Consider the following 57,671-nt stretch of genomic DNA (forward strand, 5'->3'; position numbering starts at 1 on the left):
CGTTCCAATCTACTTGCTGCCATAACGGAATCGCCGCGTCTTGGTCAGCTTGTGCTAACGCTTTTTCGATTAGCTCATCAACGGCTGCATTTTTATAATAACCAGGGTTATAAAAGCCAACACCTGCTGCTTTGCTACTGTAATTATGGACAATTTCCATCGGGTCTAAGCTTCCCCAACCAAAAAGTGTTGGGTTAGCATGCATGTGTAGCTCAACGGTTTCCCAGCTCCCCGATTTTAAATCCATTTCGATGCCAATCGGTTTTAAGCTTGAACGGATTGCCTGCGCAAGGTCACGACGTGTGGTATCACCACTGGCATACCATAATGTCAGTTTTGCCACTTTGCCATTTTTCTCACGTAAGCCCTCTTTATTCAGCTTCCATCCCGCATCTTCTAAAATGGATTTCGCTTTTTCAAGATCACCATCTTTAAAAGCGGAGTCTGGGCTATTCCATGGCAGCCCTGCAACGCCGGTATAAGCCGGTACGGCAAAGCCTTCCAACACGGATCCCGCCAATAGTTTACGGTCAAGAGCATAGTTAATGGCTTTACGGACAGCAACATCTGAAGTGATGTCGTTACCGATAGGGTTACCTTGAGCATCTTTCTCACCGGCAGGTGGAATTGGGAAAGAAATGCCGCGGTTTTCCACGCTATAGCGCTCAACCAATTTCATGTTTTTCACATCATTAGCATTCGCCGCTACCGCAGCAGGGATACGAACAATTTCCAGTTGATTGCTTTGTGCCGCCGCAAAGGCCGCATCTTCATCAAGGAAAACAAAGACCATTTTACCAAAGTCATTTTTTGGCCCTGCATAATACGGATTTTGCTCGACAATCAGTTGCTGCCCCGGCTGGAATGCAACTAAACGATAAGGGCCTGCGCCAATTGGGTTATGTGCATAGGTTTTCGCATCATATTTATCGGCACAAACAATCCCTAACGAACCAAGTACATTAATAAAGGTACTTTGTGGGGAAGATAAGGTGATTTTTACGGTGAGTGGGTCAATTTCCTCTGCTTTGGTAAAATTCCCCATGTCCACCTTACCGCCACTTGCCGCAGCATTGTTATAGGTAAATACAACATCTTTTGCCGTTAACGGTGAGCCATCGGAAAATTTTAAGCCTTTTTTCAGCTTGAGTGTCCACTGTTTACCATCTGCATTATGTTGATAACTTTCAAGCATATAGCTATGCCATGAAAGGTCAGCCTTTTGTTTCAGTAATGGGCTATGCAACAGTAGGTAGCTGCCGTGGCTCCACCCGAGCATGGGGTCAAAACCCTCTGTTGGCTCTGAGCCAATCGCTAAACGTAAAGTTTGTGATTGAGCCGGTTCTGCCGCCTGTGCTTGCAGTGTGAGCCCCATCAAGCACATTGCGGCAACGATATTTTTAATCATACATCCCTCTATAGACAGATTTTATTTTTTATTTCATATAATTAATGACGTTATTTTCATTAATGTCGCTATTGGTGAGATATTCACTATGTGTAGAGTAACCAATATGAGTTATATTAAATTTAACGCCCTGATTGCTAGGCGCTACATCAATAGAACAGCGAATTTATTCGAGAAACCGTCAAAATTAAGCCGTTATTTGACTTACCTTAACAACTACTCATCAATTTCTTTGTCAAATTCAATTGGGTTAGAGTGCAAGGACAAATTGGTAATAAAATTCGGGTCGTTCGACTGCCTTGATTGCAACCGAAATTGAGAAGGCGTCATATTGTATTTTCGCTTAAAGACATCGCAAAAATAGGCATTACTGCCAAAACCGCAACGATGACTAATTTGAAAAACAGAATAATTCGAAAAGGTTAAAAAATTCAGCGCCAGTCCCATTCGCACATCGAGTAGTAATTGGCGAAAAGACACCCCTTCACGGCTCAAATGACGGCGTAAAGTGGATGGCGTGGTAAATAACGCTTTCGCGACATCCTCTAAGTGCCATTTTTTTTGCGGTTCTTGAGTGATCAGATGGGTAATCGCTTGATTTTTCGGCTCATCATAATTGAAGCGAAAAAGATTTAGAATATCGATACCATCTTGATATATCGCCATTAAAATAAAATATAGGCTCTGTCTCATTAGCAATGCTTCTTGGGACTCACTCTGTTTTTTTAATGGTAAGCATTGTTTTAATAAACTAAAGTTATCTCTCACGGTTTCTGGGGGAGACACATGGTAAATGGGTTGGTGGCTAGTCAGAGGTGCAGCCGACTTCATTAAGGTCTTCAGTAATAAAAATACCGGTTGTAATTCATCTGCCGACATCGACAATGTGTGCAATTCAAGCGGCTGCTTCACGGTATTACACACAATATTGCAAGAAACTTGACTATATTTAGGAATAATTAAGGTGACATCGCTTTCAATTTCAATGGATTGACCGTTGATCACAACATTTCCTTTCGCGCCCGTCAGCATGGCTATCATCGCATTTTCAATATAAAACGCTTTTAACACCATTTGGCTTTCCGAAAGAAAAAATTTATATTCCATAATCTCTATAAACTGCCGTTAATGTCAGAATGACTTCCCAAGAAAAGGGATTGTTGAATCGATATAAAGTCACGTCGTAAAACATCTCAACCCCATATCAGTGCGGCTGAGAATATAGTCCTGTTACGCTGAAATCGCAATATAGATATACGCTCATTTTTTACTGTTATTTTGATGGTTGTTATATTTTCTAAATAAAATGCTGTTTAATTGAAAGGCAATTTTCGATATAAGGTGTAGAATCGCGCGGCAGACACATGCAGCCGATAACGCTGCATAATAATAATGATTTTGGTATTCACTCACACCCTACCCTACTTGCATTAGCTTTTACATCATAAGTACCCAATTTTTGTTAGGGGTATAGCTAAACATGTTCGCGTATTTTTAGTTGACTAAGTTGCAGGAGAAAGTATGTCTGATTTTTCAGGATCAGGCTGGTTAGCTGAAATCTTTTTACGATATGAACTAAAACGTGGCGTCACCCGCTTAACGGATAAACAACATATCGGCCCTTTAATGGTTCAGCGGTCATTCTACCCCGAGCAAGGTATTGCACACACGTATTTACTTCATCCACCCGGTGGCGTTGTCGGGGGGGATAAACTTCTTATCAATATTGATGTTCAACCACATGCCCATGCGTTATTGACCACGCCTGGAGCAACAAAATTTTATCGCAGTGCGGGCGGTGTTGCGCGGCAAGTACAAACCTTAACGGTGGCACCTAATGGGTTCTTAGAATGGTTGCCTCAAGAAAACATTTTTTTCCCTGAGGCGCAAGTTCACATAGAGACCCATGTGCGGATCACCAGTTCATCAAAATTTATCGGCTGGGAAATCCAGTGTTTAGGCCGCCCGGTATTAAACGAACAATTCGACAACGGCAATATTCGGGGGCGCTTGCAATTTTATATTGATGACAAGCTCACCTTGGCGGAATCTATCTTTATCAATGGTTCTCAAAAACAATCGGCCGTCATGCGTGAGTTTCCCATGTTCGGCTCTTTATATATCTACCCCGCCAGCGATGAATTGAAAGCTGAACTTCAAGATAGCTTAGCCTGTTTTTTCTCTACCGATGTTAGGCCGCTTGAGTATGGGCTAACTAATGTGGACGGTATTTTAGTTTTGCGGCTATTAGGCTCTCAAACCGAGCCAATAATGGCCTGTTTTGCCCATATTTGGCAGGCAACAAGACAATACTGGTTAGGTTATTGTCCTGAGCCACCGCGTATTTGGGCAACGTAAACGTTTTTTAGGAGCAAAAAATGGAATTAACCCCAAGAGAAAAAGACAAATTATTACTTTTTACGGCAGGCCTCGTCGCAGAAAGACGCTTAGCGCGTGGATTAAAGCTCAATTACCCTGAGGCCGTCGCGCTAATCAGTTGTGCGATTATGGAAGGCGCCCGTGATGGTAAAACGGTTGCCCAGTTAATGAGCGAAGGTCGAACCGTGTTAACCGCAGAGCAGGTCATGGAGGGGGTGCCAGAAATGATCAAAGACATCCAAGTGGAATGTACATTTCCTGATGGCACAAAGTTGGTTTCTATCCACGACCCAATTGTATAGGTGGCAACATGATCCCCGGTGAAATTAAAGTCAATCAAGCTTTAGGCGACATCGAACTCAATGCAGGTCGAGAAACCCAAATAATCCTCGTTGCAAATACAGGCGATCGCCCGATACAAATTGGCTCTCACTACCATTTTTACGAAGCAAACGAAGCGCTAAAATTTGCACGTGAAGGCACGCTTGGGTTTCGTTTAAACATCCCAGCTGGAATGGCTGTTCGTTTTGAGCCCGGACAGAGTCGCACTGTTGAGTTAGTCGCATTTAGCGGTAAAAGAGAAATTTACGGTTTCCATGGCAAGATCATGGGAAAATTAGAGAGTGAGAAATAACCATGAAAACCATCTCACGGCAAGCCTATGCGGATATGTTTGGCCCAACAACGGGTGACCGCTTGCGCTTAGCTGATACAGAATTATTTCTAGAGATCGAAAAAGATTTCACCACCTATGGTGAAGAGGTCAAGTTTGGTGGCGGTAAGGTCATTCGTGACGGTATGGGGCAAAGCCAAGTGACCAGCGACCAATGCGTTGATGTGATAATCACCAACGCCATTATTCTCGACCATTGGGGCATTGTTAAAGCCGATATTGGCATTAAAAATGGCCGCATTGCGGGGATTGGTAAAGCCGGCAACCCTGACGTGCAACCGAATGTTGATATCGTGATTGGCCCCGGTACTGAAGTCGTTGCAGGCGAAGGTAAAATTATCACCGCGGGTGGTGTTGATACCCATATTCACTTTATTTGCCCACAACAAGCTGAAGAAGGCTTAGTGTCTGGCGTCACCACCTTTATTGGTGGAGGAACCGGCCCTGTCGCAGGCACCAATGCCACGACCGTCACGCCGGGTATTTGGAATATGTACCGCATGTTACAAGCCGTGGACGAACTGCCGATTAATGTCGGTTTGTTTGGCAAAGGCTGCGTGAGTAAACCCGAGGCTATCCGCGAACAAATTGAAGCGGGAGCTATCGGCTTGAAAATCCACGAAGACTGGGGGGCGACCCCGATGGCCATCCATAACTGCTTGAATGTAGCTGATGAAATGGATGTCCAAGTCGCTATCCACTCAGATACATTAAACGAAGGTGGCTTTTATGAAGAAACTGTAAAAGCTATCGCGGGGCGTGTCATTCACGTGTTCCATACGGAAGGTGCTGGTGGCGGCCATGCCCCTGATGTGATCAAATCGGTGGCCGAGCCCAATATTCTGCCTGCGTCAACTAACCCAACCATGCCATACACCATTAATACCGTTGATGAGCATTTGGATATGTTGATGGTTTGCCACCACTTAGACCCATCTATTCCTGAAGATGTGGCTTTTGCTGAGTCCCGTATTCGCCGTGAAACCATCGCCGCTGAAGATATTTTGCATGATATGGGCGCCATTTCAGTCATGTCTTCGGACTCACAAGCCATGGGGCGTGTTGGTGAAGTAATTACTCGTACTTGGCAATGCGCACATAAAATGAAATTACAGCGCGGAACCTTAGAAGGCGATACACCAGAGAACGATAATAACCGCATCAAACGCTATGTGGCGAAATACACTATTAACCCCGCTATCGCCCACGGCATTGCCCATGAGGTTGGGTCGATTGGAAAAGGAAAACTCGCGGATATCGTCTTGTGGGATCCCGCCTTTTTTGGCATTAAGCCTGCCTTGATCATGAAAGGTGGCATGGTCGCTTATGCCCCTATGGGGGATATCAACGCAGCGATCCCAACGCCTCAACCCGTGCACTACCGTCCAATGTTTGGCGCATTGGGTAAAGCCAAATACCAAACATCGATGATTTTTATGTCGAAAGCGGGTATTGATGCCGGCGTTCCTGAAAAACTCGGTTTACAGAGCAAAATTGGTCGTGTGGAAGGCTGCCGAAATATTAGTAAGGCATCCATGATCCACAATAGTTATGTGCCACATATTGAGCTGGATCCGCAGACTTACATCGTAAAAGCCGATGGTATTCCATTAGTTTGTGAACCTGCGATTGAGCTGCCAATGGCACAGCGTTACTTTTTATTCTGACCCCCGACGAAAGAGCCAGAACATGAAAAAATTCATTAAAATTATAGATAGCCACCAAGCATCGCACACCGAGTTATCCTTGTGTTTAACTATGGATGAGCGCACAAAGAGCCGCTTAAAAGTCACCTTAAGCGACGGTCAAGAAGCAGGGTTGTTTCTGCCACGTGGTACCGTGCTTAAAGAAGGCGATATTTTAGCCACTGAAGACGGTGAGTTAGTCACCATCGAAGCGGCAAAAGAGCAAGTATCAACCGTTTATAGCGATGACCCACTGCTGTTAGCGCGTGTTTGTTATCACTTAGGTAACCGTCACGTTCCACTGCAAATCGAAGCCGGCTGGTGTCGTTACTTCCATGACCATGTCTTAGATGATATGGCACGAGGGCTTGGCGCGACCGTCAGTGTGGGTTTGGAAAAATACCAACCAGAACCGGGGGCTTATGGTGGTTCATCCGGTGGGCATCACCACCATCATCACGATCATGATGACCATCATCACCATTAATTATATTTGGGAAGTTTATCCATGTTAGCGGATTTGCGTTTATATCAATTAGTCAGCCCGTCTTTGCCTGTTGGGTCATTTACCTATTCCCAAGGCTTAGAGTGGGCCATTGAAAAAGGCTGGGTAACCACGCCTGAAACGCTAGCAAGCTGGTTAACAGCGCAAATGACCCATGCGATTGCGACATTGGAACTCCCTGTTTTACGGCAAATTCACGCCCACTTATTAAGTGCCGATATGGAAAAAGTTACCTATTGGTGTGAATTTATCATTGCCAGCCGTGAAACCAAGGAACTGCGGTTAGAGGAGCGCCAACGTGGTATTGCTTTTGCCCGCTTACTGCCTCAACTAGGTATCGAACTTGATACAACCACATTGACCTGCGTTAAACAAACGCAGCTTATGGCGTTTGCCCTTGCCGCAGTCAATTGGAATATTGATATCGACAAACTCTGTAACGCCTATGCATGGGGCTGGCTGGAAAACACCGTGATGTCCGGCGTTAAACTCATTCCACTCGGCCAAAGTGCGGGGCAACACATTTTGTTCACTCTAACCGAGCGCATTCCTACCATTGTCTCGCAATCGGCCACATGGCCTTTAGAAGATATCGGCAGTTTTACACCTGCACAAATTATTGCCAGTAGTCGGCATGAAACCCAATACACACGACTTTTTCGTTCATGAGAAAATGCTATGCAAGAATATAATCAACCCTTAAGAATTGGTGTCGGTGGGCCGGTCGGCTCAGGAAAAACCGCATTATTAGAAGTGTTATGTAAAGCCATGCGCGACACTTACCAAATAGCGGTTGTCACCAATGATATTTATACCCAAGAAGATGCCAAAATTTTAACCCGTGCCGAAGCATTAGATGCAGACCGCATTATTGGTGTTGAAACTGGCGGCTGCCCTCACACAGCTATTCGTGAAGATGCATCAATGAACTTAGCCGCAGTTGAAGAGCTCGCCATGCGCCATAAAAACCTCGATATCGTATTCGTGGAAAGCGGCGGCGATAACCTGAGCGCGACCTTTAGCCCAGAGCTGGCTGACTTAACCATTTATGTGATTGATGTAGCTGAAGGCGAAAAAATCCCACGTAAAGGCGGCCCGGGGATCACTCATTCCGATTTATTGGTGATTAACAAAATTGACCTTGCACCCTATGTCGGCGCCTCATTAGAAGTGATGGAAGCCGATACCGCAAGAATGCGCCCAGTAAAGCCCTATGTGTTTACTAACTTAAAGAAAAAAGTCGGCTTAGAAACCATTATCGAGTTTATTATCGATAAAGGTATGTTAAGACGTTAATAGATTTGAACGCCCTATAGGTTTTATCTATAGGGCATTTTCAATTAACAAATACGGGGTAAAGGCTCACTGTGGGGTAAATCTAATAACCTTGATGTACCGAAGATCCCAACCAATTTGACTTGTTTTTGCTCAGTCACACAACCAATCGTGGCTGCATCTTTCCCTAATGGGTGTTGGTGTAGTGCAGCAATCACCGCACTTTCCGCTTCAGGTTTCACCACAATCACTAATTTGCCTTCATTCGCAAAGTTTAACGGCTCTAAACCTAATAGTTCGCACACGCCCCTAACTGCTGAAGAGACAGGTAAATCGCCTTCATTAACAGCGATTCCACAGCCGCTAGCTTGGGCAAATTCATGTAGGATTGCCGTTACACCACCACGAGTTGCGTCTCGTAATGCCCGAACGCCGTCAATTTCACGTAGCGGTGCTATCAATGGCGTTAATACTGCACAATCACTGCAAAGCTCCGCTTCTAACCCAAGTTGTTCGCGTAGGTTTAAGATAGTGGCGCCATGGTCACCCAACGTACCACTAACAATCACTTTATCCCCCGCTTGAATATGCTGAGCTCCCCACTGGATATTGCTCGGGATCACACCAATACCGGCCGTATTGATAAAAATTTTGTCTGCCGCCCCGCGCTGCACGACTTTGGTATCGCCGGTCACAATATCCACACCCGCAGCCGCTGCCGTTGCCGCCATGGATTCCACAATTGAGGTAAGTTCAGAAAGTGGAAAGCCTTCTTCTAAAATAAAACCGCAAGAAAGGTATTTGGGGATCGCACCACTGACTGCAACGTCATTCACTGTGCCGCAAACGGCTAATTTACCAATATTGCCCCCGGGAAAGAAAATCGGGTCGACGACATAGCTATCAGTACTGAATGCTAAGCGGTCGCCTAATACGGTCATTTCCGCCAGTGCTAGCCGAGCTTGGTCTTCCCGCTCATTCAACGCTTGGTTAGCAAATGCTTGCAAGAACAACTGTTCAATCAATTGCTGCATGGCCTGCCCACCACTACCATGTGCCATCGTCACCACATGATTACTCATTTATACCTCCCGACGATACTGGTAATAAGCTGCACAGGCGCCTTCAGAAGAAACCATTAGTGCGCCAAAAGCCGTTTGTGGCGTACAACGGCGCCCAAACAACGTACATTCGTTCGGTTTACAGCGCCCGGTTAACACCTCTCCACAACGTGCTTGCGGGTCATCCGCCACTTTATGGGGTTGTACCTGAAAACGTCTCTCTGCATCAAAAAACTGATAGTCTTCAGTTAATTGAACCCCTGAACCTGCTATTTCCCCCAGCCCGCGCCATTCACTGGTTTGTTTAAGTTCAAAAACTTCCTCTAACGCCTTCAGTGCCAATACGTTACCGTTATCGGCCACAACACGCTTATATTGGTTTTCTACCTCACAACGGCCATCGGCGATTTGGTCAACTAACATGGCTAATGACTGCAAAATATCTAGGGGTTCGAACCCTGTGACCACCAGCGGTTTATAGAAATCATCCGTAATAAATTGATAAGGATGGGCACCAATCACCATACTGACGTGCCCCGGCGCTAAAAAGCCGTCAATGCGGACATCCGGCTGTTCTAGTAAGCTTTTTAACGTTGGGATAATGGTAATGTGTTGGCAAAACACCGTGAAATTATTTAGCTGGCGGCGTTTCGCTTGCTGCAAGGTGATTGCCGTGCTTGGCATGGTGGTTTCAAAGCCTAAACCAAAGAAAACCACTTGCCGATGAGGATGCTGCTCTGCTAATGCCAAGGCATCTAGCGGTGAATAAACGATGCGGACATCCGCTCCATTACGCTTGGCGTCAAGTAAAGAGCCCTTTTCCCCCGGCACACGCATTGCATCGCCATAAGTACAAAAGATAACCTCAGGGTGCTGTGCAATTTCAATACAGCCATCAATTCGCCCCATTGGCAAAACGCACACAGGGCAACCGGGCCCATGAACAAATTCAATTTCGGCGGGTAATAACTGGTCAATACCAAATTTAAAAATCGCGTGGGTATGGCCTCCACACACTTCCATGAGTTGTAATGGGCGCCGTTTTGCTTGGGGTATTTCATTCACCCGTTGATGAATATGCGCCAATAGCGCTTTTGCAAGAACAGGGGCGCGAAATTCATCGACGTACTGCATCTGTTGCTCCTGCATTTAAACCACTAAAATCGCTAACTTCGTGGTCTAGCTGACTCATCGCGGTTAACGCATCCAAGGTGGATTGCGCTTCTTCTTCATTGATGATGCTCATGGCAAACCCGACGTGTACCAATACCCATTGGCCTAATAAATCAGTGGTTTCGCCTTCACAAATTAGGCCAATATTCACATCGCGTTTTACACCACAAACATCCACTTGAGCGAGTTGGTGAATATCTTCACCAACTGCAACTATCTTGCCCGGAATACCTAAGCACATAGCTGTGTCTCCAACCATGCCAGCCATGCATCCATCCCTTCGCCACGTGTCGCAGACACTTGAATAACTTGGATATTGGGGTTCACTTGCTTGGCATTGGCAATACACGCATCGACATCAAAATTCAGGTATGGCAATAAGTCAATTTTATTCAATAACATAATATCTGCTGCCGCAAACATATGTGGATATTTGAGAGGTTTATCTTCCCCTTCCGTGACCGACAGCACCGCCACTTTATGGCGCTCGCCCAAATCAAAGCTAGCAGGGCACACAAGATTTCCCACATTTTCAATAAATAACAAGCTGTTATCTGCTAACTCTAAACGTGCTGTTGCATCGTGCACCATTTGTGCATCTAGGTGGCAGCCTTTTCCTGTATTCACTTGAATCGCAGGCACACCCGTTTCGCGGATCCGCTGTGCATCATTGGTGGTTTGTTGGTCACCTTCAATCACTGCGCAATTGATTTTGTCACGCAGCCTTAACAGCGTTTCCGTTAATAAGGTGGTTTTTCCCGAACCCGGGCTAGAAACGAGATTTAGCGCTAAAATATTCTTCTGGTTAAAATCGTCACGGTTATGCTCTGCCAGATGGTTATTTTTATCTAACACATCCATCTCAATTTGTAGCATGCGTTTCTGGCTGATCCCCGGTGCATGTGTACCTGCTTCACCGTGGCCATAATCAAGGTCATGGTGCTCTCCAGCCGGTTTAAAACTTGTCTCGGCCGTTTGATAAATGTGTTTGTGCTTATGTTTGTGTTTATGCTTTTTAGACTTGCTTTCAGCAGGTGCGGGCTCATATTGGTGATAATGGTTGTGGACATCACCTTGATGATAGTAATGGTGATGAATAACCACGGTTTGCCCATGAGGTTCATGATCATGATGATGGTCGTGATCATGGCCGTGATGGTGGTCATGGTCGTGATGATGATCGTGACCGTGATGGTGGTCGTGAGCATGGCCGTGATGGTCATCACCCTCGATTTTGCGCTCTCCCGATGCACATCCACAAGTACTGCACATAAGTTTCACTCCCAACAGCTAAATTGTTAAATTAGGTTAATACATAATCCATAGGGTCTGGTTGATACACCTCAAGCTCACCTCAAAAAGCTATTCCACTTCCAACTCTTTGATACGTAAACTCTCCCCACTTTCCACTTTCAGGTTCAACCCCTGACAGCATGGACAAACTGATTGATGGCTGTCTATTTCCACTATTTCACTGCAATCCCAACACCATGCTTGTGCGGGCTGGTAAATAATGTGAAGCTGGCAGCCTTCTGCAACCGTACCACGGCAAACGACGTCAAAACTGAAGCGAAAGGCACTCTCTTCGACACAAGAGAGCGCACCGATTTCAAGCCAAACAGCAGTGACTCGGTTAACTGCATTTTTTTTCGCCTGCTGTTCAATAATTTCTATCGTACTTTGGCATAACGAAACCTCATGCATCCTGCCCCCTTAAGTGGCGGGTAAACAATGCTCTGCGTTCAGGTGCTTGAGGAATATTTGGGTCACTCACTGGAAGCGATAACAAAATTCGCTGACAATCATCCGCCAAGTGAATACCTTGCTTCGGTGTCATTTTCTTTTCTAATGGCGACATTAATGAGCAAGCAACATATTGAGTTAAACCGTCTAATTCACCCACGGTATACGTCATTTCACCATAGGGGAGGATTAACCCGACCTTGTCACCGACCATGCGACGAGGCCAATATTGTTCAGGCCCCGGTAGAATAATCGCACTGAGCATCCATGGCGTGATCACCACGCCCACCCATTGCCCGTCAAACAGTGAAAATTCACTGGCATGCACTGGCATCGTCGGATGCAAAAATGACAAATCATGCATCGATTGTTCAGCAACCCGCGTAAATGCGGCCTCCACCAGAGACCGAGGGTTAGTGTCATAACCTAAGATTTCATCCGGCATGCAAACTCTCTTCTTTTGCTATGATTTCCAAGCCTTCGCTTCGCAAAACCTCAATGACCTTTTGTAAAGCTGGCTCTAAAGCAGCCTGCCCAGTTACTGTTAAACCAATATGCGGTTCGAGGGATTCAGGCACGACGCCAACTAATGTTAGCTTCTGTGGGAATTCATCGGTTAAATGCAAAGCTGATAGCACATCTGATAAACCGAGTTGATGCGGAGAAATTTTACGCGTAAATAACGCAGGAACTTCGTCATCGCGTAAGACTAAAATCGAGCCAGCCTGCTGGCTCGATAACACGACGTCGGCAATAATTAAATGGTCTCTATCCGCCATTGGGCCAATCAATTCCATTCCTGCCGTTCCACCATCAAGTACTTCTACGCATTCAGGTAGATGATAGCGTTGTTCTAAAGCCTCAACGATGCGTACCCCAATTCCTTCATCGCTGAGCAGTATATTGCCAACACCTAAGACTAAAATACGCATTACAGCACCTTAACCTTAGTGACTTCGCCACCTTCAGGGTCAACAATGTGCACCGCACAAGACATACAAGGGTCAAATGAGTGAATGGTTCGCACCACTTCAAGGGGTTTAGCGGGGTCTGCTATAGGGGTTCCTACCAATGCTTGCTCATAAGGGCCTGGTTCATCATTAAAATTACGCGGACCTGAGTTCCAAGTGGATGGCACTACCGCTTGATAATTTTCAATTTTACCGTCTTTGATCACCACCCAGTGCGACAATAAACCGCGAGGAACTTCCCCAAAACCTACCCCTTTAATCGTGGCATTTTCAGGGAAATGTGGTTTCACAAAGGTGGTGTAATCGCCTTTTCCTATGTTATCGACCAGCGCTTGCCATTGAATAGACAGAGTTTCATTCAGCACACAGCAGCGAACACTGCGTCCGATAATTCGGCCCAATGTGGAATGCAGTTGATCCACACCAATCGTATTGCCCGTCAGTGTTTGGTACAGGTTTACCACATCATTAAAGTGTTTTTCTGTCGGTTCATGTTTTGCCGCTAATTTACACAACAAATCAGCGAGCGGCCCGACTTCAACGGTTTTATCATAGAAAGTTGGTGCTTTTACCCATGAATATTTACCGTCATCATCCCAACCGGTGTAATCCGGGTTCGTAGTACCTTCCCACGGTGCTTGTGGCTCATTTTCTTTGTACCATGCATGTTTGCTACTTTCTTTGATGCCGTTGATCAAATACTCATCTGTATGGCTAGTAATGGGGCGATAAGTACTAAAATCGCTGTTTTCTAAATAGCCACCCGGTAAGAGGAAACTTCCGTTTTTACCGTCCATTGGCATTTCAGGCATACACATGTAATGTTTCGCACCTTGACCGACTTCAAGCCATTCAGGGTAGCCTGCTGCAATCACCGCTGCGTCAATCTTATACACTTGCTCAATAAAATCCCCTAAACGGTCAATAAAGGATTTCACATACATCAAGCGTTCAAGGTTCAGAACCCCGACACCATCAAGGTTAATAGGGTTTGCCACACCACCAACTGCAAGGTTTTGAATATGGGGTGTTTTCCCCCCTAATAACGCCACGATACGGTTAGCATCTCGTTGACATTCGAGGGCTTGCAAATAGTGAGCGACGGCAATTAAGTTCACCTCCGGCGACAATTTCATCGCTGGGTGCCCCCAATACCCATTGGCAAAAATACCCAATTGCCCACTGGCAACCAATTTTTTAATTTTATCTTGAACTCGCGTGAATTCTTCTGGGCTATTCAATGGCCACGTCGAAACGCCTCTCAAAATTTCTGCCGCTTTATTTGGGTCTGCACTCAGCGCAGAGGTGATATCCACCCAATCTAACGCCGATAATTGATAAAAATGGACAATATGGTCTTGAATAGTATGCGCGGCTAAAATCATATTACGGATATACTGCGCATTCACTGGCACATCAATATTTAAGGCGCTCTCAATCGTGCGTACCGACACAATACCGTGCACTGTGGTACAAACCCCACAAATACGCTGCATGATCATCCATGCATCACGAGGGTCTTTTCCTTTGACTATCTCTTCCATACCACGCCACATCGTGCCTGAAGCCCAAGCCTTGGTGACTTTTCCATCTTCAATTTCACAATCAATGCGTAAGTGACCTTCGATACGAGTGACTGGGTCTATTGTTATACGTTGGCTCATGCTTTACCTCGGGCCTCTGAATGGCTCATCGTTGTTTTTTTCAATGCTGGAATAACAGGTAATAAGCGGATCAATAAGATATAAGCGCATACCTCTATTGCCACAAAACCTATTGAAATTAAAAGTTCTTCTGTTGTTGGGAAATAATCGTATCCGCCCCCAGGGTTGAATGCAACGAGGGAATAGCTCATCCGCCACATGGCCGCCCCAATCAACATGCTTAAACCGCTTGCATATAACCACCGTGAATCATTTCTCAATGATGGCATGCGGAAAATAATCAATGGGAAAACCATTAATGCGGTTTCTATCCAGAACATCATGGCGTAGAAATCGGTATTGAAGATATGGTGCAACTTGCCCCGATAAATTAGTTCACCGAAACGGCAGACCAAGAACAGCACTAACAATACCTGCAAGATCCGAGTGATACGCACAAACAGTGGCCGTTCATCAGCGCCTTGCCCCCGCAACGCGGCTTGGAGCAATGACCCTTCGAAAATCACAATGGAAAAGCCCATAATGAATGCAGTCAGTAATGAGAGTAGTGGCAACATTTCATAACTTTGCCAAATAGGATGGACTTTATGCCCTGCTGAAATCATCAATGACCCCATTGATGATTGGTGCATCATTGGCAGTAATGCGCCAAGAGCAATAATAAAGAACATCGCTTTATTTAGACGTTTTAACGAAACCTTCCAACCAAAGCGCTCACACAGTGCGGGGGCAAATTCTAACGCCATCACCCCGATATAAATCGTCATACACACTGCGGTTTCGAACAGCACCGAATTGGTGTTAAAGAAACCGGGGATGTAAAAGTAAGGCAAGTTCCAGTAGCGGCCTACGTCAATAGTGATGGACAAACCACCGAGAGAGTAACCGAACAAGCTGGCTAATAATGCAGGGCGCACTAACGGATGATATTCACCGCGGTTAAATACGTACACCGCCCAAGCCAGTGCCCAACCGCCACAAGCAAAACCGGTACCAATTAGTAAGTCAAAAGCAATCCAAATCCCCCAAGGATAGCCACCATTTAGGTCAGAAACTGAGCCCAAACCGAAGACCAAGCGTTTAACAATCAAGATGACACAAATCAGCACCAATGGCCCAAAGACCATGATTGGCCAACTGACTAAACGCCCGCCTAGCGGCTGCTCTTTATGATGCGTCGTCATTTGAGTCATCTCCTTCGTGTTTATCATTTTTGGTATTGCGGTACACCAAGAAACTCAACCCTGCCAACGCTGCGAGCGGCAGTACCATGCCTTTATAAAGCGTGTGCTGCACATACTCAGAACGGGCTCCTGTGGACAACTGTTCTAACTCAGGCAGCCCAAGGTTTTGATAGGGTACACCTGAAAGAACAATAACTTGCGTGCCACCGCCTTCGAGCTCGCCATACACATGAGATTCGTATTTCGGCACTTTAATCACATTCGGGTCATTACTGTGCAAAGTTTGACGTGGATAACCGTACTCATCACCGACTTTGAGTGTTAGACGCTTTTTCGCTTCTGCGAGTAATTCTTCTCGCGTTCCGAAAATCACCGCGCCCGTTGGACAAACTTCAACACAACCGGGTAAGCCGCCTTTATCTAAACGTTCGACACCTTTTTGGTTACATAACTCGCATTTATGAATTGCGCCAAATTTGTCATCGTAGGCATATTTCGGAATATTAAAAGGACACGCCACCATGCAATAACGGCAGCCGGTACATACGCTGGCATCGTAATGAACAATGCCAGTTTTTGGGTCTTTCTTCAGGGCTTGAACAGGGCAAACCGACACACAGTTAGGGTCAACACAATGCATACATTGTTTTTTAATGTAGGCGTAACCGTCTTTTCCTTGGTCTTTATGAACGCCTGTTCCACTGCTCCAAACCTGAATAATATTGTTGGTATAAGGGGTGAGTTTGTCATTATTTGACCAAGTTTGTTCCCCGACCGGGTTACGTTCCGGATGGTTAATATCTTGGCATTTTGTCACGCATGCCTGACACCCAATACACAGGGTCGAGTCATATAGCATTCCCAAAGAATTGGGAATCGGCGGGCGGTTTTCTGGCCCCGCCAAACTGGGTGAACTTCCCGCAAGTAATGCTCCCCCAGCGGAAAGTTTAAGAAAATTTCGTCTATTCACGGTTATTCTCCCCGTGAGTCAGTATCTTGTTGGCGTTTTTGACGGCCTAGCTCACGTACCGCCATCACGCTGACTCCAGCCACTAACCCGACAACACCACCGATTAGCCCCACAGCCGTAGATGAAATTTGGCCACCTTCGCGGTTATTGACATCCGGTTTATCCGCCCGTGGTGTTGGGTTTTCCACACTCGCCAACTGATGGATCGCTTTGTGAAAGCCCACATTTTCTTCATTACAACCATAACAAGGGTGACCAATTGCCACAGGCCAGACACCGCCGACATCGCAGAATTGCAATGTTGAGCAGTTCCCGTAAGTTTCAGGCCCCTTACAACCTAAATGGTATAAACACCAACCTTCACGATGACCATCATCACCGAACTCTTTTGCGAAGCGGCCCGCATCAAAATGAGGACGACGCTCACAGTGTTCATGAATTAAACGACCGTACGCGAACATTGGGCGATTTTTACTATCCAGTTTTGGTGGGCGATTAAACGTAATTAAGTGCGCGACTGTCGCAAGGAAGTTATGTGGATTAGGTGGGCAACCAGGAATATTGATAACTGTTTTGTCTTTAATGACTTGATCTAAACCCACGGCTCCTGTTGGGTTATCACCTGCAGCAGCGACGCCCCCCCACGAAGCACAAGAACCAATCGCAATCACGGCCGCAGCGTTTTCAGCCACTTCGCGGATATGCTCAACAATCGGTTTACCTGCAACCATGCAGTAAATACCACCATCTTTCAATGGGATAGATCCATCAACAACTAAAACATATTTCCCTTTATACTTCTCCATCGCATTATGTTTATTTTGTTCAACTTGCTCACCAAAGGCGGCAGACAGCACCTCGTGGTATTCCAATGAAATGGTATCGAGAATTAAATTTTCCAAGGTCGGGTGGGTAGAACACAGTAAAGATTCCGTACACCCCGTACACTCTTGGGCACCAATCCAAATGACCGGTGGTCGTGCTGGGTCACTAATAGATTCAGCAATTTGGGCGGCAGCCTTCCCGCTTAACCCCATTGTTGCTGCCAGTGCTGTACATAACTTCATAAAATCACGGCGATTAATACCATGAGAAGAAATAATAGAGTTATCTCCTATCATTCTTTTTTCCTATTATTATGGGTGGCTTAGAACCTATTCATTAGGCAAATTCTGTTTATTATCTTAAGGTTATAGATACTACAAAGCCCTGTGTACAAATGATGCACACACCTTTGGCTTGTATTTGTCTATTTAAAAAAGTAAACAAAACCAAGTCTAATGAAATAAATTCTTATTTAATTAACCTGATGCATAAATATAAAATAAGATCCTATTCCTACCGCTCCTAAATCATTTGATCTTCATCAATAGGCAATAAGAAATTTTATTTTTTTTATATATTTGCTAGAAAAATCGATTCAGTAACCTGTGTTAAAACAAGAGGGAAAATATAAAAAAATAGATTTGATTTTCAATACTGCGTTATACATCACATCATTTAAAATAAAAAACCATTTATTTTTCATTATAATACTTAGATTCATTATCGTAATATAATTAATTAAGCAGAATAGGTGTATTAATAATAATCCAACTATTAATATAAAAACAAATATGTTAAATAAGAATCAATATCAAAAATACAATATAATCTATTAAAATGAAAAGCTGAAAAATAGGTAGATATACAATCCTATAAATATAATACTGCCCATCAGTAATAGATTAATTTTTCAACATCGCAGAAGCGATAGCGACTTGCCCCAATGATAGCCCACCATCTCCCATAGGAAATTGTTTTGCATATAACACATCGAACTCAGATAGGTTATTCACTAATAGTTCTCGCAATAGTTGGTTATGAATCACACCACCTGACAAAACAATTTTCTTAGTACCATATTGGTTCGCTGATTTCCTTGCTAGCTCAGTAAAACCTTCCGCTAACGCTACATGAAATGCATGTGCGCGTTGTGGTTTAGGCGCACAGTACGCCATCCATTGCTGCCAAAATGTATGTAAATCTAATTGTTGGCCAACTAACGGCATAGTGACCGGATGTACGCTCACGGGAGATTTCATTGCAATCGCTTCCAGTTGACAAGCGGCCTCCCCTTCCCAACTAGTTTGTGCCGTACAAATACCTAACGCCGCAGCAACCGCATCAAAAAGCCGCCCAGTAGATGAAGCCGTTGGGCTATTAATTCCTTTATCAATCGCCTTTTGTAAGCCTTGCCAAGGAAATGACATTAAATAAGCAACGCTCTCTTGCTTTTGCCACTGGGGGACAAATTGTAAACAATGCGCAAGGAAATTACGCCATGGCTGCCGAGAAGCTAATTCCCCTCCCGGCAGTGCAACTGGGGGCAAGCCTCCTAGGTATTGACTGGATTTATAACCCACTAGTAAGCATTCACCTCCCCATAGCCGGTGGTCATCACCATACCCCAAACCATCCAAAGCTAACCCAATGACTTTACTTCCATTTAGTGGTAAACCATGCTCAACCATTACCGCTGCGATATGCGCATGATGATGCTGCACTTTTATCAATGGGATTCGTAATTGCTGTGATAACGCCTCGCCATAGCGCGTACTCACATAATTAGGATGCATATCAGAAACTATAGCGGTTGGCGTAAAACGATAAATAGATTCAAATAATGCAATCGCAGACTGGTATTGTTCAAAAATATCCATGTCATCAAGGTCGCCTAGGTGTTGGCTCATTACTGCACTTTTGTCTCGCAATAAACAAAAGGTATTTTTAAGATCAGCCCCTAAAGCCAGTATTGGTGGGGAATTTTCAAACCCTTTAGGTAAATCAATCGAATCAGGGACATAGCCCCGCGCACGACGGAGCATTTCCGCTTGCCCATCATGATAACGCACCAGTGAGTCATCTGCACGTTGGACAATATCGCGGTTATGAGTGAGGAAAAAATCAGCAATATCCGTTAAATCAGCCAGAGCAGCTTGCTCACTCAACACAGGGGGTTTTCCTGATACATTTCCTGACGTCATCACTAGTGGGCGATTAACTTGTGCCATCAATAGGTGTTGCAACGGATTAGACGGCAACATGACACCGACTTCCGCTAGGTTTGGTGCAATATATTGGCTTAGTTCAGAATTTTTCCAATTTTTAATCAATACAATCGGGGCTGCTGGGCTTTTTAATAATGCACGTAGCCCATCACTAGGCGGAATATTGTGCAACTCTAACCAATTCAGTGATGGGATCATTACCGCCAGTGGCTTAGTTGGGCGACATTTACGAACGCGCAAAGCCTCTACTGCGTCATCATGACTCGCATCACAAGCAAGGTGAAAGCCCCCGATCCCTTTAATAGCAACAATTTTCCCTGCCAATAGCTGCTGAGCTGCCAAGACTAATGCGTTCTCTTTATTTGCAATCGTTTTTCCTGATGAGTCGCATAATTTAATTTCAGGGCCACACACCGCGCACGCATTTGGTTGTGCATGAAATCGTCTATCTGCTGGGGATTGATATTCCTCTAAACAATTAGGGCACAAAGGAAAATCGGCCATTGCGGTATTGGGTCTATCATAAGGCATATGACGAATAATAGTGAAACGGGGGCCGCAATGCGTACAGTTTGTAAACGGGTAATGAAAACGCCGATTTGATAGGGCAAAAAGCTCTTGTTGGCACGCATCACAAGTGGCAGCATCTGGAATTACTTGCGTGTCCATTTTACCTTCACCACTACGGCGAATAGTAAAAGTATCGGGTAATTTATCCCATTGAAAAGGTTGCGGTTCAATACTTTCTATATGGGCTAATGGCGGACAATGTTGGTACAATAACTGAGTAAATTCAGTGAGATCCGAACCAATACATAAACGCACTAGCACCCCTTCACCATCATTACAAACATCACCTAATAATTTGCATTGGTGGGCTAACTGCCAAATATAGGGGCGAAACCCCACACCTTGCACTTTCCCTTTGATGCGTAACTGTATACCACTTTTCACTGAGATATCCCCTTAGCACTGTGAGGGTATTTTCGCGCTAAAACATAAAAAAAACTTCACTTGAGATCAAGGAAATAAAAGTGAAATAATTTATTTGAATATACCATCAATAGGATATTAAGAGCTTATATGCAATATCCTATTGATATTAATTTATATATTGAGCTTATTATTCTATAGATTATTTTTCACATTTCTCCATGACTTCCTTCCCAAACACCATAAACGAGTAGTCCTATTTGAATAAACCTATCGAAAGTTTCTCATATGAAACCAAACTCCATCATAACCTCGACACACCCCACATTTTGAAACGAATATTTTACATTTAACCAACATTTGATTGACTAATAATCACCCATACAATTAATCTGGTTTTAAATAAAAAACAATGTTTCGCATATGAAACAAAATGTTACAACACATTCAAAAGGAGAAAACCATGAGCTGGATTGCTGTCTGCGATGTCTCACAAGTTCAAGAAGAATTTCCTTTTTCAGCCAAAGTTGATGATGCCGAAATTGGGATCTTCTTAGTTGAAGACCAATATTATGCCTTAGAAGATGTTTGCCCACATGCCTATGCCCTGTTAAGCCAAGGTTTTGTTGAAGATGGCAAAGTGGAATGCCCATTACATGAAGCCGTTTTCGATATTAAAACGGGTAAATGTTTACGCGAACCTGGTGGGCGAGATCTCAAAACCTACCAGACACGCATTCACGATAACCGAATCGAAATCAGTTTGATTGAGGAGTAGAAATGGAACCTATTCAAAATATTAATCCGTATTTACCAGCAAATAATCAAATTATCCCAGCACGAGAAGGTGGTAAAGGCAGTATCCAAGCGCCAGGAAGTGCACCGAATATCGTTTGGCAAACACGTTCACGTATGCCTGATGAGTATGAAAACAAACTCATTTTTGCACTGGAAACGCTATTCGCTGCAGGCACTGAATCACTTGAAGAATTAGTTAGTGCATTAAATCAACAGCAATTATATGACCGACAAGGGCAACCTTGGTCCACAAGCAGTTTCCGCGAATTTCTTCTCGTCAATGGTTACTAGCACATTGTCATACTAAGAAAAGAAAACAAAAACACCTTTGATAAACGGAAGCAAATGATGATGACAAATACACAACTTCAAAACTACCAAGATTATCTGGATGTCGGATTACGCGGGCAATGGTACCCCGTATTATCCAGTTGGGAAGTCAGTAGTAACCCTATCGGTATTACTCGCTTAGAAGAACAAATCGTGCTTTGGCGTGATGATAAAGGCCAAATTCATGCCTTAGAAGATAGATGCCCTCACCGTGGTGCCCGTTTATCAATGGGTTGGAACTTGGGTGAACGTATTGCCTGCTGGTATCACGGTGTCGAAGTCGGTGGAGATGGCGTCGTTAAAGATGTTCCAGCGGTCAGCCAATGCCCTCTTGAAGGCCAAAAATGTTTAAAAACCTATCCCGTTCAAGAAGTCCATGGTGCCATCTTTCTCTATTTTGCGGTAATTGACGGTGAAACACCTCCCACCCTCGAATTTCCTGAAGAATTAGCTGATGACGAAAACCACAGCAATTTCCTCTGTACTGCATCGTGGAAATGCAATTACCAATATGCACTAGAAAACGTGATGGACCCAATGCATGGCACTTACCTCCATTCATCATCACACTCAATGGCGGAAGGTGACAAACAATCAGAAATGATCCTAGAAGCAACAAAAAATGGCTTTATTTTCCGTAAAAATGACCAAATAGGTGTCAACTTTGACTGGGTGGAATTCGCGAGTACGGGTGCAAATTGGCTGCGTTTATCTATCCCATATCAAAAACGCTTCGGCCCTGGTGGGCACTTTTGGATTATCGGCATGGTCGTACCTGAAGACCGTCACCATACTCGTGTTTTCTTTTGGCGTATTCGCAAAGTGAAAGACTGGCAACGTGATTTATGGCGCTTTATGTACCGCAACCGCCTAGAAGGACTGCATTGGGATGTTTTAGAACAAGATCGCATTATTTTAGAAAACCTCACACCAAATGCACGTGATAAAGAATTTCTTTATCAGCACGATGTGGGTTTATCCCGCCTACGCCGTATTATGCAACGCGAAGCGAAGAAGCAGTTTGACTTAATCAACAATAAGGAAACTGAAAATGCATGATATCTTGGCAGGAAAACGCATTGTAATCACAGGAGCTGCGAGAGGACTTGGCTTGAGTTTCGCACAAGCCGCCGCAGAACAAGGTGCTCAAGTTATCTTGTGTGACATCCTAGAACAACGATTACAAGAAAGTGTCGAGTCCTTACAACAACAAGGGTTTGAAGCCCAAGGTGTTTCTCTCGACTTAGCGGATCCTGACTCAATCACTCATGCATTCAACAGTATTGGTCAACAAGGCGCAATTGATGGGCTGATTAACAATGCGGCTCTGGCAACCGGAGTGGGTGGGAAGCTGCTCGACGAATATGACTTGGCGCTATGGGATAAGGTCATGACAGTGAACGTCAGAGGAACGTGGCTAGTCACCAAAACCGCTCTCCCCTTTTTAAAGCAGAGTTCCCGCGGCAAAATTATCAATATTGCCTCTGATACCGCACTTTGGGGAGCCCCCAAGCTAATGGCTTATGTCGCCAGTAAAGGGGCTATCATCAGTATGACACGCTCAATGGCACGTGAACTCGGTGTTCACCGTATTTGCGTCAACGCGATTGCCCCTGGGCTCACTAAAGTCGAAGCGACCGAATACGTTCCCGCTGAGCGCCACCAGCTATATGAAAATGGCAGAGCATTACAAGGAGAGCAGATGCCCGAAGACGTTACGGGAACCGCTTTGTATTTGCTTTCGCCCATGGCCGATTTTGTCACAGGCCAGCTAATCCCAGTTAATGGTGGCTTTATTTTTAACTAATTTCGCCATTCAGTCGGTAAAGAGGTGAGGACCATGAATTCAACGTGTAAATATCTAGTACCCGGTTTGGAAAAAGGGCTACAGCTTCTTCTGTTACTCGCTCAACAGCATCGCGAATTGACATTTGCAGAGATCCTCCGCTTAGTCGATATGCCCAAAGCAACGGCTTACCGTGCGATCCAAACCTTAGTGCACTTGGATTTCCTCGTCCAACATCCACGTACTGGAGCATTTTCATTAGGCCGCAAAGTACTCAGCCTTGGTCTTGGCTATATTGCCTCACTCGATTTAACCCAGTTAGGCCAGCCCATTATCGAGCAACTCAGAGACCGAAGCCAATGTAACAGCCATTTAGTCATTCGAGATGGTCGGGACATTATTTATATCGCCAGAGTCAGTGGCGCAGAATCAAAGATTAACCATGTTAGCGTAGGCACGCGTTTATCAGCGCACCGAACCTCACTGGGTCGAATGCTACTCAGCGGGTTAACTCGCGCTGAATTTGATGCGCTTTACCCTGATGATGAACTCCCCGATAACGCAGGCTGTAAGCAGGAATTTTGGCAAATGATCCAAGCTGACAAACTGCGAGGCTATGTGATTGGTGAATCATTTTATCGTCGAGGAATTTCATCCATTGTTTACCCTGTTTATAACCAAGCGAATGGCGTAGAAGCGGTGATTAGCATCATGGTGCCAATGAATAGCATCCCTGCACAAGAGTGCCGGCGATTACAAAATGAAGTGAGCTATGCAGCCCAAAAACTCACTGAATTTATTGGTGGCATGAGCCAAGCAAAAGCCGTTTAGCGTTAACCAAATATCATCCACACATTTTTAGGTTTATTGCCATAAGCCTCAGGTTCTTTTTGTCCAAAAAAACCTTTGGCAATAACACCAATCGATAGAGGACTTTACAATGTCAGTGATTGGAATAGAAAAATTAGAATTTGGTGTTGAAGATATCCCTAGCTGCCAGAAATTTTTACATGATTTTGGCCTCAAAGCGGCCTCTGATAACGCCTCGTTATTCACGACCTTATCTGGTGCAGAAATACAGTTATTTTCACACCAAGACCCAAATCTGCCAGCCCCTTTTGAAGCGGGTTCAACACTGCGCCGCATTACATGGGGTGTTGAAAACTTGGATAAACTCCAAGAGATCATTGAGAAAATTAGACCTTGTGATGGCTTTCAACTGACGCCAGATGGCGCACAATGCCGTGACCCAAATGGCATGACAGTCGCTTTTACCATCAGTAAACAAAAAACGGTTGAATTAGAAGTCACCGCTATCAACCAATGGGGGGATATTCGCCGTATTGATAAACCCAGCCCGGTTTACGAAAAAGCCACCCCTATTAACGTCGGCCACGTGGTATTTTTTGTTGATGACTTACCTTCTACAGAAGCGTTCTATTGCCAAAAACTGGGTTTTCAAGTTTCTGACCGTTATATCGACCGTGCCGTCTTTTTACGGACACAAATAAACGGTTGCCACCATAACCTGTTTTTGCTGAAGCTTCCTCATCGTGGCAGCGGCCTCAACCATGTCGCTTTTACGGTTCGTGATATCCATGAAGTGATTGGCGGCGGCCTAGCAATGAACCGCCAGCAATGGAGCACCTTTATTGGACCGGGTCGCCACCCTATTTCATCTGCCTATTTTTGGTACGTTAATAGCCCAACTGGTGGTGCTTTCGAATATTACACCAATGACGATTACCTAACCGATAAATGGCAGCCACGCGAACTGGAACATTCCTTAGTTTCATTTACGGAATGGGCTGTGGAAGGTGGTCTCGATTATGAAACACGTCGTCAAGTAAAACCGGTGAAGGAGTAAGCTAATGAACTCCTTAATCCAAGGCGGTATCGTCATTATCGGTGGTGGACAAGCAGGTGGTTTGGCGACAAAAACTTTACGCGATGAAGGTTACCAAGGCACAATCAGTGTGATCAGTGATGAAGACCATGATTTTTATGAGCGCCCACCTCTATCTAAAGCTGCACTCACCCAAGAGAGCTTTGCACTATCACGATTATTCAGTGAAGAAGCAACTCAGGCCTTAAATTTACAATGGTTTCGTCCAGTTCGCGCCACTAAAATTGATACGAAAACAAAATGGATCCACCTCAATGATGGCCGCATTGTGACATTTGAAAAACTGTTACTTGCCACTGGCGGGCGTCCCCGTTACCTCTCAAGTGATTGGCAGAAACACCCACAAGTCTTTGCCTTGCGGTCATGGAACGATGCACAACAACTACGCTCGGCGCTGCTTGAGGCAAAAAAAGTGGCCATCATTGGCGGTGGGTGGATTGGCTTAGAAGTTGCAGCTTCTGCTCGAAAAATGGGGATTGATGTGGCCATTTTTGAGCGGCAAAGCCGCTTATGCGAACGAAGTGTACCGCAGAATGTTTCAGAGGCTCTTGCATTACGCCACACACAAGCAGGTGTTCATGTCATAACCGATTGTGGAGATATCGAACTTGGCGAGCCGACAACAAGTGGATTACAAATTAGTTGCCAAAAACAGCCTTCGCAAAATTTCGATCTCGCTGTTATGGGGATTGGTGTTGAATTAAATCTCGAACTTGCCAAAGAAGCGGGTCTTGATGTTACCCACGGTATTGTGATTAATCACCAAGGGCAGACTTCTCACCCAAATATTTACGCTGCGGGCGACGTCGCTTGCCATCCCACATTGTCTTTATGTTTACAATCATGGGCTTATGCACAGAACCAAGCGATCACGACCGCAAAAGCCATGCTTAACCCACATTCTGAAGGCTTCAATGAACTCGCTTGGTTATGGTCAGATCAATACCAAGACAATATCCAAATTTTAGGCGTCCCAACCTCACAAAAACTAAAACACATTCAACGTCATACTGCTAATTCTGAGGTGCATTTTTCATTAAGTGAAGCTAATGAATTAGTGCAAATGATTGCTTTTAATGATGCTCGGGCAATCAAGCTAGGTAAACGTTGGATGCAGAGCCACCGTAAATTGGATCCCTCACAACTTGCTGATCCCACATTTTCACTGATGTCACTGAAATAGTGGCCAGCAAGGAGAAATAACATGGCTAATCAGAGTATTACCCTAAAAAATTCAGAAAATACTCAAGCAGCACAAGATGTGCCTGAGAAGATCAATTGGCTCATCCCAATCGGCTTATTTTCCTGTGTACTGCTGGCTTTCTTTGACAAAATTAGTATTGCCGCTCTGTTTTCTGATGAAAAGTTTCAACAAGCGCTGGGAATTGATTTTGACCCAACCCGTTTAGGGCTACTGATGAGCGCCTTTTTATTCGCTTATGGCATTTCATCGATGCTATTAAGTGGTATTGGCGACAAATTTCACCCGACCAAAATGCTGTTATTTATGATCAGCAGCTGGTGTTTTCTCATGATTTTTATGGGATTCACACACCACTACGGCACGATGATTTTCCTTCGAGTCTTATTGGGGATCGCTGAAGGGCCTTTGTTAGCAATCGCATACGCTATTATACGCCGTACTTTTCCGCCAAAAATGCAAGCTCGTGCCACTATGATGTGGTTATTAGGCACACCGTTAGGTGCAGCGCTAGGATTTCCTATCTCATTGTATTTACTTAATAACTTCGGTTGGCAAAGTACATTTTTTGTCATGGCGGCCTTTACCGTTCCCGTTTGGTGGTTAGTGGTCATAGGCATCCGTCACCCTAATTTAGTCAATCGCCAAGCACAAACGAAAAATACAACGGGTGAAACACTTCCAGCAGAGCAACTGGCCGCAATGAAAGCCCATAAAAAACGTTTATTCCAAAATAGCCATTTTTGGATTATCTGCATGTTTAATATCGCTTTTCTTGTTTATCTTTGGGGAATGAATGGCTGGTTACCAAGCTATTTAATTAAAGGGAAATCCATCCACTTAGAGCATGCAGGGATCTTATCTTCCCTTCCTTTTATCGCCATGTTATTTGGTGAAGCCATCGGTGCATGGCTATCTGATCGTTATGACCGTCGAGCTCTAGTGTGCTTCATCTCTCTGTTAGGTGCCGTACTGGGGCTAGCAATGGTGCTATTTCTTACCGAGACCTACAGCATCATTCTTATGATGGCATTTAGCATGTTTATGTGGGGAGCCGGTGCCCCGAATATCTTTGCCTTGCTTGCCAAAGCCACACAAAAACAAGTGAGTGCATTAGCGGGAGGCATCTTCAATGGCCTCGGCAATCTCGCTGGCGCGGCCGCCCCTTTACTTATGGGCGTCCTGATCACTGTTACTCACACTATGGATAGCGGTCTGTTATTCATCGTAGTTATTGGTCTGGTTGGCAGCTTACTACTACTGCCTTTACTGAAAAAATATTAACTCATTTTTTATTGGAGATAACACCATGTCACAACCTCAAATCAAACCACAAGATATGCCAATGGCACAATGGATTGAGTCACGAATTGCCCGCCTTGAAGGCCGTAAATACGACTGGAATGCCCTGAAATTCCAAGCGGATTACGACCCTAAATATCGTCGAGCCCAAATGCGCTATATCGGAACAGGAGCCACTGGCGTCTCTAACGATGTCAATACCGTTCCCGCAGAGAACTTTACCTTCTCCACAATGGTTCTTCCTGCCAAATGCGAAGGCCCATTACACCTACATCCCGATGTTGAAGAAGTGTTCTTTATGTTGAAAGGCACTATCACGTTGTTTGTAAAAGATGGCGATGAAGAATATGAAACCGTTCTTAAAGAACGCGACCTAATTTCAGTTCCTGCAGGGATTTATCGTGGCCTATTTAACCACGGGGAAGAAGAGGCGTTAATGTGCGTCATGATAGGCACACCAAAGCCTGCAATTCCAACGTATCCAGAAGAACACCCGTTATCTAAAGTTAAACGTAATTAGTCGGAGCTATCAGTGATGAATTTGCTAATCGAAAAACTCCCCGCACAGCAACTGGCTGATTTTGGCCAATATCGTCTCAATTGGCGCAGTTCTGGCCATGGAAATGCGGTGGTTTTACTGCATGGAATTAGCTCCGGCTCTGCCTCATGGGTAAGCCAATTGGCCTCTTCATCACTAACTGACCACTATCAGCTATTCAGTTGGGATGCCCCAGGTTATTCAGGTAGCTCAGCGCTAAATACACAAACCCCAACGGCTATTGACTATGCGAAGGCACTAAAAACATTCATTGATAGGTTAGAACTACAACAGGTTGTTTTAGTTGGGCATTCACTCGGCGCATTGATGGCGAGTGCTTTCGCATCACAATATCCGCAACAAGTGAAAGGATTATTCTTAGCCAACCCAGCTCAAGGCTATGCCACTAAAAGCCCAGAACAACAAAATGCAGTGTATGAACAACGGCGTGACATTGTATTTAATTCAGGAATAGAGTCCTACGCCCAAAATCGAGCCGCAGCTCTGTTATCACCAAGCGCAGCCCCTGAAAAAATTGATTGGGTTAGACAGAATATGAAAAAACTCAATCCCCAAGGCTTTCTTGCCGCAGCTTGGATGTTAGCCCATGACGATATCTATCTGTATTTAAAGGATTATAACGGGCCAATCGAAATGCTGGTAGGGGCTGATGATACCATTACGCCACCTGCACAAGTAGAGCGACTCGCACAACAAAAAAATTGCCCTTATTTCCTAATTAACCAAGCGGGACACGCCAGTTATCTGGATGCACCAGACACCTTTAATCATCATTTACAACAATTTTTAGAGACGGTCTATTGCCAAGCTGAATAAAGGAAAGCGCATGAATTTACAGTTAAATAACCGTGTTGCTGTCGTGACAGGAGGAAGCTCCGGTATAGGCTTTGCAACCGTCAAACTGCTACTCGACGAAGGTTGTAAAGTCGCTTTTTGCGGCCGTGATAATGAAAAGCTGCAACAAACGCTTAAAACATTGCGCGAGCTTTACCCTCAAGGTGAATTTATCGCCCAGCAATGTAATGTCCTTGAAAAAGCACAGACAGAAGCCTTTGCTCAGCGGGTTTATCAACACTTTGGCCAAGTTGACTTACTGATTAACAACGCAGGGCAAGGCTATGTCGCAAGCTATACAGATACCCCTGAAGAAGCGTGGTTACATGAAGCCCAACTCAAACTATTTGGAGTCATTAACCCGGTGAATGCTTTTTTGCCATTCTTAGAACTATCAAATATTGCTTCTATTACCTGTGTCAATTCACTGCTGGCCTTACAACCTGAACCGCATATGGTCGCCACCTCGGCAGCTCGAGCAGCACTATTAAACATGACACTAAACTTGTCGAAAACACTGTTACCTAAAGGGATCCGCGTTAACTCTATTTTACTTGGCATGGTCGAATCTGACCAATGGCGACGTCGCTTCGATAATCGTAGTGACAAAAATCTCGATTGGGAACAGTGGATTGGCGATATCGCTAAAAAAAGAGGCATACCAATGCAACGTTTAGGAAAACCCGAAGAGCCCGCGCGTGCCTTAGTCTTTCTAGCCTCTCCCATGGCGTCGTTTACCTCGGGTGCCGCTTTAGATGTTTCTGGTGGCTTTAGCCATCATATTTAAAGGACTTAATGATGAAAACACTCATGTTGATTGGTTATGGTGCAATGGCGCAAGAAGTGATTACTCGCTTACCTGATGAGATAGCATTGCGCTACATTATTGCTCGGCCTCATCACCACCAAGCTATCTTGGAACGCTTTAAAGGAGCGGTCACACCAATAGATAGCCTCGATAATATTATCGAGCCGCCTGATTTAGTGTTGGAGTGCGCGGGGCACCAAGCCGTTAAGCAATATGCACCAACGGTACTAGAAAGAGGCTGGACACTGGCCATTATCTCTACAGGTGCACTTGCAGACACGGACTTTGAACAACACTTGGTCGCCTTAACCCAACGCCACCACAGCCAGTTGATCCCACTGACTGGCGCTGTTGCAGGGCTTGATGGCTTACGTGCGGCAAAAGAAGCCAATATCACTCAGGTGACCTACCAGTCACGTAAAAGCCCCGCAAGTTGGCGCAATGGCGCGGCTGAGCGTTATGTCGATTTGTCACAAGTGACACAGCCTACGGTGTTCTTTAGTGGCAGTGCTCGTGAAGCGGCTCTGAATTTTCCCGCAAATGCCAATGTCGCTGCCACTGTCGCGCTGTATGGCATTGGGATGGATGCCACACAAGTTCAATTAGTTGTTGACCCAAACACCACACACAATTCACATCGCATTGATGTTACGGGTGATTTTGGCCATTTCTATATTGAACTCAATGGAAATCCTCTCCCTTCCAACCCAAAAACATCGATGTTAGCGGCCTTAAGTGCTGTTGAAATTTGTCGCCGTGTCGCTGGGCAGCAAGCTATTTAATAGGAGCCAAATAATGAACAACATGGATATTTTTGTTGGTGGCCAATGGCAGCAAGGTCGCGGGCCTGAAATGCAGTCGCGTTTTCCGGGGGATAATCAGGTAATTGCCACCCTTAACAGTGCTAGCCTTGACGATGTTGAAGAGGCCGTTCTCGCAGCAGATAAAGCGTGGCGGGAGCCTACTTGGCGCAATATGCCTGCACATCAACGTGCCACTATCTTATATAAAGTTAGCACACTAATTGACGAACAGCGGGAAGCTTTAACGCAATTACAAACTTTGGATAACGGCAAACCGTGGGCAGAAGCGCGTGGTTTAGTCATGAGTGCAGCGGCCACCGCACGTTACTTTGCCGCTGTTTGTGAGGTATCCAGCGGGGAGCTTCCTCCTCGCCGCCAGCCCGACTTAATGACGATAAGTACTTACCAACCTATCGGGGTGATCGCTGCGATCACGCCATGGAACTCCCCGATTGCCAGTGATATGCAAAAAATTGCCCCAGCCCTTGCCGCAGGTAACGCCGTAATTTTAAAACCCGCAGAAGCCACGCCTCTAATTTCATTAAAACTAGCTGAGCTATTTGAGCAAGCAGGTTTACCCAGCGGCCTATTGAGCGTGCTCCCGGGTAAGGGATCGATTGTCGGTGATGCACTGGTTCGCCACCCTCTGGTGAAAAAAATCTCCTTTACGGGTGGCACCAATACGGGACGACAACTGGCTCACATTGCGGCAGATAAACTTATCACCACGTCACTCGAACTTGGGGGTAAATCCCCAACTATCGTGTTGTCAGACGCTGACCTTGATATTGCTGCACACGGTGTTTGCTACGGTATCTTTAGTTCGATGGGGCAAGCCTGCATCGCGGGTTCGCGCCTGTTTGTGGCTAAAGATATCTACTCATCTTTTATGGAAAAATTAACGCAACTAACCCGCAACCTGATTATTGGTGACCCAAGGCAAGAGCGCGTTCATTTGGGGCCATTAATCTCCCCTTCGCACCGAGACAGCGTCAGAAACTATGTCGAACAAGCCGTACAACAAGGCGGGAGGATCCGTATTGGTGGAACCGCACCGGCTGACCCTGTACTCCAAGATGGCAACTATTTTTTACCGACGATTATTGAAGGCTTAAATAACCAATCTACTGTTTGCCAAGAAGAAATTTTCGGTCCCGTACTCGTCGTTATGCCATTTGATGATGAAGACGATTTAATTCAACAAGCTAATGATTCTGTTTATGGGCTTGCAGCAGGTATTTGGACAAAAGATTACACTCGGGCGTTTAAGCTCGCCGATGCCCTTGATGTCGGAACCGTTTGGGTCAACACCTATAAAGTTTTTTCTATTTCAACGCCATTTGGCGGCTTTAAAGAAAGTGGCATTGGCCGCGAAAAAGGCCTTGAAATCCTCAAAGCCTATATGCAACAAAAAAGCCTATTTCTGGCACTTAACCCACAACCAAACCGTTGGTGTGAATAGCAAATCCGTCACCGGATTATGGCAGCATTGAGGAAAACATAATGTCTGAAATGATTACAGTTGGCGAAGCTATCGCCAGAACACTCGAACAATACCAAGTCACAACGGTTTATGGGGTTATTTCAATTCATAATTTACCCATAGCAGATGCTATCGGGCGCCGAAAAGTGATTGATTTTACGCCAAGTCGTGGGGAGGCAGGAGCCGTTACCATGGCGGATGCACATAGCCGTTTTACTGGATTAGGGGTAGCGTTAACCAGTACGGGAGCAGGAGCTGGGAATGCTGTTGGCTCAATGATTGAAGCCATGAATGCATGCTCCCCCATGGTCCATATTACTGGGCAAGTTGAAAAAGCTTATCTGGATATGGACGCAGGGTTTATTCATGAAACCCATGACCAACTCGGCTTTTTACGTTCGAGTTCTAAGCAAGCTTTTCGTGTTCATACCCCCGAACAAGCCGTTGCCACTCTACATAAAGCCATTCAGGTTGCTCAAACGATACCTTGCGGCCCTGTCTCTATCGAAATTCCAATTGATATTCAAAGTGCGCAAGTGCCATTATCTGTGCTCAGTGTGCCACTTCCCCCTTCTACGCTGCCTGACTGTTGTACATCGCTAGTCAATGCAATTTGGGATAAACTTCAACACGCTACACAGCCTCTATTATGGGTTGGCGCAGGTGCTCTACAAGCAAAAGATGCTGTCAAACGCCTTGCTGATGCGGGGATTGCCGTCATCAGCAGCACCCATGGGCGAGGTATTTTATCGGATGACCACCCATTCAGCTTACGTGCTTTTCATAATGCAGATTCCATTGATGCATTACTGCGTTCATGTGATTCAACCATCGTCGCTGGCTCGCGTTTACGCAGTAATGAAACCAAAACATGGTCATTACCTTTGCCACATCCCATCATACAAATCGATATAAACCCACTCGCAGCCAATCGCAACTATTTAGCCGACTTAACCGTAACTGGGGATTGCAAAAGTTTACTTGAAGCACTTGCCGATAAAATTGAACAAGCCAAGCGCCCTATCTCTACTCAGTGGAAAAAACAAGTGCAAGAGGCCGTACAGCAGGCAGAAGAGCAACTCAGGCAACAATGTGGCCCTTATAGCCAACTCAGTGATGCCGTGGAGCAAGTCTTACCGAGTAACGGTATTTTTGTCCGAGACATTACGGTATCAGGGAGTTTATGGGGAAGCCGTTTACTCAAAGCGACCCAACCAATGCACAACATTCACTCATTAGCCGGTGCGATTGGTCTAGGACTCGCTATGGCAATTGGCAGTGCCAAAGCAAATCCGAATGTGCCTGTTATTGGCTTAGTGGGTGATGGCGGGTTAATGTTAGGCATAGGTGAATTGGCCACCATGGCACAAGAGCAGCTCCCCATTGTTCTGATTATTATGAATGACCAAGGTTATGGCGTAATGCGAGGTATTCAGGAAAAATATTTTTCAGACCGCCAATACTATAATGAGTTACTCACGCCTTCATTTAGCCAACTCGCTCAATCTATGGGGATTCAGGCATTTACGATAGATAAAGCTACAGATTTCGAATCAACACTACGCCAAGCCGTCGATTTGAAGCAACCTGTTGTCGTTGAAGTGTTAATGAATAGCATTGGCAAAATGAATTTCTCAGGCCCACCACAGAAAAAATTATTTTAACTTTCAAACTAATACGGGTGGCACAAGCCACCCTACTTCATTGATAGATAATGATATAAATGATTAAAGCCATCTGCTTTTTAAATTATTATAGTTAGGGACTAGATCACCCGACTAAGGTTATAAATTTGGCTTAAAATATTGCGTATAAATAGAAATCGCTTGCTCTTTTAAGATGCCTTTAACCACTTCAGGTTTAAAGGGGCTTTTGTCAAAGATTTCATCACTCCCCAGCATGATATTAAAACCGGCAATCTCGGCAAGTTCATCATGAGAAAGGCTATAAACCATCCGACCTAATTGGCTCCATACCATTGCACCGGAACACATACAACACGGCTCACAACTGGTATACAGCGTATAATCGGATAAATCCATGACTTTATGTTCAGAACAATACTGGCGTATGAGACCTAACTCCGCATGATAGGTTGGGTCACTTTCCGTATGAATATGATTTTCACCAGTCATAACGACTTGGTTATTTTTAACCAATACCGCACCAAAGGGTTCATTACCATTTTTCGCCGCATCCGTTGCTAAGGCTAAAGCCTGCGTCATAAACTGAATATCCAGCGCATTCTGTTGCTCATTGTTGTTAAGCTTATTTTCCATATACACCCCCTTATATGCATAAATTAATTTAATTTTAAAATAACCTAAATAGGTTATATCAAGCTTAGTGATGTATTAATACAAAATAACGAGATCCTGTTCAATCTTCTGGCACATTTGGGAGGTATAAAACATTTCACAATGTCTTGTTAGCACTAGAGTTCTACAAACGTTATCAAGCTTAAAGATATAAAAATGATTTCAATTTTTAGGCCACAAAAGGATTACAACATCCCTCACATAATTTCAAAAAGTCAGTAAATATATGGATTAACAAGAAATTAAAAGCTGAGATGAATTACAAAAGTATTTTAGGGAGCCATTAGCGTGATATGTTTCAGACACAAAAAAGCCACTTCGTTAAAAGTGGCTTAATGCGCTGATTTAACAGCTAAAATTTGGTGGCCCCTACTGGACTTGAACCAGTGACCAATCGATTATGAGTACGTTCCTTACCCTTTACAAATCAATAAATTACATATTTATCAGGAAGATAGAAAACGGTAACTAATGGTTATTCAGGAGAGTTCGGGTTCTCTGCCGCCACTTTATCGCCATTTTTTTCTATCTTAGTGAGAATATGGTATCCCTCTTCCAAAGCAGGTAAAGTTTCATAGATATTCTTATTTTCTAGAGTAAAAAGTGCAATCATTTTTATAAAATCAAATGTACTTCTTATTTCTGTAATTAGAGCATATTTAAAATGAAGATAATAATCAAAACTAAAATTCATATTCATATTCATACTTCGCATAATTTTATTGTGTGACTCAATTGACTTTTCAATATCTTCATTAAAATCAAACTTTACTTGTATAAATAAATAATTTTTGATTTCATCATTTTTAGAATTTATATTATTAATACATCCCACTCTTTTAGAGTTATAAAAAGTTCCCCCATTAATCCCCTGCCTTATTAACTTATTTTTATTTTGATTTTTATAATAATTATTTAAATCTTTTTTCGCCATATCAAAAAATGAATTAATCTCTTTATTTAAACTCACCAAATAACTATTTAAATCTATAAAGAATGAATCTATTAATATATCAGTATGATTATCGAAAATAAAAAACATTTTATAATACAGTTGATTTACTTGAATAATACCTTCATCATTTTTTGTTCTAAGTGATAAAATTTCCTCTTTTAAAAATTTTTTATTAGAATGATATAAATCAAATTTATTTTTCCTTTGCGCCTCTTCAAGCTGCTCTTTAGCAGTTTTTATTTGAAGTTCTGTTTGAAGTGAACGATGTGCGCTAGTTACAAATGCACCTAAAATTGGTGATAGTGCTAAGATTAAAAATGGAAATTTTGCATTTTCCATCAGTCGACTATAACCGTTCGTAGATACATCTAACTCATAATCCTGAGCAACTAATACCCATGCAATACCACTAATAATGAGAGGAAGAAAAACTAAAAACCAAAATAGTGGTTGTACATGTAAGCTAGATTCATCTAGCCAAAACTTCCATTTCCTTTTTTTTAGTAAACAGAAAAATGGAATAGCAGGCACAAATATAATTAATAATATGATTATAGCTAGGCTCATATCTTCAACTTCACCAAAGGATTATAAACCAGTGCATCATTAAGATGATCTGGAGCGAAATGGGCATACCGCATTGTCATTTTAATGTCGGTATGGCCAAGGATTCTTTGTAATACTAAAATATTTCCACCTGACATCATAAAGTGGGATGCAAAGGTGTGCCGTAAAACATGTGACGATTGGCGTTCTGGTAACTCAATACCTGTGCGCTTTAATGCAGAACGAAATGCAGAATAACAAGACTTAAATAACCGCTTAGAACCTTTACCTTTCGGTAATTCTGCAATTAATTCTTCGCTGATAGGAATAGAACGGTTACGCTTCCCTTTTGTCTTGGTAAAGGTCACTGTATTATTGCGAATCTGTATGGCGGTTAAATTTTCAGCTTCTGACCATCTTGCCCCTGTCTCAGCGACACAGCGCACAACCAAATCAGCCGAAAAGTTATCTCTCTTGTATCTACACACAAGGCTACTAGAAGCCATTTCAAAGTGCTGTGCGAGCATCAACTTAGAGCTGAAGCCGTATACTTCAATGATACGATCAAGAACTGGTGCGCTTTCGCCAAACATCTCTAAATTAAATTTTCCCATAGCCATTACGTCAAATTCGCTAAAAACTACAATTAGTTTAGCTTGTAGCTAAATTCGAAGTGAAAACACCTTATTTTGTAGCTAAAACGAATGAAACTGGATGTGACCAGATAAAATACGAATAGGCGATTTTGCCTTATGAAACCCACAATTTCAATTAACATTCCATCCCCTTACCCCACAGTTTAGGCATTTAGCCAACACTCAGAGGTTTCAAAATCAACCATCCACGACATGATTGCCGATGGTCACCCGAGACACCACTATTCAAGCCACCGACAAAACGATGGTACTCGGTACCGCAACATTACTGGCAGGCGCTATCCAACAGATAGCCGACGGTGATTACAGCATTGCATCAAAGGGCAGCTTTGTGGCAAGTATTAATCGAAATGCTAATATTCATATTGTCGAAGATGCCACACTCACTATTGGCCAAAAGCTGATTGAAAAGGTTGGCGCACTTAAGCAAAGCATCGCAGGCACCAAACAAGAAATCATTGCACCGGTTGTTTGGATTGGTAGCCAAGAAATTAACGTGGCACAGTTGATGATTGATACACTGGATATCGTAAAAGAGTTGGCCGAACTCACCGCCAACCACAGCCACCACAATACGGGAACGCCATTGAATGCCGATACCATCAAAGGTACGGCAACTAAGTCAGATGGTTTGAAAGAGAAATATCAGCCAGTTATTGGTTGAGATGTGAACAAAAAAAGATTAAACTTGCATTGTTAGCTTTGAAATATCGGACTTTCATGCAAGCAATTGCATATACAAAAAACTCAACCTTACCAGTTGAGTTTTTTTGTTTGTAAGTAAATGTGACTAGCATTCATTGAATAAATAAGAAATGATCATATAATCATCAATGTTGCTTAACTTGGACTACAGTCTAATTAAATATTGGTATTCTTTTATCAATATCTGAAAACGGAATTTCAGCTTCTCGTTACAAACGAGAAGTTAAGCCCTGAATGAATAACATGTGGTGGTGATTCATAGCCTTAGACTGGAAGTCCGATATTTCAAAGCTAACACTGAGAAGCCTAACTGGACAGGCAATTTAAAGGCAAAAGTTAGGGCTATCGGCTTTCCATGTATCCATGGAAGGTATACGTATGAAAGAGATGTTAGACATCACTATCATGGTTCTAGCCGTTGTTTTACCAACACTAGAATTAATCCGTTATTTCTTATAATCGGATCGTAACTAAGGCTACCGATTACCATCGGTAGCCTTTAATATTTGTAGCCCATCATAGGTAAGCCTATATGCGATCTACAGCCTACCAACAGTCAAACCACATCAAGCAACCTTTCATTTGGATCACATCAATAACATAGTGCTGATGCAGCGCTACCCCACGAAATAAAGTTACCTACCACGTAAAATGCACTACATCGCACCCGCCTGCGCGTTTTGGATCTAAACTTTATTTCAGTTTCGAAATCCTACAAAGCATATCGCCAAGCCGCGCCAACGCTAGTGAGTTGCCGAAAATATCAAACTGAAATGATTGAAAAGAATTTCAGGAAATTTCAGTTTTTGGATCACTAAATGGATCGCGTTAAAAACACAATGCAATGAAAGATAAAATAAATTTCTATTTTACGTGGGTTTGGCTTGATTGCGATATCAACCGCATAATTTCAAAAAGTCAGTAGCGATGCGGCTTAATGGGAGATAAAAACTGAAATCACTAACAGCCAATTAAACCAAAAGTATTAAATCTTGGTAATGCTACTTCCCAAGATATACTAGGGTTGTCTTTATGACCTGAAATATAGTAATAATCTAAAGTATTATCCGACTCTCTATATACTATTTTTGCTTTCCCAACATTAACTCTTCTATGCCCTATTTGAATTTGAATATTAATGTACGCAACCCCTTTATGATTTAATTTTCCTTCAAATAGAAAATCATATGTTGAGTCACTCTCACATTCACAATTAGTGATCGTTCCTTGGATAACACCATTGTGATCAGAGGATTCAACATTAATCTCTATTGCTGGATATGGATGTTCATATGTTAAATCACCAAGGTTATTCCAATTTCGCATTCTTAATAGTTCAGACTTTCTTCGGATATTTTTGCGACGCTTGCCTTTTATACCAAATAAATAAGGTGAAACAGTCATTATTAAACCGAATACGATACCAAATATTGTTAACTTGTCTGAAAAAGTCATTAGATGTTCCAAGAAATCAATTTAATATTAAAAGTCTCTGTCGCCATTTTGTCGCCATTGGCTTTTAGATACAAAAAAAGCCACTTTTTACAAAGTGGCTTAATGTGCTGATTTAACAGCTAAAATTTGGTGGCCCCTACTGGACTTGAACCAGTGACCAATCGATTATGAGTCGACTGCTCTAACCAACTGAGCTAAGGGGCCAAAGTGGGAAGGATTATACGTGTAGTTTTAGCTTAGGTCTAGTGTTTCGAAACCGTATGCTGAAATTGTGTTCAACTCAATCACCCCTCTTATAATTCAATGCGATAGCATAATCAATTGTTATCATTTGAAAGTCGTTTTCTGCAATTTTAATGAGCCCTACTATTTTTTATTTAAATCAGTTTCTCACACCTTATCTATATTTAACTTTTACCAATATCAAATTAATAATAAAAACAACATCATAATGACAACTAAATTTATTAAAAATTCTTTATTCAACTAATTGATATAAAACAATATTTTTTACATTCAGATCTCACAATATGGTCTATAGATAATTCGCATATAGGACAAAAATGATGAAAAAAGTACATGCAGTTCAATATGGTTGCGGAAAAATGGGTAAATTTTTGATCCGTTACTTGCAAGAACATGGTGCTGAAGTTGTGGCGGCTTTTGATATCAATGAAACCGTTATTGGTAAAGATATAGGTGAAATTGCAGGAACGACGCCATCAGGGGTAAAAGTACAGCCGCTACATGAAGCGGATAAAACCCTCGAAATATTAAAACCTGATGTTGGCATCATCGCAACATTGAGTACCATGGCTGATTTAGAATATGCATTCTCTTTATTTGCACGTCATGGTGTAAACGCTATTTCAACCGGAGAAGAAGCCCTTTATCCATGGAATTCATCACCTGAAATTACACAAAAGCTTGATGCATTAGCCAAAGAAAATAATTGTACCCTTGCAGGAAGTGGCTACCCAGATATGTTTTGGGGGGTGCTCATTGACACTTTAGCAGGCTCCATGCACAAATTGGTGAAAATTAAAGGTTCTAGCTGCTATAACGTTGAAGATTACGGTATCGCTCTCGCTGTCGGCCACGGCGCGGGTTTAACCGTTGACGAGTTCGACAAACAAATTGGTAACTATAACGACTTACCTTACGATGTTATTTCGCAGAAAATTGAAAGCGGTGAATATGCACCACCGTATATGTGGACACAAAATGGTTGGTTATGCAGCCGACTTGGGTTAACGATCACCAGCCAAACTCAGCGCTGTGTACCGCAAATTGCCCAACAAGATATTTACTCCGATACCCTCAAAATGACCGTGAAAAAAGGGGATGTATTAGGCTTATCTGCAGTGGTAATCACCGAAACCGCAGAAGGTATTACCCTCGAAACAGAGTGTATTGGGAAAATCTTAACAGCGGATGAGTGCGATAAAAATAGCTGGCAGTTAATTGGTGAACCTGACACCTCAATTGAGGTGAATAACCCAGCAACCGTAGAATTAACCTGTGCAAATTTAGTGAACCGTATTCCTGCACTGATTAATAGCCCTGCTGGCTATACCACCACAGAAAAAATGCCAAATAATGTGTTTATGACCAAACCCATGCATGAGTATTTATAGCTAATATCGCCCACCTTTCGGTGGGCGACTTACCTACAGCTAACCTTAGCGCGGTTTCACCATCTGCCATTCTAAGTGGTGTTTTACTGACGGCCACTCTGACTCGATAATGCTATATACACAGCTATCACGCAGTTCACCCGTTTTAGTTTTCATATGATTGCGCAAGATACCATCGAGCTTAGCCCCTAACCGTTCAATGGCTCGACGACTTTGGCTATTTAAAATATGTGTACGAAACTCCACTGCAACGCAATTTAATTCTTCAAAAGCATGCTTTAATAGCAAATATTTAGCTTCTGTATTTAATGCGGTGCGTTGTACTTCTATTCCATACCAAGTGGCTCCGATTTCAACCCGCCTTACTGCATGGTCCACACGATTGTAAGAAGTAATACCAACTGGTTTACCGCTTTGTTTATCGATCACCACAAAAGGTAAGCATTCCTTTTTCTGGAAATTTTCCAGGCGCTTTTCCACATCTTGAGAGAAATGCTCAGGCTCAGGAACTAAGGCATACCACAAATTATTCAACCCATCTCGTCGAATGATATCTGCCAGTTCGACATCATATTGGTGGGATAGAGGTTCAAGGCGAACGTATTCACCTTCTAAAGTAATAGCTTGGCAAATCTCTTTCATCATGGCTTCCCCTATATCGTTCTTTATGCTGTGTGTCTCTTTTTTTAATCTCTGTTTATGACATAAAAATAAAAAAACACCTATTTTTTTATGACACTCAGCTATTTAACCGAAAACATATGATAAAAATCACAAAATTTTAACATCTTTACCAAATTTCAGCTTCATTACGCTACAGTTAACTCATCTGACCTGTTAATGAAATCCCGAATGGGAGTATAATAATGAGCAATTTTCCACACCTTTTTACCCCGCTAGATTTAGGCCATACCGTGCTAAAAAACCGTATTTTGATGGGTTCAATGCATACTGGGCTCGAAGAGCACCCACAAGGCAGCGAGCGGCTAGCACATTTTTACCGCCTACGCGCTGAAAATGGTGTCAGTCTGATCATTACCGGTGGTATCGCCCCCAATCCAGAAGGGGCGCTTACCGCTCATGGCGCAGTATTAAACGATAAAAACCAGCTTTTATTTCATCAACAAATCACGGATGCCGTCCACCAAGCTGACGGTAAAATCGCCTTACAAATCTTACATGCAGGGCGTTATGGCTTGCATCCTAAATTAGTTGCACCAAGTCCTATTCAAGCAGAGATTATTCCATTCGCCCCCCGAGAACTCTCAACTGATGAAGTTGAAAAAACGATTGATGACTTCGTGACAACAGCCAAGCTAGCTCAACAAGCTGGCTATGATGGTGTCGAAATTATGGGATCCGAAGGTTATTTAATTAACCAATTTATCACCAAACGTACCAACCATAGAACCGATGAATGGGGTGGAAGTTACACAAACCGAATTCGTTTTCCCATTGAAATCGTACGGCGAATACGGGAAGCCGTTGGCGCTAACTTTATTATTATTTACCGGCTTTCCATGCTGGATTTAGTTGAAGATGGCTCAACGTGGGAAGAGATTGAATTACTTGCCAAACAAATTGAAAACGCGGGTGCGAGTATGATCAACACCGGTATTGGTTGGCACGAAGCTCGGGTACCGACGATAGCAACGCAAGTTCCCCGCAGTGCATTTAGTTGGGTTACGCAAAAATTAATGGGGAAAGTGAATATTCCACTGATAACCACTAACCGCATCAATGATCCTTTTGTTGCAGAACATATTATTGCCAATCACCAAGCGGATATGGTTTCAATGGCTCGGCCATTTCTAGCTGATGAAGCGTTTGTTCGTAAAGCCGCAGAAAATCGAGCAGATGAAATTAACACTTGCATTGGTTGCAACCAAGCCTGTCTCGACCTGATTTTTAGTGGAAAACTGGCCAGTTGTTTAGTTAACCCACAAGCTGTTAGGGAAATGGATTATCCCAACGAAAAAGCCGCACTGAGCAAATCCGTTGCGATTGTTGGTGCTGGGCCCGCTGGGTTATCTTGTGCAATTTACGCGGCAAAGCGTGGGCATCGTGTCACTTTGTTTGAAAAATCTAACCATATAGGTGGCCAATTTAACCTCGCTAAACAGATACCTGGCAAAGAAGAATTCCATGAAACCATCCGTTACTTTTGCCGCCAATTACAATTATTGAATGTTGATGTACGCCTTGAACAACAAGCCGATGTTGACTGTTTATCGGGGTTTGATGAAGTCATTATTGCAACGGGTGTCATCCCACGAAAAATCCAGCTCGAAGGGGTTGATCACCATAAAGTCATTTCCTATATCGATGTCATCACCAAACAACGCTCTGTTGGAAAAAGTGTCGCTATTATTGGCGCTGGAGGGATTGGCTTTGATGTTGCTGAATTGCTAACCCAAGAAGGGAAAAGCAGCAGTTTAGATAATTCACTCTTTAATAAAGAGTGGAATATTGATACCACAATTCATTCTAAAGGTGGTGTATTCCCCCCACAAAAAGTCCCTATGGCATCAGCTCGTCAATTGTATTTATTACAACGGAAAAACAGTAAAGTGGGAGCAGGCCTCGGTAAAACAACCGGTTGGGTACATCGTTTATCACTAATGAAACGCGGTGTTCAAATGCTAAATGGCGTGGAATACATGCGAGTTGATGACGAAGGGCTCCATATTCGCTATCAAGATAAAACACAGTGCCTGTCCGTTGATAATGTCATTTTGTGTGCAGGGCAAGAGCCTTACCGCCCATTAAAAAAACAACTAGCAGAACACGGGATCAATGCCCATGTGATTGGCGGTGCGGATGTTGCTGCAGAACTGGATGCCCGCCGAGCAATTGAGCAAGGGATGAAAACCGCATATCAGATTTAGCCTCTTCATATCCCCCTAAGGTGAGCCTTTTATCTAAGGGGGAACTGCACTCCTTAACCTAACTGATATTTATACCTCTTTTTCTTCACCCCAAACAATTGTTATGTTATAACATAACTACTATTTATAAATTAAGAATGGCTGAGGGGTTATGACAGTATCAACTGAATTACGTTGTTCATCTTTACCGGATGCGCAAAATGAAAATGATATTTATAGCAATATCAAGCTAGACTGGGTCGGTATGACAGGGATTGCTTTACCTATTGAGATAGCGGGTCGTCCAATCAACGCACTTGTTGATGTCGGTACTGATTTACAAGGACAGAAAGGAATACACATGTCCCGGCTGTATCAGACCTTAGATGGACTCACACAGCATGAACTAACCCCCAATTTGATTCAACAGGCTCTCGAGCAGATTTTAATATCCCATAGCCATGTATCATCGAAGTCATCTCTTCGACTTTATGGCGATATTTTATTATCTCGCCCTTCTTTAGTTTCTCACCAGCATGGATGGAAAGCATATCCATTTGAAATAAATGCAAATTTCAACAAATCATTTATTATCTGTTTAAAAGTTGGGGTTCCTTATTCATCGACATGTCCTAGTGCCACGGCACTCAGTACCCAAGTAATTCAACAACAATTTGCTATTGAATTTGAGGACGAGGCACAACCATTATATCCCACTCAAGTTTTCAACTGGCTAGCTAAAAATGGGTTACCCGCTACACCACATAGCCAACGCAGCTGGGCATGGGTAACCATAGCGTTGAAAGCTAGTCATAAAATATTTCCCATCATTGAATTAATTAATCAAATTGAAAACGTGCTTTCAACACCTGTACAAACTGTTGTTAAACGTAATGATGAACAAGCTTTCGCTATCGCAAATGCCCAAAACCTGATGTTTTGTGAAGATGCAGCGAGAAAACTTGTCATGGCTTTTCGTCATCAATGTCACTATGACGAAGTGAACATTAATATAGAGCATCAAGAAAGTTTACATGCACATAATGCAGTTGTTCACACTCACTGGAAACGGAGTACTCATGCTGCGTAAAAATCCATCAGGACACTCCCCTGTTATTTCAGAAAAAGCCTATATCGACCCTACTGCAATTATTTGTGGCAAAGTCATTGTTGAAGATTACGTGTATATCGGCCCATATGCAGTCATCCGAGCTGATGAACTCAATGAAGAGGGGGATATGTCACCGATAGTAATAGGCCCACATTCAAATATTCAAGATGGTGTTGTTATCCATTCTAAAAGTGGGGCTGGAGTACAAATTGGCTCACATACTTCAATAGCACATCGTGCCATTGTCCATGGCCCTTGTAATATTGCTACACGAGTATTTATTGGTTTTAATAGCGTTCTATTTAATTGCAAAATTGGGGAAAACTGTGTTGTTCGCTATAACGCTGTTGTTGATGGTTTAACACTACCCCCTGCTTTATATATTCCATCCTGCGTACATGTAAATGCCCACAGTGATTTATCTCAGTTTAAACAAGTTGACCGCGCCTCTTTGCAATTTTCAGAAGAAGTTGCCGCAACTAATGTGCAGTTAGTCGAAGGTTATAGCCGCTTACGTAATGAGTTTTAACTCAATAACCCACTAAAATCAGGGCAGAGTTCACTTTCGCTGTCTCTGCCCTTTCAAAATATATTTAATTAACAATTAATCACGATGAGATAGCCGCGATTCAGCGTTAGCCAGTTTCTCATCTTCCGCTAAGCACACCGCTGCAGTAAATAACACGTCAGTTGAAGAGTTAAGCGCCGTTTCTGCTGAATCCTGTAATACGCCAATCATCACACCAACCGCGACCACTTGCATCGCAATTTCATTTGAAATACCGAACATGTTACAAGCTAATGGGATCAGTAATAGTGAACCGCCGGCAACGCCTGATGCGCCACATGCACACACCGCAGCAACCACACTTAATAACAGTGCCGTTGGGATATCCACTGGTACACCTAAAGTGTGCACAGCGGCTAGCGTCAATACCGTAATTGTTACCGCAGCGCCTGCCATATTGATGGTTGCACCTAATGGAATAGAAACAGAGTAGGTATCTTCGTGTAAATTCATACGACGACACATCCCCATATTTACAGGGATATTCGCTGCTGAACTACGTGTAAAGAATGCAGTTACCCCGCTTTCACGTAAGCAAGCTAAAACTAATGGATATGGGTTGCGTTTCATTTTCCAATAAACAATCAGTGGGTTAACAATAAAAGCAACGACCAACATACAGCCAATTAAAACAGCGAGAACGTGGATATAACCTTTTAAGGTTGAAAAACCTGTCGTTGCGATCGTAGAAGCAACTAAGCCAAAAATCCCTAAAGGCGCTAAACGGATCACAACACGTACCAGTTGTGTTACTGCATTAGAAAAATCATGAACTAAATTTTTTGTGGTTTCATTTGCATGGCGCAATGCAATACCCAACCCAATCGCCCACGCTAAAATACCAATATAATTGCCCTTAATCAGTGCATCGATAGGGTTCGAAAATATATTGATTAGCAAACCTTTTAACACTTCAGCAATATTTCCCGGTGGATTTAGCTGTGTATCACCGACCACTAACACTAAATTTGATGGAAATAGAAAAGAACCAATAACGGCGACAACCGCGGCAAAAAATGTTCCCAAAATATACAAGACCAGTATAGGTTTGATATTGGTTTTTTGCCCTTGACGGTGGTTAGCAATAGATGACATCACTAACACCCATACTAATACAGGCGCAACAGCCTTTAATGCACTAACGAATAAATCCCCTAACAACCCGACATTTTTTGCAGCAGATGGCCATAACCATGCAAGCAAAATACCTGCTATCAAGCCAACCAGTATCTGCTTGACTAGACTACCTTGGCTAATAACTCGCCATAACCCTGTTTTATTTGTATCCATAATAGACCTATATTATTTATCTTTATTAGGAATTAAATGTGTTTGCACAGCAAGTATAAGGAATAATAGTCGCCTGAAAAGGCAATTATTCAAAATATACACAATGATTGACTTTGTTTAACAAACATTTTACATAACTGTGATCTCAATAGAGTTTTGTTTCTTATAGTAGAATGGTATGACTAAAATGGTTGAGTGTTTTCAGAGGGTTAAAAAAAATCCCCTGCTTCACAGCAGAGGATTTAAAAAATGAAAAAGGTAAATTAATTTTTTGCTTCATTACGTTTATTAACAATGGCATTAATAACCAGCGTTATAACTAAGATTGACGCAATCACACCCAACGAAATCGGTGTTGGGATATGGAAAATATCAATCAATAGCATTTTTATACCGATAAAGCTTAAAATTACCGCTAAACCGTATTTTAGCATTGAGAATTTTTCAGCAACCCCTGACAACAAGAAATACATGGCACGTAGGCCTAAAATTGCAAATAAATTCGATGTTAAAACAATGAATGGGTCAGTCGTCACCGCAAAAATAGCGGGTATACTGTCCACCGCAAATATCACGTCACTAATTTCAACTAAAATCAGCACTAAAATAAGTGGGGTCGCAAATAGGACGCCATTACGTTTAATAAAGAATTTTTCACCATGTAATTCATCCGTCATACGTAAATGAGAACGAACCCATTTTACTAGCGGTTTATCCGTTATTGGCGAGTCATCTTCTTTGGCAAAAGCCATTTTCAAACCAGTAAATAGCAAGAACAAGCCAAATACATACAAAATCCAGCTAAATTGTGTGACTAACCAACTACCTGCAAAAATCATAATCGTACGAAGTACGATAGCGCCTAATACTCCATAAACCAACACACGACGCTGTAAAGTTGCAGGAATGGCAAAATAACTAAATAACATCAACCAAACGAATACGTTATCAACAGCTAATGCTTTTTCTAATAAATAACCCGTTAAGAACGCCATGGTTTGGCTATCGGCAAACTCACGCCCTACGTTCTCATTAAGATACCACCAAAAACCCGCTGCAAAGAGAAGCGAAAGCGTTACCCACACGATACTCCAAGCCGCAGCTTGTTTCATCGACATTGCTTGGCCTTTGTGTTTCCCTTGCCAGAACAAATCAATGAGTAACATAAGTAAAATAATAACGGCAAAACTACCCCATAAAATTGGGTTACCAACTGAGTGCATTTTCCTTTCCCTTAAAAAACAAAAAACGGCTGATATCCAGAAGACATCAGCCGCTTAAAATTCGTTAACCACAAGCTATTTCTTTTGGTTGTAAATTATGAGCAAACCCCGCCTTCTGGCAAGGTCTCACTTACAACACAAATAACCTAAAAATAGGGAACTGTGGTGCTCGGCTACCGGGTGTAGTGTGTACACCGTAATGACGATAAACCGACAAGAAGAAGTTACTCCCCTTTGCTATGGCGATAAGATACGGTAAATAGTCTTAAAATGCAATAATTAGCCTTTATTGTTTTATCGTTATTTTTTTACATTAAAAGATAAATTAACAAGTATATTTCGCATACTCTCGGTAAAAAGCGGGTTAAACGCCATTTTTAAGCACTTTACATCGTTCCATGCCGCGCAATAAATCGTAAAAATTGGCCAAAACTTAAATGAATTCTAAAAATAAGCTTAAAATTTACTGTTTAGTTATTTTCTGTTTTGTTAAAGTGAGCGTGCTTTACACTAACAGCCTGAGGAAACACTACTTTCACTTTGGCATTCACTTAATCCATTTCTCCCTGCCCAACAACAAGTTTGTTGCTGTTATTGCCGTTTAGGAAACATTAATGGAATTAGTTAAAGAACTTTTTTTCGCCCTTTGGCACCAAGATTATGTCACCCTATCTAACCCATCGTTAGTGTGGTCGATTTACTTCATGCTGTTCGCTATCTTGTTTCTTGAAAACGGGGTGTTGCCTGCAGCGTTTTTACCTGGCGATAGCTTATTGATTTTAGTTGGTGTTCTCATCGCTAAAGGCACATTAAGTTATCCGCTCACTATTGTAATTTTAACCGCTGGCGCCAGTTTAGGCTGTTGGGTTGGTTATATACAAGGGCGATGGCTGGGGAACACACGAATAGTTAAAGGCTGGCTTGAGCACTTACCTGAACACTACCACCAACGCGCTTATGGCTTGTTCCACCGTCATGGCCTCGCAGCCTTGTTAATTGGTCGTTTTTTAGCTTTTGTCAGAACACTACTTCCAACAATAGCAGGGCTAGCTGGCTTGCAAAACGGTCGTTTCCAAGTATTCAATTGGTTAAGTGGCCTACTGTGGGTGTTAATTTTGACTGCAATTGGTTATGGCTTTGGTAAAAGCCCGATTTTCCTGCAATATGAACATCATATTATGAACATTTTGATGTTGATCCCTGTAGGGCTACTGATCCTTGGCTTAATTGGTAGCATTGCTGTTGTCGTTAAGAAAAAATTCTCAAATAAAAAAGCGAATTAATTCTCCATGCGGGAACTCTCAGTTCTCGCATTTTCATTTTTACTTAATTTTACGTCTTAGTATCACCACTCCTCGCAATTAAATTAACTAACTGATATTTATAGAATTTTCATAAACACTGTTTTTTACATTTTTTCTTAACCCCTAATTTTTTATTGAATAACTCATTGCACTTAATGCAAAAACCGTTATTGTTAATACAGTGAAGTTTCTTTTCTATTGATAGGAGGTTCTATATGTCATCAAATCATTCATCAGAAGACCTACGCGCAGAACTAAAAGCGTTAGCAGATTCTCTTGAAGCCGTATTGAATGATACAGGCGAGAAGTCGAAAGAAGAGATTGAAAGCTTGAAATCCAAAGCGAAAGATGTACTTTACTCATCTCGCGCTAAACTCGGTCAAACCACCGAAAGGATCACTGAGCAAACTAAAGAAATTGCGGGCCGTGCAGACAACTATGTCAAAGAAAACCCATGGACTGGTATCGGTATCGGTGCTGCTGTTGGTGTGGTTCTTGGCGTACTTCTCGCGAAACGTTAATTGCTTATGGAACAAAATCAACAACGTCAGGGCCCCGGTAAAGGGGTCCTTGAAATACTGCAACGCATTGCCAGTATTACCGTTAATATTGTTGAAACTCGCCTTCAACTCATTGCCGTTGAGCTCGAAGAAGAGAAAGTTAATTTTATCCAGTTGTTATTGTTAGTTGGACTAGCGCTTCTTTTTACTGCTTTTGGCCTAATGTGTTTAATTGGTCTTATTTTTTGGTCTGTTGATCCTGTTTATCGTTATCAAGCACTTGCTATAACAACAGGGTGCTTAGTCCTACTCGCCATTACCTTTGCTATTTGGGCTCTTAAAAAAGCAAAGCAGTCTACCTTATTGAGCTCCACACGGGAGCAATTAAGCCAAGACGCGAATGCATTAGCAGGTAAAGATAATGACCAGAAATAAACGCCAATTACTTGCCGCAAAAAAACAACGGTTACTCAACAGAATTGAGCAGCAACGGAGCGACCTTGCTGCAAGTTCTGAAGATTGGCTACGTGTGACCGCTCCTTATGACCGTACGTGGAAAACCTTCGTTACCTTCCGTCCTTTATTTATTGCAGCTACAGGCCTGCTTTCGATTTATTCACTGAAAAAACCCAAACGCATACTTCAATTAGGGAAAAAAGCCTTCACAATGTGGGGTATAGCAAGGACAATTCAAAGTACGATCAATGCAGGAAAGAAGTAATTCCAATCAAAATCAATATGCTAAATTAAGTCTCTTCACTTTAGCTAGCTCCCCTTCATCACCGTTCAATTTTTTTGACTATCTTTGTTAATAAGCTTTGCTTTTTATTGAATAACCAAATGACTATTATAAGCCCATCAAATGTTTTCTTGCCTATTTGTGCTGAAAACAACATTACAAAGCGACACATATCGCAAGTACTTTATATTTAATGGCTTATTAGTCTGGAGAATCTTAATGAAAAATTTAGAAAATGGTGCGGTATTGTTAGCTCGTATTATGATGCCAATTCTGTTCATTGTTGCTGGGTATGGAAAACTGGGAGATGCATACGCAGGAACACAACAATACATGCAAGCAATGGGTGTTCCAGGCTTTTTATTACCTTTAACCATTTTATTAGAACTTGGTGGCGGTTTAGCCATTCTATTTGGTTTCTTAACACGAACTGTAGCCCTATTTACTGCAGGCTTTACCGTATTAACGGCGCTACTGTTCCATATCGACTTTAGCGTTGCACCAAATAGTTTAATGTTTATGAAGAACTTTACTATCGCAGGCGGTTTCTTACTATTAGCAGTAACCGGCCCAGGGAAATTTAGTATTGACCATTTATTAAATAAAAAATGGTAATTCCGATTTCATTATCACCCTTATTGACTTTATTTGTTTGTCCAACTTATACCTCCCTCGGGAGGTATTTTTTTATTCAATGTAGTTGTTTTGAAGCCGATAAAAACCAAATCATAGTCATCGATAAGTGAAAATTAAACCAAGCTGTTTTATTTATTCTTTCGAATCGCTACCAGCAAACCCTGCTCGTAAACTCTAAATAGTTTGAGTTGTAGGTAGGCGGCAAATTGAGTCATCCCGTGAGCATACATAAGTATGTGACTCGGGTGACTCAATGAAGCCAACACCCCTACGGCTCAAAATATAACGAGTTTACACTCTAAATAATTTTGGGATCTCTCGGAGACACCACGACTTAGCCTCCCCCATACTATCCCGCCGCCACGCCATAATAATATTCGTCTCATGGCTAAACTCTGCGCCAACCACCTTTAAACGCCCTTCGCGAATATCTTGTTCAACCATTGGGTATGGCATCGTCGCAACACCAAGGCCGGCCAACAAGGCTCTGTGTTTATCCTCAATCGTTGACACCGTCAATCGTTGTTGTTTATCCAACAACTGCACCGTGATCACAGGCCGCTCACGAGCGGTATCAGCCACTGCAATTCCACGGTATTTCACTCGAGTCGCATCAGATAACGGCTCAGGTTCTTGGTGAATGGGATGATCCGGGCTCGCTACATAAATATGATTAACGGTATATAACGATTTAGAGTTAATTTCTGAAGAGGATCGAAAATGCATATCAGGAGCAATGACTATATCCGCTTTACCGCTTTCAAGACGTTCCCATGCTCCCGCCAATACTTCAGTAATTAACGATAACTGTGTGTCTGATTTTTCCGCCAATCGTTCCACCAGCGGAAAAAGTGAATGAACAGGAACTAAAGCCTCACACACGATGGTTAAATGCGTTTCCCATCCTTTTGCAAGCGCTTCCGCATCAGATGTTAGCTTATCAGCGGCTTCAAGTAGGATCCTTCCTCTATCAAGTAGCATCCTACCGACATTGGTAAACTTAGTTCTATGCCCTGAACGGTCAAATAAAATGACATCGAGCTCTTCTTCTAATTTTTGCATGGTATAACTCAGCGCAGATGGGACTCGCCCCAACTCTTCAGCGGCTGCAGCAAAACTACCACGGCGGTCGATTGCATCCATAACCCTTAATGACTCAAGCGTTAATGCTCTCTCTTTACTCATGAAGTTTCTCTTTCAGGAAATTTGAACAAGGGAAACAGATTAACTGGCTAACAATTCAACGTCCAGCTATTTATTATAACAATAGATTATTAACTTATTTATTTTCGATGGGGGTTAACCATTATGATGACACTGAGACCCGCTAACCATTGCGGAAAAGCTGATTATGGTTGGCTGCAAGCGCGTTATTCCTTTTCATTTGGCCATTATTTTGACCCAGATTTTATGGGTTTTAAAACACTCAGAGTGCTGAATCAAGAGGTTATTGCGCCACAAAATGCGCTACAGCCAAGAACCTACCCTCATGTTGATATTTTAAATATCATCCTAAAAGGGCACGCAGAATATCGAGACAGTTTAGGTAATACCATCCAAGCGGATGAAGGTGAATGTGTGCGTTTCTCACCACGCCCAGATCTTAGCTACAGCGAACAAAATGTGTGCCCCAAAACGCCACTAACGCGTTTACAGCTCTGGTTAAATGCTTGCCCACAGCAAGAATCTTTACCCTTGCAAAAAATAGCCATTAGTGAAAATGAGAGTAAGCTTATCGCCTCTCCTGATGGGGAAGATCAAAGCATTCAATTACGTCAACAAATTTGGATCACTCAAATTCATTTGGCAGCGAATGAGTCAACCGCTATCACACTAAAAGGAAAAAACTCATTCCTTCAGTCTATACATGGTGGAGCAACATTACGAACACCAAAAGGCGAACAACTCGGGATGAATTGCAATGATGGGGCTTTTATCCAAGACGACAATCAAGTCATCATTAGTGCAAATAAACCGTTTAGAGGGCTATTAATCGATCTTGGAGAGCAAAGCTAGCCCTTTTCCTGCTATAGCAGAGTGAATTTTGCGAACGGATTCGCAAATTTAATGATTTACATATCCTACATATTGACACGCTTGTGTTAGAGTCCTGCCATTAGCGAGCAAAAAACACGTAATTTTCTTGCTCAAATGCTTTTTCGTTTTGATTTTAAAGGTGTTTCCGTGGCTCTATTCACTCAACAGCGACATAATCAAATTTTTGCTCAAATTCTCAATGAGGTTGTTCCTCAAGATGAATTAGCAAAAAACTTTTCCGTTTCTACTCGAACTATTCGTTCTGATATCAATGAAATCAATGAATTGATACAGCCATATAGTGCACATATTGTGTATGAACGAGGTCGTGGTTACCGGTTGAACATTGAAGACGAAGCCCTATTTGCGACCTTTACTCAACAAAATGATGAAGACGATCAGATTCCTCGAACGAGCAAAGAGCGCATTGATGCACTGCTATTAAAGCTCTTAATGCTATCACTTCCCGTAAAGCTTGATGATATCGCTGAGGAATGGTTTATCAGCCGAGGCACTTTACAACAAGATATGGGGGCGGTGAGAGAACAGCTGCAAAAATACCAAATTGCATTAGAAAGTATTCCTCACCAAGGTATTCGTTTGAATGGTAGCGAGTGGGCAGTTCGAGCTTGTATGACTGAAACTTTATGGCGTCGTTATTGCGCACAGATATCGCCTGATTTAACCACTTTCCGCCCCGATTGTCTGGATAATTTAGACCTGTCATATATCGATAAAGTATTACATAACAGTTTGAATCGTTTTGATATTCGGATTAGCAATGAAGGCCATTTATACCTAGTTTTTAATTGTGCGGTGACTATTTTGCGTATCACTCGCGGCCATGAGCTCACCACTGCGGTCAAAAACGATGACAGTGAAGAAGTGATCCGCAAAGCCTGTGATGAAATATCCAAAGGTTTAATCTACTTTCTTGGCAATGACCTTTCAGGGGCAGAACTTAGCTATTTACATGACCAAATTGTTGCCCAACGCATTAGTAACCAAGACTCTAGCACGCAAAAAAGTGGTACTCATAATGAGCTGTGTGAATATATTTTAAATTATATTAATGAGTTATATAATTATGACTTACGGAGCGATGAAAAACTCAAAAAAGATCTCAATACTCATCTTGCATCGCTGATCACCCGTTTGCAGTATCATATTTCCACACCAAACCCGCTATTATCTGATATCAAACAATATTACCCGTTCGCCTATGATGTCACACTGAGCGCGTTAACCAGTGCAAGTAAGCAACTACTCCCCCACCCAATCAGTGAAGATGAACTAGGTTACCTTGCGGTTCATATTGGAGTCAGCCTCGAACGTAACTATGGCGCTGGCTCCATTCGCCAAACAGAAGTACTGGTAGTTACTGATGCAGGGAACTCCACGTTTCGCGTGGTTGAATCTAAAATCATGCGTGAATTTCCACAGCTCAAATTTAGCCGAGGGTTAACGTTACAAGAGTATGAATCCTTGGATGAAGTCTCTGAAGATTTCGTGATTACCACTGTACGAATTTCAGAGAAAAATAAGCCTGTTATTAAAATTGCGCCGTTCCCAACACCCTATCAGCTAGAGCTAGTTGGCCGCCTCGCCATGGTTGATCAAACTCGCCCTTATATTATCGAGCGCTTTTTTGATGAACGGTTCTTCATGGTAATTAATGAAAAAATTAGCCAAGAAGAGCTCTTTCAAATGGTTTGCAATAAATTGCAGCAAGAAGGCTACGTCACACCTGATTTCTACCCTTCACTACAAGAGCGTGAATCAATTGTTTCCACCTTGCTCGGGGAAGGTATCGCATTGCCTCACTCTTTAGGGTTACTAGCCAATAAAACAGTGGTTGCAACCGTTGTCGCCCCGAAAGGCATTGAGTGGAATAAAGAAACCAAAGAAAATGCTTATGTCATTTTCTTATTAGCTATCAGTAAAACAGACTATGAAGAAGCAATGGCTATTTATGACCTTTTCGTTACCTTTGTAAAAGAAAAGACAACACGTCGCTTAGTGAGTGTCAAAAATTTCAATGAGTTCCAAGTAATAGCTAAAGATAGCTTAGCGCGTATCCTCTAACTTGGTAGCAATTTCCACTTTGTAGTGGAAAAGTGGAAGTTGCTGACTTTTACGTGATCCTAACCACAACTCTTATAAATACTTTCCTATCCTAAACTGTCTATTTTACGGCCAAAGTGACTAAATGGAAGCGAGTACAACCCACGCAACATCATTTCCATTTATAGCTTCCACTTCCCTTTCCAGTTCCTTTTTTTGTTTCCATTTTTTAATTAAAAAAATAGTCAATTGATAAATAACACATTTTATCCAAAGTATTGTTATTCACATCTTATTTAGATAGTTGACTGATGTCAATTTTTCCACTTAATTTCCAAATAGAGCAAAAAATACACCAAAAATACATTTATTAATTTCCAAACAATTTCCACTTATAAGTGGAAATTTCCTGCCTGCAAAAATGAACAAGAACAGACTAAGGTATTAAGCATGAAGGAACAGAGTAGTCTAACTTGCAATATTACTTTGGATTTTAAATAGTTATGAGTGAATCAGTTGTCGTTTTTAAAATGTTAGAACATAACCTTGATATTGATGAGGTGACACAAAAACTGCTAGCAGTGATTACTGACTGGCTCAAGCAGGAGGACTGCTACACCACAGATGTACAACAACAGATGTTGGAGTCTCATTTACGTGCCATGGTCGGTAGAGCAAAAACGGGTGAAGCCTTACCAGAAGTCGATATCAGCTTATTCGATGAAATTTCTGAACATTCGATAGTGCTCGCACAGCGGGTTGTTGACACACTTCCTGGATTAGCACCTGAAGAGACTTATTTACTCTCTGTTCACTTTGAAGTCGCTCGTTCAAATGATTAATTACTAATTTGGTAGGATTTGGAGAATATTTTATGAAACAGATAGTTGTTGTTATCGGTGACCGTTTAGGTAAAGGCCAAAAAGTAGCTACCGGTGTTGAAGCTGCGGGTGGTAAAGCGGTTGTTGTTCCGGGGGTCGCTGCTGATATGAAACTCGGTGATGTCATGAACGCAGAACAAGCCGATTTAGGCATCTCATTTTGTGGTAGTGGTGGCGCTGGCGCAATTACCGCTCAAACTAAATATGGCTATAAAGCTCGCTATGGGATGCGCTCTATTGAAGAGGGAGAAACCGCGATTGCAGACGGTTGCAATGTATTAGGTTTCGGTTTTATGGACAAGGAAGAGTTAGGCGAGCGCTTGGTAAAAGCATTCAATAAAAAATACGGCAACGCTTAATGAAAAAATCTATCGAAACGGTTGTACGGGTTACAGGGCAAGGCGACACTAAGCAAAAAGCAATAGCTGACGCCTTAAATTCAATTCAAAAAACCGTACTGAAGAACAGCACAGATATCATCCTACGGATAGAACCAAAGGATGTTGAAGTGATTAGTGCTCACTCTCATTCGCGGACAGAAAAATTTCTTTTTCTCTTTTTGCCACGCAAACGTGAACATTTTCGTGTTGTACTCGACGTTTCGCTGGATGTCACTTTACTTTCTGTCAACGAAATACCATTTACAGAACAATAATAGCAATCAGGTCTGGAGTTAATTCCATGAGTGAAACTGCATCTTTTTTAGAAATATTGGGCATGTCCCTGATCATCGGTGGGCTCTGCGGCTTTGGCTTAGGCGCAGGGGCTGCGCGTATGTTCCACGCACCAACCGTACAAGGTATGGGGGCATTCCGTACATTGGGTGAGCTGAACGCTTGTGAAGGCGACCCAGCGTCTCATTTTTCTTTCGGCTTAGGGTTCTTCTTTAACGCATGGGCATCGTCAGTTGCTGCTGGGGCATTTACACAAGATGTTGACCACCGCATCATCCCAAACTGGGGCGCGGCTGCACTATTAACCAAAAACCGTAGTGTCGCTGACACACTGCATAACCCGAAAAAAATGGCTATCGCTTGTGCCATCATTGGGGCATTAGTTGTCGCCTTCTTAAACACAACCGCTTCCGCAGTTCCTGCTGCACTACAAACGACAGCCATTAACGTACTAGTGCCTGCCGCAAACTTGTTAGTTAATACCGTGATGCCAGTCATCTTCTGGTTAGCCGCCATGGATGCAGGGCGTCGTTCAGGTTTCTGGGCAACATTATTTGGTGGTTGTGCTCAGCTAATCATGGGGAATGCTATCCCTGGTTTAGTTTTAGGTATCTTGATTGGTAAAGGCGTTGATGACAACGGCTGGAACCGTATCACTCGTACAATGATGATAACAGTGGTTCTCCTGTTCGTTCTCAGCGGCTTCTTCCGTGAATTCGACCTAAAGATGATCACCTCTTTCAACCTAGATAAACCATTGTGGCTTGAATACGTCCACGGTCTGCTGAGCGGGAAATAATCATGACAACAGAAATTAACAAACAAGATTTTTGGTACGCAGAATGGTCCTTCCCGATTTTTGTTGGGTTGCTTTCCGCAGGGATCTTCGCAGGTACCCACATGTATGTCGTCTACGGTTTTGGGGCATTTAACGAAGTGGCTTTCGTCGCCATGTTACGTGCAGGGTTAGATACCGGGGTTTATGGCGCAGTCGCAGCATTTGGTGCAAGTTTCTTATTTG

The 57,671-nt window shown here is 42.8% G+C and carries 59 protein-coding genes, 1 tRNA gene and 1 pseudogene (2 of these 61 only partly in view); 38 read left to right on the forward strand and 23 right to left on the reverse strand.

Annotated elements, in window-relative coordinates; all coding sequences use genetic code 11:
- Positions 1 to 1,384 carry the 5' portion of an ABC transporter substrate-binding protein gene (locus P3L44_RS16485; protein ID WP_410480065.1) on the reverse strand. Its footprint begins 170 nt before the window's first position, so the window shows 1,384 of its 1,554 coding nt (coding positions 1-1,384); the start codon lies at positions 1,382 to 1,384; the stop codon falls past the left edge of the window.
- A gap of 240 nt (positions 1,385 to 1,624) precedes the next feature.
- The gene (locus tag P3L44_RS16490; RefSeq protein WP_316928250.1) at positions 1,625 to 2,482 is read right to left on the reverse strand and encodes a helix-turn-helix transcriptional regulator; all 858 of its coding nucleotides are present in this window, start codon (positions 2,480 to 2,482) and stop codon (positions 1,625 to 1,627) included.
- Positions 2,483 to 2,929: 447 nt separating this feature from the next.
- Between P3L44_RS16490 and P3L44_RS16495 the strand changes: the two genes are divergently transcribed.
- Genes P3L44_RS16495 through ureG form a run of 7 tightly spaced genes read left to right on the forward strand, consistent with a single transcriptional unit; the run spans position 2,930 to position 7,946 of the window.
- Positions 2,930 to 3,766, forward strand: coding sequence for an urease accessory protein UreD (locus P3L44_RS16495; RefSeq protein ID WP_140171549.1), 837 nt, complete (start codon positions 2,930 to 2,932; stop codon positions 3,764 to 3,766).
- A 20-nt stretch (positions 3,767 to 3,786) separates the two neighbouring features.
- A complete protein-coding gene (locus P3L44_RS16500; protein ID WP_004908484.1) occupies positions 3,787 to 4,089 on the forward strand; it encodes an urease subunit gamma in 303 nt (100 codons plus the stop codon).
- Positions 4,090 to 4,097: 8 nt separating this feature from the next.
- Entirely contained in the window at positions 4,098 to 4,421 is a 324-nt protein-coding gene (locus tag P3L44_RS16505) for an urease subunit beta (protein WP_102137870.1), read from the forward strand.
- Positions 4,422 to 4,423: 2 nt separating this feature from the next.
- Complete coding sequence (gene ureC, locus P3L44_RS16510; protein WP_140171548.1) at positions 4,424 to 6,127, forward strand: urease subunit alpha; 1,704 nt, start codon at positions 4,424 to 4,426, stop codon at positions 6,125 to 6,127.
- Between the two features lie 22 nt (positions 6,128 to 6,149).
- Entirely contained in the window at positions 6,150 to 6,632 is a 483-nt protein-coding gene (gene ureE, locus P3L44_RS16515; RefSeq protein WP_140171547.1) for an urease accessory protein UreE, read from the forward strand.
- A gap of 21 nt (positions 6,633 to 6,653) precedes the next feature.
- Positions 6,654 to 7,319, forward strand: coding sequence for an urease accessory protein UreF (locus P3L44_RS16520; protein ID WP_140171546.1), 666 nt, complete (start codon positions 6,654 to 6,656; stop codon positions 7,317 to 7,319).
- 9 nt (positions 7,320 to 7,328) lie between these two features.
- Entirely contained in the window at positions 7,329 to 7,946 is a 618-nt protein-coding gene (gene ureG / locus P3L44_RS16525) for an urease accessory protein UreG (protein ID WP_004908472.1), read from the forward strand.
- Between the two features lie 44 nt (positions 7,947 to 7,990).
- On the opposite strand, the gene hypE is transcribed toward ureG, so the two are convergent.
- From hypE to hypF, 12 genes are all read right to left on the reverse strand, one after another.
- Complete coding sequence (gene hypE / locus P3L44_RS16530; protein ID WP_272661599.1) at positions 7,991 to 9,007, reverse strand: hydrogenase expression/formation protein HypE; 1,017 nt, start codon at positions 9,005 to 9,007, stop codon at positions 7,991 to 7,993.
- Complete coding sequence (gene hypD, locus P3L44_RS16535) at positions 9,008 to 10,120, reverse strand: hydrogenase formation protein HypD (RefSeq protein WP_272661598.1); 1,113 nt, start codon at positions 10,118 to 10,120, stop codon at positions 9,008 to 9,010.
- Positions 10,104 to 10,400: a hydrogenase maturation factor HybG gene (gene hybG / locus P3L44_RS16540; RefSeq protein WP_272661644.1), complete on the reverse strand. Its 297-nt coding sequence runs from the start codon at positions 10,398 to 10,400 to the stop codon at positions 10,104 to 10,106. Before hybG ends, hypD begins: the two co-directional genes overlap by 17 nt.
- Positions 10,391 to 11,431: a hydrogenase nickel incorporation protein HypB gene (gene hypB, locus P3L44_RS16545; RefSeq protein WP_272661597.1), complete on the reverse strand. Its 1,041-nt coding sequence runs from the start codon at positions 11,429 to 11,431 to the stop codon at positions 10,391 to 10,393. Before hypB ends, hybG begins: the two co-directional genes overlap by 10 nt.
- A gap of 90 nt (positions 11,432 to 11,521) precedes the next feature.
- The gene (hypA, locus tag P3L44_RS16550) at positions 11,522 to 11,863 is read right to left on the reverse strand and encodes a hydrogenase maturation nickel metallochaperone HypA (RefSeq protein ID WP_102137877.1); all 342 of its coding nucleotides are present in this window, start codon (positions 11,861 to 11,863) and stop codon (positions 11,522 to 11,524) included.
- Positions 11,856 to 12,347 (reverse strand): hydrogenase-2 assembly chaperone, encoded by a 492-nt coding sequence (gene hybE, locus P3L44_RS16555; RefSeq protein ID WP_140171542.1) that lies wholly within the window; start codon positions 12,345 to 12,347, stop codon positions 11,856 to 11,858. The genes hypA and hybE overlap by 8 nt, the downstream gene beginning before the upstream one ends.
- Positions 12,337 to 12,834, reverse strand: coding sequence for a HyaD/HybD family hydrogenase maturation endopeptidase (locus P3L44_RS16560; RefSeq protein WP_140171541.1), 498 nt, complete (start codon positions 12,832 to 12,834; stop codon positions 12,337 to 12,339). Before P3L44_RS16560 ends, hybE begins: the two co-directional genes overlap by 11 nt.
- On the reverse strand, positions 12,834 to 14,537 hold the full coding sequence (hybC, locus tag P3L44_RS16565; protein ID WP_140171540.1) for a hydrogenase 2 large subunit: 1,704 nt from the start codon (positions 14,535 to 14,537) through the stop codon (positions 12,834 to 12,836). The genes P3L44_RS16560 and hybC overlap by 1 nt, the downstream gene beginning before the upstream one ends.
- Positions 14,534 to 15,721, reverse strand: coding sequence for a Ni/Fe-hydrogenase cytochrome b subunit (gene hybB, locus P3L44_RS16570; protein ID WP_140171539.1), 1,188 nt, complete (start codon positions 15,719 to 15,721; stop codon positions 14,534 to 14,536). The genes hybC and hybB overlap by 4 nt, the downstream gene beginning before the upstream one ends.
- Positions 15,705 to 16,691 (reverse strand): hydrogenase 2 operon protein HybA, encoded by a 987-nt coding sequence (hybA, locus tag P3L44_RS16575; RefSeq protein ID WP_140171538.1) that lies wholly within the window; start codon positions 16,689 to 16,691, stop codon positions 15,705 to 15,707. Before hybA ends, hybB begins: the two co-directional genes overlap by 17 nt.
- A 2-nt stretch (positions 16,692 to 16,693) precedes the next feature.
- The gene (gene hybO / locus P3L44_RS16580; RefSeq protein WP_125890382.1) at positions 16,694 to 17,812 is read right to left on the reverse strand and encodes a hydrogenase 2 small subunit; all 1,119 of its coding nucleotides are present in this window, start codon (positions 17,810 to 17,812) and stop codon (positions 16,694 to 16,696) included.
- A 606-nt stretch (positions 17,813 to 18,418) separates the two neighbouring features.
- Positions 18,419 to 20,695: a carbamoyltransferase HypF gene (hypF, locus tag P3L44_RS16585; protein WP_272661596.1), complete on the reverse strand. Its 2,277-nt coding sequence runs from the start codon at positions 20,693 to 20,695 to the stop codon at positions 18,419 to 18,421.
- A gap of 442 nt (positions 20,696 to 21,137) precedes the next feature.
- Between hypF and nirD the strand changes: the two genes are divergently transcribed.
- The 14 genes from nirD (at position 21,138) to P3L44_RS16655 (ending at position 34,148) form a co-directional block, all read left to right on the forward strand.
- Positions 21,138 to 21,452 (forward strand): nitrite reductase small subunit NirD, encoded by a 315-nt coding sequence (gene nirD / locus P3L44_RS16590; RefSeq protein ID WP_094961062.1) that lies wholly within the window; start codon positions 21,138 to 21,140, stop codon positions 21,450 to 21,452.
- 2 nt (positions 21,453 to 21,454) lie between these two features.
- Positions 21,455 to 21,763 carry a recombinase-like helix-turn-helix domain-containing protein gene (locus tag P3L44_RS16595; protein WP_004257971.1) on the forward strand — a complete coding sequence of 103 codons (309 nt, stop codon included), beginning with the start codon at positions 21,455 to 21,457 and terminating at the stop codon, positions 21,761 to 21,763.
- A 57-nt stretch (positions 21,764 to 21,820) separates the two neighbouring features.
- Entirely contained in the window at positions 21,821 to 22,861 is a 1,041-nt protein-coding gene (locus P3L44_RS16600; protein ID WP_140171689.1) for an aromatic ring-hydroxylating oxygenase subunit alpha, read from the forward strand.
- Positions 22,854 to 23,609 (forward strand): SDR family oxidoreductase, encoded by a 756-nt coding sequence (locus P3L44_RS16605; protein WP_140171536.1) that lies wholly within the window; start codon positions 22,854 to 22,856, stop codon positions 23,607 to 23,609. Before P3L44_RS16600 ends, P3L44_RS16605 begins: the two co-directional genes overlap by 8 nt.
- A 33-nt stretch (positions 23,610 to 23,642) precedes the next feature.
- Positions 23,643 to 24,419: an IclR family transcriptional regulator gene (locus P3L44_RS16610; protein WP_140171535.1), complete on the forward strand. Its 777-nt coding sequence runs from the start codon at positions 23,643 to 23,645 to the stop codon at positions 24,417 to 24,419.
- Positions 24,420 to 24,528: 109 nt separating this feature from the next.
- Entirely contained in the window at positions 24,529 to 25,455 is a 927-nt protein-coding gene (locus tag P3L44_RS16615) for a VOC family protein (RefSeq protein ID WP_272661595.1), read from the forward strand.
- A 4-nt stretch (positions 25,456 to 25,459) separates the two neighbouring features.
- On the forward strand, positions 25,460 to 26,677 hold the full coding sequence (locus tag P3L44_RS16620; RefSeq protein ID WP_272661594.1) for an NAD(P)/FAD-dependent oxidoreductase: 1,218 nt from the start codon (positions 25,460 to 25,462) through the stop codon (positions 26,675 to 26,677).
- 21 nt (positions 26,678 to 26,698) lie between these two features.
- Entirely contained in the window at positions 26,699 to 27,979 is a 1,281-nt protein-coding gene (locus tag P3L44_RS16625) for an MFS transporter (protein WP_272661593.1), read from the forward strand.
- Positions 27,980 to 28,004: 25 nt separating this feature from the next.
- A complete protein-coding gene (locus P3L44_RS16630) occupies positions 28,005 to 28,517 on the forward strand; it encodes a cupin domain-containing protein (RefSeq protein WP_410480037.1) in 513 nt (170 codons plus the stop codon).
- 15 nt (positions 28,518 to 28,532) lie between these two features.
- A complete protein-coding gene (locus P3L44_RS16635) occupies positions 28,533 to 29,372 on the forward strand; it encodes an alpha/beta fold hydrolase (protein ID WP_140171688.1) in 840 nt (279 codons plus the stop codon).
- Positions 29,373 to 29,382: 10 nt separating this feature from the next.
- Positions 29,383 to 30,177 carry an SDR family oxidoreductase gene (locus P3L44_RS16640; protein WP_140171530.1) on the forward strand — a complete coding sequence of 265 codons (795 nt, stop codon included), beginning with the start codon at positions 29,383 to 29,385 and terminating at the stop codon, positions 30,175 to 30,177.
- 11 nt (positions 30,178 to 30,188) lie between these two features.
- A complete protein-coding gene (locus tag P3L44_RS16645) occupies positions 30,189 to 30,980 on the forward strand; it encodes an aspartate dehydrogenase (RefSeq protein WP_140171529.1) in 792 nt (263 codons plus the stop codon).
- Between the two features lie 13 nt (positions 30,981 to 30,993).
- On the forward strand, positions 30,994 to 32,463 hold the full coding sequence (locus tag P3L44_RS16650) for an aldehyde dehydrogenase (RefSeq protein WP_272661592.1): 1,470 nt from the start codon (positions 30,994 to 30,996) through the stop codon (positions 32,461 to 32,463).
- Between the two features lie 41 nt (positions 32,464 to 32,504).
- Positions 32,505 to 34,148 (forward strand): thiamine pyrophosphate-binding protein, encoded by a 1,644-nt coding sequence (locus tag P3L44_RS16655; protein ID WP_272661591.1) that lies wholly within the window; start codon positions 32,505 to 32,507, stop codon positions 34,146 to 34,148.
- A gap of 120 nt (positions 34,149 to 34,268) precedes the next feature.
- Here P3L44_RS16655 and P3L44_RS16660 read toward each other — a convergent pair whose 3' ends face one another.
- From P3L44_RS16660 to P3L44_RS16670, 3 genes are all read right to left on the reverse strand, one after another.
- The gene (locus P3L44_RS16660) at positions 34,269 to 34,763 is read right to left on the reverse strand and encodes a nucleoside deaminase (protein ID WP_140171526.1); all 495 of its coding nucleotides are present in this window, start codon (positions 34,761 to 34,763) and stop codon (positions 34,269 to 34,271) included.
- Between the two features lie 514 nt (positions 34,764 to 35,277).
- A complete protein-coding gene (locus P3L44_RS16665; protein ID WP_272661590.1) occupies positions 35,278 to 36,324 on the reverse strand; it encodes a hypothetical protein in 1,047 nt (348 codons plus the stop codon).
- Complete coding sequence (locus P3L44_RS16670; RefSeq protein ID WP_140171524.1) at positions 36,321 to 36,923, reverse strand: tyrosine-type recombinase/integrase; 603 nt, start codon at positions 36,921 to 36,923, stop codon at positions 36,321 to 36,323. The genes P3L44_RS16665 and P3L44_RS16670 overlap by 4 nt, the downstream gene beginning before the upstream one ends.
- A 238-nt stretch (positions 36,924 to 37,161) precedes the next feature.
- On the opposite strand from P3L44_RS16670, the pseudogene P3L44_RS16675 reads away from it, so the two are divergent.
- Positions 37,162 to 37,623, forward strand: a pseudogene (locus P3L44_RS16675) (hypothetical protein); the annotation flags it as partial.
- 1,001 nt (positions 37,624 to 38,624) lie between these two features.
- Here the strand turns inward: P3L44_RS16675 and P3L44_RS16680 are convergent.
- Together P3L44_RS16680 and P3L44_RS16685 are read right to left on the reverse strand one after the other, a co-directional pair.
- Entirely contained in the window at positions 38,625 to 39,119 is a 495-nt protein-coding gene (locus P3L44_RS16680) for a hypothetical protein (protein WP_140171522.1), read from the reverse strand.
- A 127-nt stretch (positions 39,120 to 39,246) separates the two neighbouring features.
- A tRNA-Ile gene (locus P3L44_RS16685) sits at positions 39,247 to 39,323 on the reverse strand.
- A gap of 359 nt (positions 39,324 to 39,682) precedes the next feature.
- Here P3L44_RS16685 and P3L44_RS16690 point away from each other — a divergent pair.
- Entirely contained in the window at positions 39,683 to 40,756 is a 1,074-nt protein-coding gene (locus tag P3L44_RS16690) for a dihydrodipicolinate reductase (RefSeq protein ID WP_140171521.1), read from the forward strand.
- A 45-nt stretch (positions 40,757 to 40,801) separates the two neighbouring features.
- On the opposite strand, the gene P3L44_RS16695 is transcribed toward P3L44_RS16690, so the two are convergent.
- Positions 40,802 to 41,398 carry a GNAT family N-acetyltransferase gene (locus tag P3L44_RS16695; protein ID WP_140171687.1) on the reverse strand — a complete coding sequence of 199 codons (597 nt, stop codon included), beginning with the start codon at positions 41,396 to 41,398 and terminating at the stop codon, positions 40,802 to 40,804.
- A 224-nt stretch (positions 41,399 to 41,622) separates the two neighbouring features.
- Between P3L44_RS16695 and P3L44_RS16700 the strand changes: the two genes are divergently transcribed.
- The 3 genes from P3L44_RS16700 to P3L44_RS16710 all read left to right on the forward strand — a co-directional run bounded on the left by P3L44_RS16700 (position 41,623) and on the right by P3L44_RS16710 (position 45,263).
- Positions 41,623 to 43,644, forward strand: a complete 2,022-nt coding sequence (locus P3L44_RS16700; protein ID WP_140171520.1) for an NADPH-dependent 2,4-dienoyl-CoA reductase — start codon at positions 41,623 to 41,625, stop codon at positions 43,642 to 43,644.
- 151 nt (positions 43,645 to 43,795) lie between these two features.
- Positions 43,796 to 44,713 carry a GTP cyclohydrolase FolE2 gene (folE2, locus tag P3L44_RS16705; protein ID WP_140171519.1) on the forward strand — a complete coding sequence of 306 codons (918 nt, stop codon included), beginning with the start codon at positions 43,796 to 43,798 and terminating at the stop codon, positions 44,711 to 44,713.
- Positions 44,703 to 45,263, forward strand: coding sequence for a carbonate dehydratase (locus P3L44_RS16710; RefSeq protein ID WP_140171518.1), 561 nt, complete (start codon positions 44,703 to 44,705; stop codon positions 45,261 to 45,263). The genes folE2 and P3L44_RS16710 overlap by 11 nt, the downstream gene beginning before the upstream one ends.
- A 75-nt stretch (positions 45,264 to 45,338) precedes the next feature.
- On the opposite strand, the gene sstT is transcribed toward P3L44_RS16710, so the two are convergent.
- Positions 45,339 to 46,592: a serine/threonine transporter SstT gene (sstT, locus tag P3L44_RS16715; protein WP_140171517.1), complete on the reverse strand. Its 1,254-nt coding sequence runs from the start codon at positions 46,590 to 46,592 to the stop codon at positions 45,339 to 45,341.
- 263 nt (positions 46,593 to 46,855) lie between these two features.
- The gene (locus tag P3L44_RS16720; protein WP_140171516.1) at positions 46,856 to 47,815 is read right to left on the reverse strand and encodes a TerC family protein; all 960 of its coding nucleotides are present in this window, start codon (positions 47,813 to 47,815) and stop codon (positions 46,856 to 46,858) included.
- A gap of 614 nt (positions 47,816 to 48,429) precedes the next feature.
- Here P3L44_RS16720 and P3L44_RS16725 point away from each other — a divergent pair.
- From P3L44_RS16725 to P3L44_RS16745, 5 genes are all read left to right on the forward strand, one after another.
- Positions 48,430 to 49,098 (forward strand): DedA family protein, encoded by a 669-nt coding sequence (locus tag P3L44_RS16725; protein WP_004258110.1) that lies wholly within the window; start codon positions 48,430 to 48,432, stop codon positions 49,096 to 49,098.
- A 236-nt stretch (positions 49,099 to 49,334) separates the two neighbouring features.
- Positions 49,335 to 49,640, forward strand: a complete 306-nt coding sequence (locus tag P3L44_RS16730) for a YqjD family protein (protein WP_004258145.1) — start codon at positions 49,335 to 49,337, stop codon at positions 49,638 to 49,640.
- Positions 49,641 to 49,646: 6 nt separating this feature from the next.
- Positions 49,647 to 50,054 (forward strand): phage holin family protein, encoded by a 408-nt coding sequence (locus tag P3L44_RS16735; protein WP_004258148.1) that lies wholly within the window; start codon positions 49,647 to 49,649, stop codon positions 50,052 to 50,054.
- On the forward strand, positions 50,041 to 50,340 hold the full coding sequence (locus P3L44_RS16740) for a YqjK-like family protein (protein WP_004258151.1): 300 nt from the start codon (positions 50,041 to 50,043) through the stop codon (positions 50,338 to 50,340). Before P3L44_RS16735 ends, P3L44_RS16740 begins: the two co-directional genes overlap by 14 nt.
- Before the next feature lie 237 nt (positions 50,341 to 50,577).
- Positions 50,578 to 50,973, forward strand: a complete 396-nt coding sequence (locus P3L44_RS16745) for a DoxX family protein (RefSeq protein WP_004258158.1) — start codon at positions 50,578 to 50,580, stop codon at positions 50,971 to 50,973.
- A 312-nt stretch (positions 50,974 to 51,285) separates the two neighbouring features.
- On the opposite strand, the gene P3L44_RS16750 is transcribed toward P3L44_RS16745, so the two are convergent.
- Positions 51,286 to 52,179: a LysR family transcriptional regulator gene (locus P3L44_RS16750; protein WP_272661589.1), complete on the reverse strand. Its 894-nt coding sequence runs from the start codon at positions 52,177 to 52,179 to the stop codon at positions 51,286 to 51,288.
- Between the two features lie 123 nt (positions 52,180 to 52,302).
- Between P3L44_RS16750 and P3L44_RS16755 the strand changes: the two genes are divergently transcribed.
- The 7 genes from P3L44_RS16755 to P3L44_RS16785 all read left to right on the forward strand — a co-directional run.
- Complete coding sequence (locus tag P3L44_RS16755) at positions 52,303 to 53,010, forward strand: pirin family protein (RefSeq protein WP_140171515.1); 708 nt, start codon at positions 52,303 to 52,305, stop codon at positions 53,008 to 53,010.
- 135 nt (positions 53,011 to 53,145) lie between these two features.
- The gene (locus P3L44_RS16760; protein WP_140171514.1) at positions 53,146 to 55,116 is read left to right on the forward strand and encodes a BglG family transcription antiterminator; all 1,971 of its coding nucleotides are present in this window, start codon (positions 53,146 to 53,148) and stop codon (positions 55,114 to 55,116) included.
- A 482-nt stretch (positions 55,117 to 55,598) separates the two neighbouring features.
- The gene (locus tag P3L44_RS16765; RefSeq protein ID WP_004258172.1) at positions 55,599 to 55,937 is read left to right on the forward strand and encodes a transcriptional antiterminator; all 339 of its coding nucleotides are present in this window, start codon (positions 55,599 to 55,601) and stop codon (positions 55,935 to 55,937) included.
- A 32-nt stretch (positions 55,938 to 55,969) separates the two neighbouring features.
- Positions 55,970 to 56,335: an SFCGS family glycine-rich protein gene (locus P3L44_RS16770; RefSeq protein ID WP_112307576.1), complete on the forward strand. Its 366-nt coding sequence runs from the start codon at positions 55,970 to 55,972 to the stop codon at positions 56,333 to 56,335.
- Positions 56,335 to 56,631, forward strand: coding sequence for a DUF4312 family protein (locus tag P3L44_RS16775; protein WP_004258180.1), 297 nt, complete (start codon positions 56,335 to 56,337; stop codon positions 56,629 to 56,631). The genes P3L44_RS16770 and P3L44_RS16775 overlap by 1 nt, the downstream gene beginning before the upstream one ends.
- Before the next feature lie 26 nt (positions 56,632 to 56,657).
- Entirely contained in the window at positions 56,658 to 57,449 is a 792-nt protein-coding gene (locus P3L44_RS16780; RefSeq protein ID WP_004258184.1) for a DUF4311 domain-containing protein, read from the forward strand.
- Between the two features lie 2 nt (positions 57,450 to 57,451).
- Positions 57,452 to 57,671, forward strand: partial view of a DUF4310 family protein gene (locus P3L44_RS16785; RefSeq protein ID WP_004258187.1) — the start only. It continues 431 nt past the right edge of the window; 220 of the gene's 651 nt are visible here — the first part of the coding sequence; its start codon is at positions 57,452 to 57,454; the stop codon falls past the right edge of the window.

It is taken from the genome of Providencia sp. PROV175 (genome assembly GCF_032707045.1).
Taxonomy (GTDB): Bacteria; Pseudomonadota; Gammaproteobacteria; order Enterobacterales; family Enterobacteriaceae; genus Providencia; species Providencia hangzhouensis.

Coding starts and splice junctions, on each gene's coding strand:
- P3L44_RS16645 (WP_140171529.1), top strand. CDS start 30,189: ATGAAAACACTCATGTTGATTGGTTATGGTGCAATGGCGCAAGAAGTG.
- P3L44_RS16770 (WP_112307576.1), top strand. CDS start 55,970: ATGAAACAGATAGTTGTTGTTATCGGTGACCGTTTAGGTAAAGGCCAA.
- P3L44_RS16690 (WP_140171521.1), top strand. CDS start 39,683: ATGATGAAAAAAGTACATGCAGTTCAATATGGTTGCGGAAAAATGGGT.
- P3L44_RS16490 (WP_316928250.1), bottom strand. CDS start 2,482: ATGGTGTTAAAAGCGTTTTATATTGAAAATGCGATGATAGCCATGCTG.
- P3L44_RS16520 (WP_140171546.1), top strand. CDS start 6,654: ATGTTAGCGGATTTGCGTTTATATCAATTAGTCAGCCCGTCTTTGCCT.
- P3L44_RS16740 (WP_004258151.1), top strand. CDS start 50,041: ATGACCAGAAATAAACGCCAATTACTTGCCGCAAAAAAACAACGGTTA.
- hybO (WP_125890382.1), bottom strand. CDS start 17,812: ATGATAGGAGATAACTCTATTATTTCTTCTCATGGTATTAATCGCCGT.
- P3L44_RS16505 (WP_102137870.1), top strand. CDS start 4,098: ATGATCCCCGGTGAAATTAAAGTCAATCAAGCTTTAGGCGACATCGAA.
- P3L44_RS16640 (WP_140171530.1), top strand. CDS start 29,383: ATGAATTTACAGTTAAATAACCGTGTTGCTGTCGTGACAGGAGGAAGC.
- P3L44_RS16600 (WP_140171689.1), top strand. CDS start 21,821: ATGATGACAAATACACAACTTCAAAACTACCAAGATTATCTGGATGTC.
- hypB (WP_272661597.1), bottom strand. CDS start 11,431: ATGTGCAGTACTTGTGGATGTGCATCGGGAGAGCGCAAAATCGAGGGT.
- P3L44_RS16765 (WP_004258172.1), top strand. CDS start 55,599: ATGAGTGAATCAGTTGTCGTTTTTAAAATGTTAGAACATAACCTTGAT.
- P3L44_RS16755 (WP_140171515.1), top strand. CDS start 52,303: ATGATGACACTGAGACCCGCTAACCATTGCGGAAAAGCTGATTATGGT.
- P3L44_RS16635 (WP_140171688.1), top strand. CDS start 28,533: ATGAATTTGCTAATCGAAAAACTCCCCGCACAGCAACTGGCTGATTTT.
- folE2 (WP_140171519.1), top strand. CDS start 43,796: ATGACAGTATCAACTGAATTACGTTGTTCATCTTTACCGGATGCGCAA.
- ureG (WP_004908472.1), top strand. CDS start 7,329: ATGCAAGAATATAATCAACCCTTAAGAATTGGTGTCGGTGGGCCGGTC.
- P3L44_RS16745 (WP_004258158.1), top strand. CDS start 50,578: ATGAAAAATTTAGAAAATGGTGCGGTATTGTTAGCTCGTATTATGATG.
- P3L44_RS16595 (WP_004257971.1), top strand. CDS start 21,455: ATGGAACCTATTCAAAATATTAATCCGTATTTACCAGCAAATAATCAA.
- P3L44_RS16695 (WP_140171687.1), bottom strand. CDS start 41,398: ATGAAAGAGATTTGCCAAGCTATTACTTTAGAAGGTGAATACGTTCGC.
- P3L44_RS16700 (WP_140171520.1), top strand. CDS start 41,623: ATGAGCAATTTTCCACACCTTTTTACCCCGCTAGATTTAGGCCATACC.
- nirD (WP_094961062.1), top strand. CDS start 21,138: ATGAGCTGGATTGCTGTCTGCGATGTCTCACAAGTTCAAGAAGAATTT.
- P3L44_RS16605 (WP_140171536.1), top strand. CDS start 22,854: ATGCATGATATCTTGGCAGGAAAACGCATTGTAATCACAGGAGCTGCG.
- P3L44_RS16720 (WP_140171516.1), bottom strand. CDS start 47,815: ATGCACTCAGTTGGTAACCCAATTTTATGGGGTAGTTTTGCCGTTATT.
- P3L44_RS16780 (WP_004258184.1), top strand. CDS start 56,658: ATGAGTGAAACTGCATCTTTTTTAGAAATATTGGGCATGTCCCTGATC.
- hybB (WP_140171539.1), bottom strand. CDS start 15,721: ATGACGACGCATCATAAAGAGCAGCCGCTAGGCGGGCGTTTAGTCAGT.
- hybG (WP_272661644.1), bottom strand. CDS start 10,400: ATGTGCTTAGGTATTCCGGGCAAGATAGTTGCAGTTGGTGAAGATATT.
- P3L44_RS16775 (WP_004258180.1), top strand. CDS start 56,335: ATGAAAAAATCTATCGAAACGGTTGTACGGGTTACAGGGCAAGGCGAC.
- hypA (WP_102137877.1), bottom strand. CDS start 11,863: ATGCATGAGGTTTCGTTATGCCAAAGTACGATAGAAATTATTGAACAG.
- P3L44_RS16625 (WP_272661593.1), top strand. CDS start 26,699: ATGGCTAATCAGAGTATTACCCTAAAAAATTCAGAAAATACTCAAGCA.
- P3L44_RS16655 (WP_272661591.1), top strand. CDS start 32,505: ATGTCTGAAATGATTACAGTTGGCGAAGCTATCGCCAGAACACTCGAA.
- P3L44_RS16760 (WP_140171514.1), top strand. CDS start 53,146: ATGCTTTTTCGTTTTGATTTTAAAGGTGTTTCCGTGGCTCTATTCACT.
- P3L44_RS16670 (WP_140171524.1), bottom strand. CDS start 36,923: ATGGCTATGGGAAAATTTAATTTAGAGATGTTTGGCGAAAGCGCACCA.
- P3L44_RS16750 (WP_272661589.1), bottom strand. CDS start 52,179: ATGAGTAAAGAGAGAGCATTAACGCTTGAGTCATTAAGGGTTATGGAT.
- ureE (WP_140171547.1), top strand. CDS start 6,150: ATGAAAAAATTCATTAAAATTATAGATAGCCACCAAGCATCGCACACC.
- P3L44_RS16560 (WP_140171541.1), bottom strand. CDS start 12,834: ATGCGTATTTTAGTCTTAGGTGTTGGCAATATACTGCTCAGCGATGAA.
- hybE (WP_140171542.1), bottom strand. CDS start 12,347: ATGCCGGATGAAATCTTAGGTTATGACACTAACCCTCGGTCTCTGGTG.
- P3L44_RS16680 (WP_140171522.1), bottom strand. CDS start 39,119: ATGACTTTTTCAGACAAGTTAACAATATTTGGTATCGTATTCGGTTTA.
- P3L44_RS16725 (WP_004258110.1), top strand. CDS start 48,430: ATGGAATTAGTTAAAGAACTTTTTTTCGCCCTTTGGCACCAAGATTAT.
- P3L44_RS16660 (WP_140171526.1), bottom strand. CDS start 34,763: ATGGAAAATAAGCTTAACAACAATGAGCAACAGAATGCGCTGGATATT.
- P3L44_RS16665 (WP_272661590.1), bottom strand. CDS start 36,324: ATGAGCCTAGCTATAATCATATTATTAATTATATTTGTGCCTGCTATT.
- P3L44_RS16500 (WP_004908484.1), top strand. CDS start 3,787: ATGGAATTAACCCCAAGAGAAAAAGACAAATTATTACTTTTTACGGCA.
- ureC (WP_140171548.1), top strand. CDS start 4,424: ATGAAAACCATCTCACGGCAAGCCTATGCGGATATGTTTGGCCCAACA.
- sstT (WP_140171517.1), bottom strand. CDS start 46,592: ATGGATACAAATAAAACAGGGTTATGGCGAGTTATTAGCCAAGGTAGT.
- P3L44_RS16630 (WP_410480037.1), top strand. CDS start 28,005: ATGTCACAACCTCAAATCAAACCACAAGATATGCCAATGGCACAATGG.
- P3L44_RS16620 (WP_272661594.1), top strand. CDS start 25,460: ATGAACTCCTTAATCCAAGGCGGTATCGTCATTATCGGTGGTGGACAA.
- hypD (WP_272661598.1), bottom strand. CDS start 10,120: ATGCAGTACGTCGATGAATTTCGCGCCCCTGTTCTTGCAAAAGCGCTA.
- hypE (WP_272661599.1), bottom strand. CDS start 9,007: ATGAGTAATCATGTGGTGACGATGGCACATGGTAGTGGTGGGCAGGCC.
- P3L44_RS16610 (WP_140171535.1), top strand. CDS start 23,643: ATGAATTCAACGTGTAAATATCTAGTACCCGGTTTGGAAAAAGGGCTA.
- P3L44_RS16735 (WP_004258148.1), top strand. CDS start 49,647: ATGGAACAAAATCAACAACGTCAGGGCCCCGGTAAAGGGGTCCTTGAA.
- hybC (WP_140171540.1), bottom strand. CDS start 14,537: ATGAGCCAACGTATAACAATAGACCCAGTCACTCGTATCGAAGGTCAC.
- P3L44_RS16650 (WP_272661592.1), top strand. CDS start 30,994: ATGAACAACATGGATATTTTTGTTGGTGGCCAATGGCAGCAAGGTCGC.
- P3L44_RS16730 (WP_004258145.1), top strand. CDS start 49,335: ATGTCATCAAATCATTCATCAGAAGACCTACGCGCAGAACTAAAAGCG.
- P3L44_RS16615 (WP_272661595.1), top strand. CDS start 24,529: ATGTCAGTGATTGGAATAGAAAAATTAGAATTTGGTGTTGAAGATATC.
- P3L44_RS16495 (WP_140171549.1), top strand. CDS start 2,930: ATGTCTGATTTTTCAGGATCAGGCTGGTTAGCTGAAATCTTTTTACGA.
- P3L44_RS16710 (WP_140171518.1), top strand. CDS start 44,703: ATGCTGCGTAAAAATCCATCAGGACACTCCCCTGTTATTTCAGAAAAA.